The organism is Maritimibacter sp. UBA3975, from assembly GCF_002384975.1.
Taxonomy (GTDB): domain Bacteria; phylum Pseudomonadota; class Alphaproteobacteria; order Rhodobacterales; family Rhodobacteraceae; genus Maritimibacter.
Genome location: NZ_DGCP01000002.1, coordinates 517,283 through 565,621, shown reverse-complemented (window position 1 = coordinate 565,621; position 48,339 = coordinate 517,283). Strand labels below are relative to the sequence as shown.

The window sequence follows — 48,339 nt, the reverse complement described above, 5'->3', positions numbered from 1 at the left end:
ACCGTGCTGGCCAACGAACAGGTCGAGGACGGGCGCGGCTGGCGCTCCGGCGCCCTCGTCGAACGGCGCGAACTGACCCAGTGGTTCTTCAAGATCTCCGACTATTCGGACGAACTTCTCTCCGCGCTCGACACGCTCGACAACTGGCCCGCCAAGGTAAAGACCATGCAGGCCAACTGGATCGGCAAGTCGCGCGGGTTGCAATTTGCCTTCTCGACCATCGAAGCGCCCGAGGGCTTTGACCGGATCGAGGTCTATACCACCCGCCCCGACACGCTGCTCGGCGCCTCCTTCGTCGGCATCTCGCCCGACCACCCCATCGCCAAGGCGCTTGAGGCCGAGAACCCGCAGGTCGCCAGTTTCGTCGCGGAATGCCGCAAGGGCGGCACCACCGAGGAAGCGATCGAGACCGCCGAGAAGCTCGGGATGGACACTGGCATCCGCGTCCGCCACCCCTTCGACACGGCCCATGAACTGCCCGTCTATATCGCCAACTTCATCCTGATGGACTACGGCACCGGCGCGATTTTTGCCTGCCCGGCCCATGACCAGCGCGACCTAGACTTCTGCCGCAAGTACGACCTGCCGGTGATCGAGACGTTCTTGCCACTGCATGGCGACCACGCTCCATACGAGGTGCCTGACAACAATTTCGACGCTGATCCTGTCTTGCCGTTAGACGACTCAGAGCAGTATCCTGGGGAGCAGTACTTGTTCCGGATTACCAAGACTGCCTACGTGCCGCCCAAGTCCGACACGGTGAAATGGGTCGACCACTTCGCCGGTCTGGACGAGGCGACGGGGGAAGAGGCCATCGCGGCCACCATCGATTACGCCGAGAAACAGGGCTGGGGCAAAGGTCACACCCAATACCGCCTGCGCGACTGGGGCCTGTCCCGCCAGCGTTACTGGGGCTGCCCGATCCCGGTGGTCCATTGCGATGACTGCGGCGTGGTGCCGGAGAAGAAAGAGAACCTGCCGATCGAGCTGCCTTACGACATCAGCTTCGACACGCCCGGCAACCCGCTCGACCGCCACCCGACGTGGCGCGACTGCGCCTGCCCGTCCTGCGGCAAGCCCGCGCGGCGCGAGACCGATACGATGGACACCTTCGTGGACAGCTCGTGGTATTTCGCCCGCTTCACCGCGCCCCGCGCCGATACGCCGACCGTGGCCGAGGACGCGGACTACTGGATGAACGTCGATCAATACATCGGCGGCATCGAGCACGCGATTCTCCACCTGCTCTATTCGCGCTTCTTCGCCCGCGCGATGCACATCTGCGGCCACCTGCCGGAGAAGTCGAAAGAGCCGTTCAACGCGCTGTTTACGCAGGGCATGGTGACCCACGCGATCTACCAGACTCGCGACGCCGAGGGCCGCGCCGTCTATCACTTCCCCGAGGACGTGGAAGAGACCGAAGGCGGCGCCAAGCTGAAGGCCACTGGTGAGCCGGTCGAAATCATCCCCTCTGCCAAAATGTCGAAGTCGAAGAAAAACGTGGTCGATCCGCTGGAGATCATCGCCCAGTACGGCGCCGACACCGCCCGCTGGTTCGTCATGTCCGACTCGCCCCCCGAGCGTGACGTGGAATGGACCGCCTCGGGTGCCGAGGGTGCCTCCAAGCACCTCGCCCGCGTCTATCGCATCGCCGCCGAGATCGCGGACGCCACCGGCACGGGCGAAGGCGACGAGGATCTGCTGCGCGAGATGCACAAGACCATCAAGGCCGTGACGGACGGGATCGAGGGCTTCGCCTTCAACACCTCCATCGCCAAGCTTTACGGCTTCACCAACACGCTGTCGAAATCCAAGGCGGGGGCCGAGACCAGGCAGACCGCCATGCGCGTCATGGCGCAGCTCATGGCCCCGATGACCCCACACCTCGCGGAGGAAGTCTGGTCCATGCTGGGCGGCAAAGGCCTCGTCGCCGAAGCCGACTGGCCCGTGGCCGACGAGGCGATGCTGGTGGAAGACACCGTGACCATGCCAATCCAGGTGAACGGAAAGCGGCGTGACGAGATCACCGTGCCCAAGGACATGGACAAGGGCGAGATCGAGACGCTGGCGCTCGCCACCGACGGGGTGAAACGCGCGCTGGACGGCAATGCGCCGAAAAAGGTCATCGTGGTGCCGGGCCGGATTGTGAATGTGGTGGCATAACGCCAGACTGCGGGCATGAAACTCAAACCCGCCGAGGCCAACCGCCACTTCGCCAAGCCCGCGCCCGACAAGCCGGGCACGCTGATCTATGGCACCGACGGGATGCGAGTCGCGCTCAAGCGGCAGGAGCTTCTTGCGAATCTTCTGGGTGAGAATGCCGAGGGCGAAATGCGCCTCACCCGGATGATGGCGGGGGAGTTGCGGCAGGACCCGGCCGCGCTGGCCGACGCGATGAAAGCACAAGGCTTTTTCCCCGGCCCCCGCGCGGTCTTTGTCGAGGATGCGACCGACGCGATGGGGGACAAGATCACGCAGGCTATGGATGACTGGCAGACGGGCGATGCCCATGTCGTCGTCACCGGCGGGAACCTGAAACCCACCGGCAAGCTGCGGAAATACTTTGAAAAACATCCCAAGGCCGTCGCCGTCGGCATCTATGACGACCCGATGTCGCGCGACGAGATCAAGGCGGAACTGTCCAAGGCCGGGCTCAACAACGTCGATGGCGAAGCGATGCGGGATCTTGAGGCGCTGGCCCGCACCCTCGACCCCGGCGACTTCCGCCAGACGGTCGAGAAACTGTCGCTCTACATGCTGAACGACCCCTCCACGGTCTCGCCCGACGATGTGGCCGCCTGTGCCCCCGCCTCCACCGAGGCGGTGCTGGACGACCTGCTCCACGCCACAGCCGAGGGCCGCGCGCAGGAGCTTGGCCCGCTGCTCACGCGGCTCGAGGCACAGGGCATCGCCCCCACGCGCCTCGCCATCGTGACCACCAACCATTTCCGCACGCTGCACATGGCGGCCTCTGACCCCGAAGGGCCGAACAAGGGTATCTTCCGCGCCCGCCCGCCGGTGCATTTCAAGTCACGCGACCGCATGACCCGGCAGGCCTCGCGCTGGGGCGCGGTGAAGCTGGAAACCGCGCTCGACATGATCGTGGAGGCCGACCTCACCCTGCGGTCCACCTCCAAGGCGCCGCAAATGGCGCTGATCGAACGCACGCTCATCCGACTCGCCTTCATGGCCGCGCGCGGCTGAGGCCCAACAAAAAAACGGCGGCCCCGCAGGACCGCCGTTTCCGATGTCTCTCGCGCCGGGGTCAGCCGTCGATCAGACCGTCGAGGATCTCCTGAAGATCCGCATAGGTCATGTTGGAATACTTCTCGCCATTGATGACGAAGGTCGGCGTGCCGGTGATCTCGTCCTCAGCCGCGTTCTGCTGATACGCCGCGACCATCGACTGCGCGTTCTCGCTGTCTTCCAGACAGGCGCTCAACTCATCGTCGCTCAGACCGGCCTTCTTGCCGATGGTCTTGAGGTTTTCGAGGATCGCGGCCTCCTGACCGTTGCCGATCCAGTCTTTCTGGGTCTCGAACAGCATGTCCATGATCCCGAAATAGCGCATCTCGCCACCGCAGCGCGCGACCAGCCCGGCCCAGAGGCCATACTTGTCGAAATAGACCTCGCGGTTCACGAACCGCACCTTGCCGGTGTCGATGTAGTCGGCCTTCAGGTCGTCCCAGGCGCGCTCATGGAAGTCGGCGCAATGCGGGCAGGTGAAGGACGCGTATTCGATCATCGTGACCGGCGCGTCCGCATCGCCGATGGCCATATCTTCGGCCGGTTCGATGTCGGCCTCGCTCGTGGCGTCCTGCGCCACGGCGGGGGACACAGGCGAGAGCGCCGAAGTGCCCGGCGTGCTGCCGGTGTTCATCGTGTAAAACGCACCGCCGCCGATCAGGACGGCGGCACCAAGCGCGATGGGAAGGATCTTGTTCATGGGGTCTGCCTCAGGATTTCGATGAGTTTCGGGTGTAGACGTTCGCCGCCAGTGCCTCCAGCGCCGCGCGAAGGTCATCGCTCTCGACGCCGTCCGCGGTGGCACGGGCACGGGTGGTAACTTCGGGATCGGGCTCTTGCACGCTCTCCGCCTTGCGTGGCGAAAACGCGACCTGTCCCTCGGAGAAGCCGGTGGGCGCGGTCTGCGTGATGCGGATGCGGGAAATGGCGGCGTAACCGTAGACCCGGTTCACCCGCTCTCGAAGCTGTTCCTTCTGCATTTCCAGCATCGGCGCATTCGCCCCGGTGGTCAGCAGCGTGAGCGTCGCGCCAAAGCCGCCACGCCCATAGGACACCTCGACGGGGCGCGAGATCTGGGCGATCCCCTCGCCTGCGATTTCGTCCCAATGGGTGATCAGCCGGGTAACAGCGAAACCACGCGATTCGCCGGCCTTGCGGATGCGGCTGCCAAGCAGCTTCGCGGTCCGCTCGAAGCCGCGCGTGCGGCGATCCGGTTTCGATCTGGCGTCGGTCACTGGCCTCTCCATGTCGCTCAATATACTAGGGGTTCGGGTGCGCCGACACCATGCCGATTGAAGTTACAGGGATAAAACATGCGTGACGCGCGGGTTATGGCCGATGAGTTGCTGGCTTGGTACGACCGCCACGCCCGCGCGATGCCGTGGCGCGTCGGCCCGGCTGAACGCGCCGCCGGGGTCGCGCCCGACCCTTATGCGGTCTGGCTGTCCGAGGTGATGCTGCAACAGACGACCGTGGCCGCCGTGCGCGATTATTTCACCCGGTTCCGCACGCTCTGGCCCACGGTTCACGACCTTGCCGCCGCCGAGGACGCCCGCGTGATGGGCGAATGGGCCGGGCTGGGCTACTACGCACGCGCCCGCAACCTGCTCAAATGCGCCCGCGTGGTGTCGGGTGAACTGGACGGGCATTTCCCGGACACGCTGGACGGGCTCAAGGCGCTTCCGGGCATCGGCCCCTACACCGCCGCCGCCATCGCCGCCATCGCCTTTGACCGGGCCGAGACGGTCGTGGACGGGAACGTGGAGCGGGTCATGGCCCGCCTCTTTGCGATCACCGACCCGATGCCCGGCTCCAAGCCCGCGCTGCGCGAGGCGGCTGCGACACTGACCCCCGACACCCGCCCCGGCGACTACGCGCAGGCGGTCATGGACCTCGGCGCGACGATCTGCACCCCGCGCTCGCCCGCCTGCGGCCTCTGCCCGTGGCGAGGCGACTGCGCAGCCCACGCACAGGGCATCGCCGCCGACCTGCCCGCCCGCGAGGCGAAGAAGCCCAAGCCGGTGCGCTACGGCGTGGCCTATGTCGGGCGGCGCACGGACGGCGCGTGGCTGGTCGAGACCCGGCCCGAGAGCGGACTTCTGGGCGGCATGCTGGGCTGGCCCGGCGGCGACTGGGGCGAGACGCCCGAGGATCGCCCGCCCCTCCCTGCCGACTGGCAGGATCTGGGCGAAGCGGTCCGCCACACCTTCACCCATTTCCACCTGCGCCTCGCCGTGCGCGTGGCCACCCTGCCCGCTGAGGCCACCCCGGCGCGCGGGCATTTCACCGACCGCCTCGCCCCCTCCGACCTGCCCACCGTGATGCGCAAGGTCTATGACCTTGCCCGCGACAGCCTGTCCTGACCCGCGCCGTTGTGCGCCCTGCCGCGGGCGCGTAGACTTCGCCACGGGGGACAAGGAGTGAGCAGATGGCCCCGACCGATACCGCGATAGATTTCCGTCACGCCGCGCCCTTCTGGGCGTCCCTGATCGTGATTCCGCTGGTGTTTCTCTCGGCCACCTATGGCGGCTGGGCCATCGTCCTGCCCCTCGCGGGGACTTGGTGGGCCTTCTCGGCCCTCGACCGGCTCCTCGGACGCAACACCGACAACCCGGACCCGAACGCCACCGACGCGCACCTTTACTGGTACTCGCTCATCACATGGGTCTGGCTGCCGATCCAGATCGTGACGCTCTACACCATGATCGCCTGGATTCCGCGCGCCGAACACCTTGTCTTGTGGGAGAAATTCGGCGTCTTCCTCGGCGTCGGCGTCATGTCCGGCTCCATCGGCATCGTCTATGCGCACGAGCTCATGCACCAGAAGGACCGCTTCGAACGGTGGCTCGCCGACCTGCTTCTGGCCAGCGTCCTCTATTCGCATTTCCGCACCGAGCATCTGCTTGTCCATCACCCCTGGGTCGGGACGCGGCGTGACGCCGTCTCGGCCCGCTACAACGAGGGGTTCCACCGCTATTTCTTCCGCGTCCTGCGCGAAGGCCTGGTCTCGGCATGGCGGGCCGAGCGGGCGATGCTGGCGCGGCGCGACCTGTCGCCGTGGGACGGAGCCAATCCGTTCTGGCGCTACTGGGCGCTTCAGGGGGGCGCGCTGCTCCTCGCGCTGGTGATTGGCGGCTGGCTCGGCCTCGCCCTGTTTCTGTTTCAGGCCTTCGTCGCGATCTGGCAGCTCGAACTCACGAACTACGTCGAACACTACGGACTGGTGCGCAAATACATGGGCGACGGGAAATACGAACCGGTCCGCCCGCATCATTCGTGGAACGCCGACCACATGGCGACGAACTGGCTGCTCATCAATCTTCAGCGCCACTCCGACCACCACTACAAACCCGCGCGCCGCTTCCCGCTGCTCCAGACCTATGAGGAGACACAGGCGCCGCAACTGCCCTTCGGCTATCCGGTCATGGCGATGGCCGCGATGGTCCCGCCGGTCTGGCGGCGCATGATGAACCCGCGTGTGCGCCACTGGCGGCGGCAGTATTACCCCGAGATCGAGGACTGGGGGCCGTACAAACGCGGCGAGCACCCGGTTCCGGGACCGCGCTAACGCCGGTCAGGCGAGCCGCTCGACAAGGTCCACGGCGGTGGCCACGCCGCTCTCTGCCCGGATCGCCTCGCCCAGCGCCTCGGCTCTCGTGGCTACGGACGGGGCCAGGGCCCCCTCGATCGCAGCGGCGAGCTTGTCTGCCGTCAGGTCTTTCTGCCGGATCGGCTCCGGCCCGGCGCCAAGGGCCGCGACCCGCGCGCCGAAGAACGGCTGATCGGCGAAAAGCGGACAGACGATGCTGGGCCGCCCCCAGCGCAGCCCCTCATGCGTTGTGCCAGAGCCGCCGTGATGCACGACGGCGGAGACGCGCGGAAAAAGCCATGTGTGCGGGACCGCGTCCAGCACATGGATGTTGTCGCCCGTCTCGAACCCGTCGATCCCGCCCCAGCCTGTCGCCAGAACCGCGCGTTGCCCCGTCTGCTCCAGCGCCCCGCGCAGCGCCCGCGTCGTGCGTTCGTGATCCAGCCCCGGCATCGACCCGAAACCGACGTAGATCGGCATCGGTCCGGCGCCGAGGAAATCCGACAGCCCGTCAGGCGGCGTGTAATCGGCAGGGTCCGAGAAGAAATACCCGGTCTGCACATCCTTCGCGGGCCAATCCTCCGGGCGCGGCACCAACGTTGGGGAAAAGCCGTGCATCCGCGTGGGGCGCCCGTCCGGGCTGTAGCCCAGCCGCACCTCCATCAGCGGGCCGACATCGGTGCCGCTCGCCTTGACCCAGCGCTTGACCAGCAGGTTGGTGCCAAGCCGCATCGTCGTATGAATGATCTTGTGCGTCGCCATGTTGAGCGCCCCGCCCCGCGACCGGTGCCCCATCAGGAACATCGGATAAGCCCGCGTCGGCACGAACCCCGGCTGCAAGGACACCGGCACCGCCGGCACGCCCAGCCGCCGCCCGAGGTAAGGCCCCATCGCGCCCTTGAAATGGTACAGGATCAGGTCCGGTGCGACCTCCAGCCCGATCCGCCACATCTCGGACAGCTGGCCGTTCATGATCTCGCTCGCCCAGCGAAACGCCTTGAGCCGCCCGGTGAGAGAGTTCAGCGCGGCCTGCATCTCGGGCTCCTGCAAGAGCGCCTGGAAATCGACCGGCAGCGGCGCGGGGGACAGCCCGGCGGCCTCGATCATCGGCTCGAACCCCTTGGGCCCGGCGAGCGTGACATCGTGCCCCGCCGCACGCAGCCCGGCGCCCAGCGCCACGAATGGCTGCACGTCCCCGCGCGAGCCGACGGAAATCATCAGAATGTTCATGCAAATGTCCCTTCACGGGGGAGTGTGCCCGACGCGCCCGACGGTTCAACACGAATCCAAAAAAACCCCGCCACAAGGGCGGGGTTGAGTGGTGCCGTGGCTTGGGCCACAGGCACAGGCGGTACGCCGTTTGCCCCGTGGGGCAAGTCCGTCAGCGCATTTCTGCGCGTATCTGTTGTCTGAGAACGTCGATCGAGACCGTCTTGCCCTCACGCTTGAAGGCCCAGTAGGTCCAGCCGTTGCACGAAGGCGCGCTTTCCAGCGCCGCGCCGACCTGATGGATCGACCCGCGCGCCTCGCCCGAGATCAGCGTCCCGTCGGCGCGCACCTTGGCGACCTGTCCACGCGGCCCGATCAGGGACTCGCCGGGGCGCAGCATGCCGCGCTCCACGAGCTGTCCGAAGGCCACGCGCGGCTCGGCACGCTTGGAGGTCGAGACGGTCAACGCCTCCTTGTCGAACTTGCGCACGTTGGCGAGCCGCTTCTCGGCCACCTTGCGATAGGCTTCCTCACGCTCGATCCCGATGAACTCGCGGCCCAGCATCTTGGCCACGGCGCCGGTCGTCCCGGTCCCGAAAAACGGGTCGAGCACCACGTCGCCGGGGTTGGTCGTGCCGACGAGCACGCGATGGAGCAGCGCCTCGGGCTTCTGCGTCGGATGCGCCTTGTCGCCGTTGTCATCCTTGAGCCGCTCGCCGCCATTACAGATCGGCAAAACCCAGTCCGAGCGCATCTGGATGCCCTCGTTGAGCGATTTCAGCGCCTCGTAGTTGAAGGTCGCCTTGGAGTCCTCGGACTTCTGCGCCCAGATCAGCGTCTCATGCGCATTGGTCAGGCGCTTGCCCCGGAAATTCGGCATCGGGTTCGACTTGCGCCACACAACGTCGTTGAGAATCCAGAACCCCTGGTTCTGAAGCTCGGCGCCCATGCGGAACACGTTGTGGTAGGAGCCGATGACCCAGATCGCCCCGTTGGGCTTGAGCAGACGCCGCGCGGCCGCCAGCCAGGCGCGGGTGAACTCGTCATAGATCTTGAAGCTCGCGAACTGGTCCCACTCGTCATCGACCGCGTCGACCTTGGAGTTGTCGGGACGATGCAGATCGCCCTTCAGTTGCAGGTTGTAGGGCGGGTCCGCGAAGATGAGGTCGACCGAGCCTTCGGGAAGGCTGTTCATCACCTCGATGCAATCACCGGACAGGATTTGGTTGAGCGGCAGAACCTCTGCCGCGCGGGTCATTTTCGTCATATTGTCTGCCTCTGTCCCCGGGGCCTTATGGCCCTCGTTGTTGTGGATAAGTTTGAGTCAGAGGCGATTCGCAGTCAATTTCTTTTTTAAATCAGGGGGTTACTGTTTTTCTGGACACAAGATATTGTGGACCGGCTTGAAGGATCGCCTATGGTGTGGGGTCACCCCTAAATCTTTGAGTGCCGAAATGTGGCTTTTTGATGGATATCCCGCATTGCTCTCCCAGCCATAGCCGGGGTGCTGTTGCGCCAAGTCCACCATGATGCGATCGCGCGTCACTTTCGCCACGATTGACGCCGCCGCGATGGACAATGATTTGCCGTCACCCTTGATTACCGGCTCCGCCGAAACAGTTGTCCCGCGGGGGAGGAGGTTTCCGTCGATCAGCAGGTGATCGGGCAGCGGGTCGAGCACGGCCACCGCCCGCAGCATCGCGATATGCGCCGCCCGCAGAATGTTGTGGGAGTCGATCTCTTCCACCGACGCGTGACCGATACCGACCGCCGCGCGCGCCATGATCTCGGCAAACAGCGCATCCCGGCGCTTGGCGGTAAGCTTCTTGGAGTCGTTCAGGCCCTCGGGAATATCGGCAGGGTCGAGCACCACGGCCGCCGCCATCACCGGCCCGGCCAGCGGACCACGCCCCACCTCATCGACCCCCGCAACCCGGGTGAAGCCCCGCGCAAGGGCCGCGGCTTCAAAAGAATAGTCAGGACCGTCCAGCATGGCGCCTTGGTGCGATACCTGCGGGGCGGAGGCAAGTCGTTTGCCCCGCGCGCGCCGCGAACGGCAAAAGGCGGCGGGCCTTCTTCGGACCCGCCGCCAATCAGGAGCGGCATTTGGAAGATCGGGGACAGACGTGCCGCTCCCTGCTCGATGGTCGGTTACCGACCGGCGACCGAGTATCCGGCCTGCTTCAGGCAGCGACCGCGATAGACGTTGCGCACGTTCCCGTTGCGCGAGTTGTAGACGTGATCCTTGCAATAGCCCGGCAGGTAAGCCGCACCACGGAAGTTGCGCTGGAGACAGCGGTTGCCGAACAGCACGCCGCGCTCACCGGGGACGTTCACGATGCACCGGGCGGGCAGTTGCTTGAAATGCTTGGCCCGGCTCCCCCCGTGGTTCCCGCCACGATTGCCGCCGTGTTGATTGCCATACCGCCCGGCCTGGCTCCCGTGACGATAGGTCGGCTGCTGGCGCGGGACGTAATGCGACTGGGTGTTGGAATGGATGCGCACGTTGCCGTTCAGGGCCTGCGTCGCGATGGCGCCAAGAATGATCGTGCCGATGGCACCGGCGATCAGCGCCTCCTCGTTGCCGGCCTGCGCTTCGGTCGCCGCGACGGGCGACAGCGCGACGGACGCGGCAAGGACGATGGCGGTGGCCGGGCGGGTGATCTTGCTGAAAAAGGTCATGTCGTGGTCCTCTCGGGTCTGTGGGTCAGGTCTGTGCAGGGTGTCTGCGATGTCGATGACCAACCCTGGCCCCACCCGGCGCGGATAAGGAATATCGGCGCGTTGACATCGGATAGCGGCCCGGAAAAGGTGGTTTGATATTGGATAACACCGGGTCCGGGCGCATCTGTACGCGCATGAAAACACTATTTCTTTCCACGGCCTTCGCGGCCGCCACCCTGCTCGCCCAGACGGCGGGCGCGGCCTGCTATGCCGACTACAAGGCCAAGCAGGACAACCCCCTGAAACTGCACTACGGTATCATCGAACTGCCCGATGTGGCCTGCGCGTCGCGCGACGCCGCCGCCCCCGAAGTGGCCCGGCGAATCGCGACCGATGGCTGGGCGCTTCTCAACGTGGTGTCGCTGTTCGACGTGTCGGAACTTGAGCAAAGGAAAGATAGTGCCGGAGACTTCTTCCTTCGCTACTGAGGCGAAATTCACCGGGCCCCGCGTGGTGGCGCTGGGGATCGCGGCGATCGTCCTGATCCTCGCCGTCGCGGCCGTGTTCCTGTTCCTCAACCTGCCCGACGCCAACGCCTTCAACGCGCGGGTGGAGCAGCTTTTCGTCGAGAACGACGCGCTCACCGGCGAGGCCGAGATCAAGCTGCTGGAAATCCTCGCGCAATCCGGCACCGCGTTTTCCGACACGCTGACGAGTTACCGGGTGGTGATCTTCGTCCTGATGCTGTTCGCCACCGCGCTCCTCGTCGCGGCGCTCGTGTTCCTCGTGGTGATCGTCGCGATGAACCGCCGGATGAGCGAGATCGAGCGGGCGGGCATTCAGGTGAACTCCCTCATCATCAGCCGGGAGGAGCGGACGGTCTACCTCAACAACATGGAGTTTTCGCTGACCGAGGCCGCCATCGAAACCCTCTCGGTGCTGGCCGAGGCGCGGATGGACGATGACGTGCTGACCGGGGCCGAGCTCGAGGCGGTGATCTCGGGCCGCCACGCGTCGGATTGCGAAGAGGCAGCGGGCGCGACCCGGATCAAACGCCTGCGCGACGCGCTCGGCAATCAGCTCATGTCGGAACTGTTGGTCAAGACCATCGCCCGGCGCGGCTACATGCTCTCCATCGACAAGGGCGTGATCCGGATGGTGTGAACGGGGCGCTCAGTCGACCCCGGCCGCATTCTTCCGCAAGGCGATGAACGCCGCCATGATGTGCTGCGCCCGCGATTGCCCGAGCGCGCCGAAATTTTCCATGTGCTGTTCGAGATGGGCAATCGTGTGCTCTTGCCCGGCCCCCGCGAGCATGGCAGCGTTGAACGCCGCATCAATGCCGACGAGAAGCGCCATCTCGGTTTCAGAGAGGTCTTCCTGTAGTTTCGCGAAATCCACCTGCATCGAACTGCTCCATTCTGTTGAACCGGCAGCCTAGCATCAATCGGCGCGCCCGGCCCGCTCGAACCCCCACATCAGCGCGAATTGCGCGAGCCAGTAGGTCGGCCAGACAAGGATCGCCCCGGCAAAGCCGCCGTCATACAGGAACAGGTTGGTGGCGAGCAGCGAATCCGACACGATGAACAACGCGGCGCCGGCGAGCAGCACCGCGAACTGCGGCCCCCGCGCCCGGCTGAGCGCGGCCAGCCCCATCCCGATGATGACGAGGATATAGGCCATGACCGGGATGCGCAGATCCCCTGCGCCGTCCCAAAGGACAAAGGCCATGCCAAGGCCATAGACCACCAAAAGACCCATCGGCAGCGCCCGGATCTGCGTGGGCAGCTTCAGAAACAGCACGATGTAGAGCACATGGGCCAGCGCAAAGGCCCCCATGCCGCCCATGAACCAAAGCTCGCTCGGGCGGCTCAGGCAGAAATCCCCCACCGCCCCCAGCGCCAGCGCACCGACGAGGAGCCAGCGGCCCGTTGGCACCACCGACAGCGCGAGCAGCGCCACTGCCGCGGTCTTGACCAGCGAATTGATCAGCGACCCGTCGCCCCCGACCGGCGCCGCGACCCAGTAGACCAGCGCGATGAGCGCCGATGCAATGCGAAGATAGATCATCCCGTCCTCCCTCGCCCAAGCCTAGCAACACCACATCGCGAACGCCCACGCATTTCGCATGCGCCGTGGCGTCAGCCTTGGTGGATCTGGCGGAGAGGACTGGCGATCCCGGCAGGATTCGAACCTGCAACCTGCCCCTTAGGAGGGGGCTGCTCTATCCAGTTGAGCCACGGGACCGCGCGCAGGGTTGATGCCCCGCGCGGCGCCGTCCGTCAACTCATTCCGGGTAGGCTGCGTCCTTGGGCTTCTTGCGCAGGGTGTGGCCCCGTTCGATGGTCGGAGTCAGTTCGATCTTCTGGCCCTGCGGCCCCTCGACCCCGGCCTCGACCCGCGACGCGATGATCTCGGCGGCCTTGCGCCCGATCTCTTCGCGGCAGCTGTCCATCGTGGCCAGTTGCCGGGGCAGACCCTTGAGCAGTTCGACCCCGTTGAACCCGGCGAGCCCCACGTCATTCGGCACGTCGACCCCGTTCTCCAGACACCACAGCAGCCCGCCGGCCCCGATCATGTCGTTGGAATAATAAAGGAAATCGAGGTCGGGGGTGCGCTTCAGGATCGCCTCGGTCATCTCGCGGCCCTTGCCCAGCGCCGACCCGCCCTCGTAGAATTCCTGATCCGAAATCTCCAGCCCCGCCTTGGCGAGGGCCTCGGTGAACCCTTCGAACCGTTTGCGGGCGCGGTGGTCGAGCGGCATCTTGGTGCCCAGGAACCCGATCTTGCGATACCCCGCCTTAATGATCGCCTCGGCCATCATCCGGCCCGCGCGACGGTGGCTGATCCCCACGGCCGCGTCGATCGGCGTGCCGTCGGTGTCCATGATCTCCACCACCGGGATACCCGCGCCGCGCAGCATCGCCTTGGACGCATCCGAATGCTCTAGCCCCGCGATGATGACGCCGGAGGGCCGCCACGAGAGCATCTCGTAAAGCACCTTCTCCTCACGTTCCTTGCGGTAGTTCGTGACGCCGACCACGGGCTGCAACGGCGTGTCGTCCAGCACGTCGGAAATCGCGGTCATCACCTCGGGAAACACCATGTTCGACAGCGACGGGATGATGACGGCGACAAGGTTCACCCGCTGGCTCGCCAGCGCCCCGGCGATCTTGTTGGGCACATAGCCCAGCGCCTTGGCCGCCTCCAGCACCTTCTCCCGCGTGGCGTCCGACACGTCACCCCGATTGCGTAACACGCGGCTCACGGTCATTTCGGACACGCCCGAGGCTTCGGACACGTCGCGCAGGGTCAGGGGGCGTTTGGGGGCGTCGGCCATTGCGGGCTCCTCATCTTGGTCAGGTCCATGTTAGGCCCCGACGTGGCGATGAAAAGCCCCTTTTTTCATGCATGTTACCGGCGCTGTATTCCGCTAACATTTCAGGGGCGAAATTGCCTAGTTGGACCGCACGCAGCTCAACTCTGCCTCGTTCGGCGAGGGTTCGGTATAGAGCGCCTCGTCCCCCTTCACCCAGATCGAGCGGCCGAAGCTGGCCTCGTAGCGCGACCCGGACGCCGATGGCGTGAGCGACCCGGCATCCACCGTGTCGCCCCGCTCGATCCGCACCGAGGGCAGCTCGGTGTCGAAATACGTCGTCACCACTTCGTTCGCCGGGTTGCCGTCGCAGGTCCAGACATCCGTTCCGGTCGGTTCGGCCAGCATCCACGTCGCGACCAGTTCGCCTTCGCGCCTGAGATAGGCGTCGCGGATGCAGCCGGTCAGGTCGTCGGATTTCCAGCATTCGTCGCGCCCGCCGATCCAGCCGCGCTGGGAGGCTTTCAACTCCGCGACCGCCGCCTCCGCACCCGCATCCATCCCGCCTGCGGCGTCCAGCACGGCGCCGTAGACATCCGCAAGCCGCCGGTCGAGCGCGGCGAGGTCGGCGTTTTCGCAAATGGCGATCTCGGCGTCGTGTTCAGCCTTGGCGCAATCGAAGGTGGGGCCGTCCTGCGCGTGAGCGGCGACGGGAACACACAGGGCAACGAGGGACAGGATACGAATCATGGTGGGACCTCTAGGCTCTGACACCCCGAGCCTACCCGATTTCGCGTCAAAGGAGCCGCGCGATCAGCCCTTCCTGCACGGCAACGCCCCCGGCGACCACGCCGTTCACCTGTGGGTGCCGGTTGTTGAAGGCCAGCGCCCCGCCCTTTCGGTCGGTCACGCGCCCGCCCGCCTCAGCCACGAGCAGCGCCCCGGCGGCCACGTCCCATTCCCATGTCGCGCGCAGGGTCAGCATCGCGTCCTTGCGCCCCTCCGCCACCATCGCCATCCGGTAGGCGAGCGATGAGCGGAACTGACGCTTCACGTCGGGCACCTCGGCATTGATCCAGTTGTGCGGCTCCATCGCGGGCCGGGCGGCCAGCACCTCGGCCTCCGTCAATCCTTCGCGGGACGAAGCCGCCATTGGCACACCGTTCACCGTCGCGCCGCCACCGGCCACGGCCGCGTAAAGCAGGTCATGCATGGGGAGATAGACGACAGCGGCCACCGCCACCCCGCGCTCGACAACGGCGAGCGAATGGGACCACGTCGGATTGCCCTCGATGAAAGCGCGGGTGCCGTCGATCGGGTCGATGATGAACACACGGTCCGTGTCCAGCCGGTCGGTCGCGTCCGGCGTTTCCTCGGACAGCCACCCGTAGTCCGGGCGCGCGGTCCGCAGCCGGTCCTTGAGCATCTCGTCGACGGCAAGGTCGGCCTCGGTCACCGGCCCCTGATCGCCGGACTTGTCCCATGTTTTCGGGTCCTGCTTGAAGAACCCTCTCGCGATCTCTCCCGCCTCCCGCGCCGCATCAGCCAGAAGGTCGGTGTCAGCTCCCGGCAAGGGTCATGCCCTCGATCAGGAGCGAGGGGACCTGCCGCGACTTGTGCGGCTCGGCATCGTTGGCCGGCACGATCCGCTTCAGCATGTCGATCAGGTTGCCCGCGATGGTGCATTCGTTGACCGGAAAGGCGATCTCGCCGTTCTCGATCCAGAACCCCGAGGCGCCGCGCGAATAGTCGCCCGTGTTCGGGTTCACCGTCGCGCCGATCAGCCCGGTGACGAGCAGCCCGGTCCCGATCTCGGCCATCAGGTCGTCCCGGCTCTTGTCCCCTTGGGTGAGCGCCACGTTCGACACGCCCGGCGACGGCGGCCCGCCGGTGCCCCGCCCCGCGTTGCCGGTGGACTCCAGTCCCAGCTTGCGCCCGGTCGCGAGGTCCAGAACCCAGCCGTTCAGCACGCCGTTCTCGACCAGCGCCCGGCGCTCGGTCGGAAGCCCCTCACCGTCGAAGGGCCGCGACCCGGTGGCGCGCACCCGCTTGGGGTCTTCGATAAGCGACAGATGTTCGGGCAGAACCACCTCGCCCATCCGGTCGCGCAGGAAGGACGACCCGCGCACGATGGACGAGCCGTTGATGGCGGACAGCAGGTGCCCGATGATCGAGGCCGACACCCGCTCATCGAAGATGACCGGGTAACGCCCGGTATGCGGCTGGCGCGATCCCCGACGCTCCGCCGCGCGTTCGCCCGCGATGCGCCCGATCTCGTCCGCCGGGGGCAGATCCGACTGGAAGATGCGCGACTCGCCGTTGAACTCCCGCTCCATCTCGGCCCCGGTGCCGGATATCGCGGCCAGCGACACGGCCCGCGTGGTGCGCCCGTAGCCACCCGAGAATCCGTTGGAGGTGGCGAGGAAGATATCGGTGCGCCCGTAGCCCGCCGATGTCGCCTGCACCTGGCTCACGCCCTCGACCGCGAGTGCGGCCTCTTCGGCGGTGCGGGCATCGTCCTCAAGCATTTCCGGCGCGGGCTCTCCTGTCGGATCGGCCAGCTCAAGCGCCGCAAGATCCCAGTCGCGCGCGTATTGCGCGGGGTCGGCCAGCCCGATGGTCGGGTCTTCTGGCGCTTCCCGTGCCATCGCGACCGCGCGTCGGGCCATCTCGGCGATGGTCTCGGGCGCGGTGTCGGAGGCGGACACGTTCGCCTGCCGCTGCCCCACCATCACCCGCAGGCCGATATCGACCCCCTCGGAGCGTTCGGCATGTTCCAGCCGCCCCTTGAGCACGTCGATGGAAAGCGATGTTCCCGACAGGGCGAGCGCGTCTGCCGCGTCCGCACCGGCCGCCTTGGCGGCGTCGAGAAGCTGTTGGGCGAGGGTGTCGAGCGAAGCCGTCATGGGAAACCTTTCAATCGTTCCATCCAAGTAAACGCCGGACGGGCCACCCGCAAGGGCGGGCCTCTGGCGGCGCGTGGGACGAGCCGTTAAGGTCCCGCCGAAACAGGGAGTTCTTTCATGGATATGACAGGCAAAACGGTGGTCATCACCGGCGCGTCACGCGGCATCGGCGCCGCCTCGGCACGCGTTTTCGCCGAGGCCGGGGCAAACGTGACCCTGCTCGCCCGCTCGGGCGACGCCCTCTCGGAACTGGCCGAAGAAATGGGCGACCGCGCCCTCGCGCTCGAATGCGACGTGGCCTCGTTCGAGTCCGTCCAGACTGCCGTGGACGAAACCATCGGACGGTTCGGATCGGTCGATGTGCTCATCAACAACGCGGGCGTGATCGAGCCGATTTCCAGCATGGCCGACAGCGACCCCGACGACTGGGGCCGCGTGATCGACATCAACGTAAAGGGCGTCTACCACGGCGTCCGCGCGGTGCTGCCCACGATGCAGAAGGCCGGGCGTGGCACGATCCTCACCATTTCCTCCGGCGCGGCCCACGGCGCGCTGGAGGGGTGGAGCCACTACTGCACCTCCAAGGCCGCCGTCCACATGCTCACCAAGTGCCTGCACAAGGAAGAGGCGGGGCACGGCGTCCGCGCCATCGGCCTGTCGCCCGGCACCGTCGCCACCGAAATGCAGCGCGAGATCAAGGCCTCGGGCGTGAACCCGGTGAGCCAGCTCGACTGGTCCGACCACATCCCCGCCGACTGGCCCGCCAAGTGCCTTCTGTGGCTTTGCGGCCCGGACGGCGACGCATGGCTCGGTCAGGAGGTCTCGTTGCGTGACGAGGACGTGCGCCGCGCCGTGGGGCTGATCGCATGATCCGGCTCGACCGGGACGGCGGGCTGTGGACCGCCACCATCGACCGGCCGGACAAGGCCAACTCCCTCACCCGCGACATGCTGACGGAGCTTGCGGATTTTGCACAGGCCGCAGCCGGCGAGGCCCGGGCGCTGATCCTGACCGGCGCGGGCCGCGTGTTCTCCGCCGGGGCCGACCTCGACGAAGCGCGTGCGGGCCTCGCCACCGACCCGGTGTGGGAGCGGCTGTCGGGCGCCATTGCCGGGGCGCCGATCCTGACCATCGCGGCCCTGAACGGCACGCTCGCGGGCGGCGCGATGGGCATGGCGCTCGCCTGCGACCTGCGAATCGCGGTGCCGGGGGCGAAGTTTTTCTACCCGGTGATGAAGCTGGGCTTCCTGCCCCAGCCCTCGGACCCGAAACGGCTCGCCGCCCTCGTCGGTCCCGCGCGCGCCAAGATGATCCTGATGGCCGGGCAGAAGATCGAAGCGGCGGAGGCGCTGAACTGGGGGCTCATCGACCGGATCGTCGACGGCGATGTCGCGGCCATGGCCCACGACCTGGCGGGCGATGCGCTGAGCGCGACGCCGGAGCATGTGGCCGGGATCAAGGCGCTGATCTGACGTCGGACGCCGCTAGCGCGCCGTCCGACCCGGGCGAGGGGGCGCTGCCCCCTCGCGCTCCCCCGAGGTATTTCCGGACCAGAGAAGATCAGCGGCGCGGGCGCCGTTTGCCCTCGCTCCGGGACAGGAAGTCGGGCGAGCGCTTGGCGATCCAGTGGGCGAATCTGGCGATGCGGGGGTGGGTGAGGAGTGCTTCGGGCGTGTTGTAGACGCGGGCGAGCGCGGCCTCCGACAGGGTCGCGTGGATTTCCTTGTGGCAGATGTGGTGGAGGAGCACCGTCTTGCCGCCCTTGCCGCCCTTCAGCCGCGGGATCAGGTGATGGCGCGACTGCGGCACCTCCGGCGGGATCGGGCGACCGCAGAGCGGGCAGATCGGGTCGCTTGTGTCAACGGGCGCTTCCATGCACAGAAGGTGGGATGAACGGGCAGAGACGGCAAGCACTGGTGATCGGCGCGGGGCCTGCGGGGCTGATGGCCGCATGGGCGCTTGCGCACGCGGGTTGCGCCGTGACGGTGGCGGAAGCCAAGCCCACCGTCGCCCGCAAGTTCCTGATGGCAGGCAAGAGCGGGCTGAACCTGACCAAGGACGAGCCGGACGCGGCCTTTGCGGCCGCGTTTCACGGAAGCTGTGCCGGGTTGGTGCGCGACGCCGTGGCCGGGTTCGGCCCGAATGAGGTCGCCGACTGGGCGCGCGGGCTGGGCCAGCCCGTCTTCACCGGCTCTTCAGGGCGGGTGTTTCCCGAAGCGATGAAGGCCTCGCCGCTCCTGCGGGCGTGGCTCGGCGGCCTTGGCGACGTGGACATCCGCACGCGCTGGCGCTGGATCGGGTTCGAGGGCGACGCTTTCGCCTTCGACACGCCGGACGGGCGCGAGGCGCGCAGGCCTGACCTCACCATCCTCGCCCTCGGCGGGGCGAGCTGGCCGCGACTTGGCTCGGACGCGACATGGGTGCCCTGGCTGGCAGAGCGGGGTGTAGAGATCACGCCATTCGCCCCCGCGAACGCCGGTCTCGCCGTCGACTGGTCCACCCACATGGCCAAACATTTCGGCGCGCCGGTGAAAGTCGCGCGGCTCACCGCGGGCGACACCACCCTGCGCGGCGAGTTCGTGATCTCCGCTCGCGGCCTCGAAGGCTCCGCGATCTATGCCGTGTCGCGCGCCGTGCGCGAAGGCGCGCCGCTCACCCTCGACCTCTGCCCGGACTGGAGCGAGGACGAGGTGCGCGCGCGCCTGTCGCGCCATCGGGGCAAGAACACTGTCACCGCGCACCTGCGCAAGACCCTGAACCTCGACCCCGCCCGCATCGCGCTCCTGATGGAATTCGCCCGCCCGCTCCCCGCCGACCTCGCCCCCGTGCTCAAGGCACTCCCCATCGCCCACGCGGGCCTGCGCCCGATTGCGGAGGCGATATCCTCGGCGGGCGGCGTCGCGGCACCCGCGCTCGACGGCTACCGCCTCCGGGCCATTCCCGGCGTCTATGCCTGCGGAGAGATGCTGGACTGGGAGGCACCGACGGGCGGCTACCTTCTCACCGCCTGCTTCGCCACGGCGCGCGCGGCGGCGCAGCAGGCCCTCACTCAGCCCTGAGCGAGCGCCGCGGTGCGCCCGAACGCCTCGCGCCCGCGCATCCGCTTGGTGAAGGCGTTGAACACCTCGTTCTCCAGCGGGAATTTCGCGCTGCGCGCCCAGGTCGCACAATGGGTGGCGAGGATATCGGGCACCGTCATCTCGTCCCCAGTCAGGAACGGCTTGTCCCCGAGGATCTCGGCACACCGCTCCACCGCCCGGGCAAACTCCCATTTGAGCGAGCTTCGGATTTCCGGCATCCGGTGCTCTTCGGGCAGGACGAAGACGTGCCGCGCGCCCATCCACAAAAGCGCGTCCATGTCGTCGATCAGGAAATTCGTCACCGCGTCCTGCCGCGCGCGTTCGAGCGTGCCGGCGGGGTGGGTGAAGCGTCCGTGACGATCCGCGAGGAACTGCATGATCGCGACCGAGTCGGCCACCGGCTCACCATCCACCAGCAGGACCGGCACCTTGCCCGAGGGGTTATGCGCCATGACTTCCTCGCTACCCGGACCCGCCTTGACCCAGTCATACGGTTCGCCCAGTTCTTCGAGCATCCAGAGCGCCCGGAACGCGCGCGTGTCGATCTTGCCGATCAAGGTGTACATGGCTGATCCTCCCTGCCCCGACCTGCGCATGGCAGACCCCACCGGGGCAAGCATGACGTGGCGGCGTCAGTCGGTGACGAGCATGTATCCAGTGCCACGCACGGTCTGAAGCACCTTGGGCATCCGGGGGTTGGGCTCCAGCTTGCGCCTGAGCCGCGTGACCTGCACGTCCACCGCGCGGCTGGCCGGATCGGCCTCGACGGCGTCAGCCAGTTCCGCGCGCGTGACCGGCGCGCCGGGGCGGTCGGTGAGCGCGCGCATCAGCTTCACCTCGGTCCCGGTCAGGCGCACGCGCACCTCCCCCTCGCACAGATCACCGCTTGCGATGTCATAGGTGAACGGGCCGAAGCGCAGTACCTTTGGCGCGGTCTCGGCGGGCGGCGGGCGGCGGTCGAGCATCTGGTTCACCCGGTCGACAAGCGCCTGCGGCTCGAACGGTTTGGACAGCACCTCGCCCGACCGGGTTTCCCCGGCGGCGACAAGCCAGAGCACCGGCGCGCGGGTCAGCTCGCACAGCGCCTGCGCTTCGGCCACGTCTTCCATCAGGATCAGGTCGAAATCCAGCCCGGCCAGGAGCCGCGCGGCGTGGTCCACGTCCCGCGCAGCGGACACGAGGAAGCCGTGCCGCCCGAGGTAGGTCCGCAACAGCGCCCGCTTTTCCTCCTGCGGATCGACGAGCAGGATATGCGCGTCGCCCCCCGTCATTCCGGGTCTTTCAGCGCGTTGAAGTGGCGGCGCATGTCCGGGTCCATCATCGCCTCGAGCACCTTTCGGAACCCGTCCACGGCGTCCGGCCCCACCTCGCGGTAGGCCGCGCGCATCCGGGTGCGTTGCGCATCCGAGAGATCGGCCTCCAGCGCCTGACCGCGCTCGGTCAGCGTCAGGTTGCGCTCGCGCTTGTCGCGGGTGCCGACCCGGCTTTCCACCAGCCCGTCCTCGACCAGCGTGCGCAGCACCCGGTTGAGCGATTGCTTGGTGACACCGAGAATGCCCAGAAGGTTGTTGACGGTCGTGCCCGGACTGCGATGAATGAAGTGGATGGCCCGGTGATGCGCCCGTCCGTATCCGTATTGTTCGAGGATGCGGTCGGGGTCCGCCGTGAACCCCTTGTAGGCGAAGAACATCGCCTCGATGCCCTTCTTGAGCTGCTCGTCGGTGAGAAAGAGCAGGTGTGGTCCTCGCCGGTCGTCCATGCGGCCTCCCGTTCACAAAGCGATGCGTCTTTGGGCAATTTACGTCAGTCTTGTTGACTTTACCAGAGTGGAATGGTAGCGAATCGCGTCTTTGGCGCAACTTTACGTCCGAACCGGACCAAAATTGCGCAACTTTTGGAAAAGCGCGCGATGCGCGAGGAGGATGTGATGGCTGGATATGATGACCGCGACGGCAAGATCTGGGTCGACGGCACACTCGTCGATTGGCGCGATGCCAACGTACACATCCTGACCCACGCGATGCACTACGCCTCCTCGGTGTTCGAGGGTGAGCGCGCGTATGACGGCAAGATCTTCCTCACCCAGAAGCACTCCGAGCGGCTGCTGAAATCGGGCGAGATGATCGACATGCCGATCCCGTGGACCGCCGATCAGATCACCGCCGCCAAGGACGAAGTGCTTGCGGCCAACGGGCTCACCAATGCCTATGTCCGCGCCGTCGCTTTCCGGGGCGCGGGCGAGGATATGGGGGTCAGCTCCTCCAAGAACCCCGTCCGCCTGTTCATCGCCGCTTGGGAATGGGGCAGCTACTATGGCGACGCCAAGATGAAGGGCGCGAAGCTCGACATCTCCAAGTGGAAGCGCCCCTCGCCGGAAACGATCCCGACCGCCGCCAAGGCCGCCGGTCTTTACATGATCTGCACCATGTCCAAGCACGCGGCCGAGGCCAAAGGCTGCTCCGACGCGCTGTTTTACGACTATCGCGGCTATGTGGCCGAGGCGACCGGGGCCAACGTGTTCTTCGTGAAGGATGGCGAGGTTCACACCCCGATCCCCGACGCGATCCTCAACGGCCTCACCCGCCAGACCGTGATCGGGATGCTCAAGGACCGTGGGATCACCGTGCATGAGCGTCACATCATGCCCGAGGAAATGGAGGGGTTCGAACAGTGCTGGCTCACCGGCTCCGCCGCCGAGGTCACGCCGGTCGGCCAGATCGGCGACTATACTTTCGAGGTCGGCCAGCTTACCCGCGACATCTCGGACGCCTACGAGAAACTGGTGCGTTCGTAACCATTTGAGAACCTGCACCCCCTAGACTGGCGACAGCCAATCCCGGGGGTGCACATGGCCGCCACGCGCCGCAACCTGTCATACATCTTCGCGATCATCGGTCTGCTCGTCCTGCCGACCGCCTTCTCGCTGTCCTACCACGCGATCACCGGCAACCCGAACCTGCGCCCCCTCGGGGTGACGTCCGACAGCATGCGCGCCTACGAGGCCGGGGGGGCCGAAGGCGTGCGGATCGTGGCGCTGGTCGACTGGGTGCCGCCGCGCACCGGCGGATACTCCCGCAACCGGCTCGACCGCGCGATCACGCGGGCCTTCAACGCCAAGGGGGTCGAAGTCGTCGTGCGGTTCAAACCGGGGGAGGAGGTGACGCGCGTCAGCTACCTCGTGGGCAACAGCACGATCGGCCCTTTCTCCACCGCCCGCGCGGCCGAGGGCATCTCGGCAGCGGTCGACGCCTATCGCATGCACGTCCCTTTCAAGTGAGTCGGCCGATGGCCCATTGCGCGGCCTCCGCCAGAACCGGGTCATCCTCCCGCGCCAGCTCCTGCAAGCGCGGCACATGGCGCGCATCGCCCGAGTTGCCCATCGCGTAGGACACGTTGCGCAGGAACCGGTTTCGCCCGATCCGCTTGATCGGACTGCCCGAGAATTTCTCACGAAACGCCGCATCGTCCAGGGTGGCGAGATCGGCGAGCATCGGCGCGGCGAAATCGTCACGCGCCAGATACCGCACCTCCCGCGCCTCGGCGGCAAACTTGTTCCACGGACAGACCGCAAGGCAGTCGTCGCAGCCATAGATCCGGTTGCCCAGCGCCGGGCGCAAATCCTCGTCCACCGGCCCCTTGTGCTCGATGGTGAGGTAGGAAATGCACCGCCGCGCATCCAGTTGGAAGGGCGCCGGAAAGGCGTCCGTCGGACAGACGTCCAGACAGGCGGTGCAGCTCCCGCAGTTCTCCCGCCCCGGCGCGTCCACCGGCAACTCTAACGTGGTAAAGATCGCGCCGAGGAAGAACCAGTTGCCCAGCTCCCGCGACAACAGGTTCGTATGCTTGCCCTGCCAGCCAAGCCCCGCCGCCTGCGCCAGCGGCTTTTCCATGACCGGCGCGGTATCCACGAACACCTTGATTTCAGTCTCCGCCCCGGCCTCTTCGATCAGCCAGCGCCCCACGCGCTTGAGCCGCTTCTTCACGATGTCATGGTAATCGCGGTTCTGGGCATAGACACTGATCGCCCCGCGCTCCGCCTGCCCCACGACCGCCATCGGGTCATGTTCGGGCGTGTAAAGCTCCGCCAGCATGATGACAGACCGCGCCTCGGGCCACAGCGCCGCCGGGTCGCCGCGCCACCCCATGCGCTCTTCCATCCAGCCCATGTCGCCATGCCGCCCGTCCGCGACAAAGGCCGCCAGCCGCCCGGCCAGCTCCGGCACGGCGTCGGGCCGCGTGATCCCCACGGCCGAGAACCCTTCGGCCAGGGCCCGCTCTCTCAATTTCTCGTCAATGCTCATGGGGCGTCTCCGTCCCGGCGGCGCCTCAGAAATCGAGGTCCGCGTAATGCGCCGGCGGCGGGAAGCTCGGCACCTGATCGGCCAGAAGCGAGCGGAAGGCGGGCCGCGATTTGATCTTGGCATACCACTCGCGCACGTTCTCGTTCCGGTTCCAGTCGACGTCCGAGATGTAATCCAGCGCCGACAGGTGCGCCGCCGCCGCGAAATCCGCCAGTGTCATACTATCCCCGGCAAGCCACCGGCGCTGATCCAGAAGCCAGCCCATGTAGTCGAGGTGATACTTGATCGCCTTGGCCCCGGCCTTGATCCGCGTGGAATCCGGATACCCGGCACCGGTCAGCTTCTTGTGAACCCGCTCATACAGCAGGTTCGCCGTCACCTCGTGATGAAACTTGTCGTCGAACCACGCCACGATCCGCCGCACCTCGTAGCGCCCGTCGATCGAGCCGGGCATCAGCGGCGGGTCCGGCACCTTCTCCTCGACATACTCACAGATCGCCGTGCTCTCGGTCAGCGTCTTGCCGTCCATGCGTAGCACCGGCACCTTGCCCGCCGGATTGCGGCGCAGGAACTCGACGCTCTTTTCCCAGTAGCGCTCTTCGATAAGCTCCACCTCCAGCCGCTTCTCGGCCAGGATCAGCCGCACCTTGCGGCAGAACGGGGACAGGGGTGAGTGATAAAGTCGGATCATCGTTGTGTTATTGTTGGCTCTCAGCCTCTCATGCCGTGAAAACCCGGCCGGTTCAATCCTCGAGACAATCCGCGCGCCCGTCTCGGAGGATCGTCGCCGCCCCGTCCGCGATCGACGCCGCGCGGCGCTGCACGAACTGGCCGGGGCGCGACGCCGAGCGCCCCTTTGGGTCGGGCAGGATCGCGGCAAGCCGGGCCGCCTGCATGGCGGTAAGGGCATCGGGCGTCACGCCATAGTAATGCGCCGCCGCCGCGTGGACCCCGAAGACGCCCTCGTCGAACTCAGCCACGTTGAGATAGACCTCGACGATCCGGCGCTTGGTCCAGACCAGCTCCATCGCCGGCGTGATGACGGCCTCCAGCGCCTTGCGCACATAACTGCGGGCGGGCCAGAGATAGACGTTCTTCACAACCTGCTGGCTCAGCGTCGACGCTCCCCGCGTTTCACCCGCCTCGATCACCTGCCGGATCGCGGCCATGTCGAACCCCCAGTGCAGGCAGAAATTGGCATCCTCCGCCGCCACCACTGACCGGGCCATCACGGGCGCGATATCTTCCATCTGCGCCCAGTCATGGGACAGGCCGCCAAGCCTGCGCGACTCGCTCGCCATGTAAAGCGTGGTGGGCGGGTTCACGAACGCATAGAGCGACACGCCCAGACACACGAAAGCCACCGCGCCCAGCACGCCGCGACGCGCCCAACGCCAAACAAAGCGCCGCGCGCCCCGTTTCGGAGCCACGCGGCGCGGTGTCTTTTTCGATTTCGCCGGTGTGCGCGCCATGGCCACTTATGACCACGCGGCGCGTCATCTGGTCAAGCGAGGTCGGGCTGGTCGCGCATTTCTGCCTTCTCGGCGCCGCGTGTGGTGCGCGCCCCGTCCTCCTCGCGCACGGTCGCGGTGCGGATCTGGTCGGCATGGCGCCCCGACAGGGAGGAGCGGGTGACCTTGCCGCCAAACCGGCTGATCGTCGCGGCAAGCGCACCGGGGTCGACCCGCCGCGCCAGCAGCGCAACCGCCGCCTGCCCCGGCTCGATCCGCCGCCCGACGTCGCGCAGATAGGCATCGCGAATCCCGATGTCGGTCATGCGCCCGGTGATGAACCCGGCTCCTGCGCCCACGGCCGCCCCGATGACCGGCATCAGGAACACTGCCCCCAGCACGGCGCCCCAGACGGCCCCGCCGATCACATGGGTCCAGGCGGTCTGAACCTCGCGCTCGATGTCGATGGCCCGGTCCGGCGCGCGGCTGACGACCTCGATATCGGATGGCTCGATCTGGTAGTTGCGGCCCATTGCAGCCATCGCATTGCGCGCGGCAAGGGCCTTTTGCTTGTCGGGAAAGGTGGCGACGACGATCTCGGACATGATGCTCTCCGGCAATACCTGTTGCCGCAAAAACGCCCCGCCCGGGCATTCGGTTCCCGGTGCCCGCGCCTCAGATGTAGATCGGCAGCGCCGTCGCCACGACCGCGCCCAGCACGAGGCCGAGGCACAGGCCGACCACGACCCTCAGAAAGAACTGCACCGTGGCAGCGATCGAACGCAGCATGCGACCCCCATCGCAGTAACCGGTTACATTTCAGCGGGGCAGAGCCCCCGGTATCAGCCCGAACAGGCCCAGACAGCCACGCGGCAGCCGGACCCGTATTGGCGGCAGTAACTCAACGCCGCAGCCTCGGCCGCCCCGCGCGAGCTGCCCGTGGCCCAGCCCCAGCCGCCGTTGGTTGCCTGCGCCATCGCCCCACAGGTGCCCCGGAACGTCCGGATTTCGGTGCAGTCGTATTCGCAGCCCTGCGCAACGGCGTCATACGCCTGCTGCTGCGTTGCCCATTCATAGGACCAGCCGTGCGCGCCGCCCGGCCCGATCCCGACACCACCCCAAAGCTGCGCCATAGCGGCCCCCGGAAGCATGACGGTCAGAAATGCTGCAATTTTCAGAAATGTTCTCATGAATCGCCCCCTTCGTTTGATCGTAGCATAACCAGATTTTCCACCCGCGCACGAAAAAGGGCAGACGCCGAAGCGCCTGCCAGTGTTCGCGAGGGATCGCGAATACTCGGACGGGAGTGCGTTATGTCCGAGCAATCGGGGTATCAGGTGGGCAGATCGATCAAGACGCTTTCCTGAGCGAGGTGTTCTTTGGCACCTCGAAGCGATACCCCAATCCATAAACGGTCTCGATCGCGCCAAAGGCCGGATCGACCGCCTTGAGCTTTTGTCGAATCCGTTTGATGTAGCTATCGATATTCCTGTCAGCGACATAGACATCGTCGCCGTAGACGCGGTCCTGGATCACGTCGCGCGATTTGAGATGGCCGGGATGCTCGGCCAGCAGCCTCAGGATCAGGAACTCGCTGCGCGTCAGCACAACCTCCTCGCCGCGCCACGTTACGCGGTGCTGGCTGCTGTCCATGACCAGCGGAGCGCGTTCGAGTCTCGTCTCCGAATGTGCCCCATGCTCGGCGACGAATTCCGCCTGCGAAATGCGCTGAAACGCCAGCCGAACGCGCTCGAGCAACGACATGAGCGACACCGGCTTGGCGACGACATCCTGCGCACCCATCCGCAGGCCAATCACCTCCGAAGCCTCCTCGCCGCCCGGATTCAGGAGCATGACCGGAACGCTGCTGCGCTGCCGGAGCCGTTCCATGAGCTCAAACCCGTCTATCTTCGGAAGCTCGATATCGACTATGGCGAGTTCCGGCTTGCGCCGCACGATGCCCTGAAGGGCCAGTTCCGACTCCCGGTAGGCGTCGACCCGGTAGCCCCTATCTTCAAACAAGCGCCTCAACCCGGTCAGGACCGAATTATCATGCGCCACGATTGCTATCCTTCTCATCATTCCAACTCCCGGCCCCCACGGGCCTATCTGAAAGTGCACAGGCAAAAGGCCCGCCAAACTCGAATCAAAACGTTCAACGACATATTAAATAAGAACTTCATTGAACGATGTCAATGAAACTAGATTTGACAATTTCATTGAACGATGAAAGTCATTCGTCATGAACAGAACGCCATCCAGAGCACCCAAGCGCCGAACCCGCCGCGACGAGCAACGCGAACTCACGCGCGGCAAGCTCCTTGAAGCCGCGCGAAAGCTCTTTCGCGACTACGGATATGAAGATGTTTCGGTCACCGAAATCGGCAAGGAGGCCGGCGTTTCCCATACGCTCATCAACGCGTATTTCCACGGCAAGGCCGGGCTGCTGTACGAAATCGTCCGCGAAAACAATGCGCCGCAATGGCCGATTCTGATCGAGGCCGCAGGCAACGATGACGACCCGAAAGACCGCCTGTGGAACATGCTCGACATCGCCGGACGAAAGGATGGCGAAGACCCTCGCCTGCTGGCCGTCATGCAATCCTATGCCTGGCTCTGGCCTGAGGAGATCGAAGTCGCGAACCGCGCGGACCGGCTCTTGTTCAAAGAACTGATCGCCAAGGTCATCGAGGCTGGACAGGCCTCAGGTGCTTTCCGGACTGACATCGACCCGCTTCAGACCGCACGGGTTATCTTCGCCGTCTACACCTGGGAACTACGCTCCACCGTGTTCAAGGATACGTCGCTCGAAAGCGCGCTCGCGAACATGCGCGCCTACATAGGCAACCTGATCCTGGTCGATCACTGAACCGGCCCACGAAACGAAAAAAGGCGGGCCCCAGGCCCGCCTTTTGCCGATCTCTTTTCAGGTTCACTCCGCCGGAATAGCGCCTTCTTCAAGGCTGAGGGGCGCCGAGAGGTGCGGCAGCATCTCTTCGGGGCAGACCTGGAGGAAGTTGTCCTTCTCGATGTCCCAGTGCTGGAGGATCTCGGCGGCCTTGCGGCTCCCGGTCTCTTTCAGGTGGCGTTCGATCAGGCCGCGAAGCTCGGTCTCCCAATGCTCCACCGTCACCGGGCAGGTCACCAGCGTTTCCTTGTTCATATAGGTCTCGGCCACGGCGTCCGGGTCGTAAAGATAGGCCATGCCCCCGGTCATCCCGGCGCCGAAGTTCGCGCCGACCGTGCCCAGGATCACGGCGATCCCGCCGGTCATGTATTCGCAACCGTTCGACCCGCAGCCCTCGATCACCACATGCGCGCCGGAGTTGCGCACCGCGAACCGCTCGCCCGCCCGACCGGCGGCGAACAGGAAGCCCGCCGTCGCGCCGTACAGCACCGTGTTCCCGATGATCGTGTTCTCCGATGCGATCAGTGGTGAGGACATGGTGGGCCGCACGACGACCGTGCCACCCGACAGACCCTTGCCGACATAGTCGTTGGCATCCCCGGCAACCTCGATCTTCAGCCCCGGCGCGGCAAACGCGCCGAGCGACTGGCCCGCCGACCCCGACAGCTTCACTGTCAGGTGGTCGGGCTGAAGATTGTTGTTCATGCCGAAGTTGCGCACGATATGGCTCGACACTCGCGTCCCGATGGTCCGGTCCGTGTTGCGCACGGCATACTGAAGCTGCATCTTCTCGCCATCGTCGAGGAAGCGCGCGGCGTCCTTCACGATCTCGGCGTCGAGCGTGTCCAGCACGGCGTTGCGCGGCCGGTTGCGGTCGTAGGTGTCCTTGCCCACGCCATCGACCGAGATCAAAAGCGGGTTCAGGTCCAGATCGTCAAGATGCGCGGACCCCCGGCTTACCTGGCTCAGAAGATCGGCACGCCCGATCACCTCGTCCAGCGACCGCGCCCCGATCCGGGCGAGGATTTCGCGCACTTCGGTGGCGTAGAAGGTGATGAGGTTCACCACCTTGTCCGCATTGCCGGTGAACTTGGCGCGCAGGCTTTCATCCTGCGTGCAGACGCCCACGGGACAGGTGTTCGACTGGCACTGACGCACCATGATGCAGCCCATCGCGATCAGCGCTGCGGTGCCGATGCCGTATTCCTCGGCCCCCATCATCGCGGCCATGACGATGTCACGCCCCGTGCGAAGCCCGCCATCCGTGCGCAGCGTCACCCGTGAGCGCAGGTTGTTCATCGACAGGACCTGATGCGCCTCGGTCAGGCCCATCTCCCACGGCAGACCGGCGAACTTGATCGACGTGGCGGGCGATGCGCCCGTGCCGCCGTTGTGGCCGGAAATCAGGATCACGTCCGCCTTCGCCTTGGCGACACCGGCCGCGATGGTGCCGACACCCGAGGATGCCACCAGCTTGACCGTCACCTTGGCGCGCGGGTTGATCTGCTTGAGGTCATAGATCAGCTGCGCAAGATCCTCGATCGAGTAGATGTCGTGGTGCGGCGGCGGAGAAATCAGCGTCACGCCCTTGGTCGAATGGCGCAGACGGGCGATCAGGTCCGTGACCTTCATCCCCGGAAGCTGGCCACCCTCACCCGGCTTGGCGCCCTGCGCCACTTTGATCTCAAGCTCTTCGCACTGGTTGAGGTATTCCGCCGTCACGCCGAACCGGCCCGACGCGACCTGCTTGATCTTGGCAGACGGGTTGTCGCCGTTGGGCTCCGGCACGAAATGCGCCGGGTCTTCGCCACCCTCGCCGGAATCCGACTTTGCGCCGATGCGGTTCATCGCGACGTTGAGCGTCTTGTGCGCCTCGGGCGACAGCGCGCCCAGCGACATGCCCGGCGTCACGAACCGTTTGCGGATCGAAGTGATGCTTTCCACCTGCTCGATCGGCACCGGCTCGCCCAGTGGCTTGATGTCGAGGATATCGCGCAGATGGATCGGCGGGTTCGCCTGCATCCGTGCGGAATACTGCTTCCACATCTCATAGGACGCCCGGTCACAGGCCGATTGCATCAGGTGCATCGTCTGCGCACCCCAGGCGTGGGTCTCGCCACCCTTGCGGGCCTTGTAGAAACCGCCGATCGGCAGAATGTCCTGCCCGGTGCGCCAGCCCTTGGCATGGATCGCGCGGGCCTTCTTCTGGATACCGCCGACGCCGATGCCGGAAATGCGGCTGGTCATGCCGGGGAAATACTCGTTCACCATCGCACGGCTCAGGCCCACGGCCTCGAAGTTGAGCCCGCCGCGATAGGACGAGATGACCGAGATGCCCATCTTCGCCATGATCTTGAGCAGACCCTGATCCACCGCCTCGCGATACTTGCGCACCGCGTCCGTCAGGCTCCCGTCCAGAAGCCCGCGCTCGATCCGGTCGGCCAGCGTGTCCTCGGCGAGATAGGCGTTCACCACCGTCGCACCGCAGCCCACGAGCACCGCGAAGTAATGCGGGTCGATGCACTCCGCCGTGCGCACATTGAGCGAGGTGAAGGTGCGCAGGCCCTTGCGGGTGAGCCAGCTATGCACCGCCGAGGTGGCGAGGATCATCGGCATCCCCACCTTGCCCTCGTCCTGCGCCATGTCGGACAGCACGATATGACCGGCGCCGGAGCGCACGGCCTCCTCGGCCTCATCGCGGATACGGGCCAGCCCGTCGCGCAACGCCTGATCGCCGCCGTCGGCGTCGAAGGTGCAATCGATCTCGACCATTTTCGCGTTGAAATGCGTCACCAGCTCATCGAACTGGGCGTTGCCCACGAAGGGGCTTTCCAGCACGAGGATCTCGGTCTGGCTCCCGGCCTCGTCCAGCACGTTCTTGAGGTTGCCGAACCGGGTCTTGAGGCTCATCACCCGGAACTCGCGCAGCGAGTCGATGGGCGGGTTCGTCACCTGGCTGAAGTTCTGGCGGAAGAAATGGCTCAGGGGCCGGTATTCCTTGGACAGCACGGCACTCGGCGTGTCGTCCCCCATCGAGGCCAGCGTTTCCTTGCCGTCCTCGGCCATCGGCGCGAGGATCTGCTCGATTTCCTCAAGGCTGTAGCCCGCCGCCACCTGCCGCTTGCGCAGGTCGCCGCCCGAGAACATCGCCTTCTCCTCGACGCCCAGAAGCTCTTCGTCGATGTCGTTGACCTTGCCGATCCAGTCGCCGAACGGCTGGCTGTTGGCGAGCTTATCCTTGATCTCGACGTCGTGGTAGAGCTTGCCCTCTTCCATATCGATGGCAAGCAACTGCCCCGGACCCAGCGCGCCTTTCTCGACGCAGGTTGCCTCGTCCGCAGGCACCATGCCCGCCTCGGACCCGGCGATGACCAGCCCGTCGCCCGTGACGACATAGCGCATCGGGCGCAGGCCGTTGCGGTCCAGCCCGGCGCAGACCCAGCGACCGTCGGTCATGGCCAGCGCGGCGGGGCCGTCCCACGGCTCCATCGTCGAGTTGGCATAGGAATACATGTTGACCCAGGCCTGCGGCATCTCGGCCGATTGCTTGGACCAGCTTTCCGGCACCAGCATCGTCTTGGCCATCGGCGCGGACCGCCCGGCGCGCACCAGCACCTCGAACACCGAGTCCAGCGCGGCGGAGTCCGACGACCCCTGCGCCACGATCGGCTTGATGTCTTCCGCCAGATCCCCGAAGGCGCCGCTGGCCATCCGGATCTCGTGGCTTTTCATCCAGTTCAGGTTGCCCTTGAGCGTGTTGATCTCGCCGTTATGCGCCAGCATCCGGAACGGCTGTGCCAGCCACCACTGCGGGAAGGTGTTGGTGGAATAGCGCTGGTGATAGATCGCAAAGGCGCTCTCGAACCGCTCATCCTGAAGGTCGGGATAGAACTCCGCCACCTGCTCGGCGAGCATCATGCCCTTGTAGATGATCGACCGGCACGACAGCGAGGCGAGGTAAAGCTGCGCGACACCGGCGGCGGCGGCGGCCTTTTCGATCCGGCGGCGGATGACGTAAAGCTCACGCTCGAACGTCTCTTGATCCGTGCCCTTGGCGTTGGAAATCAGGATCTGCTCGATCTCGGGCCGCGTCGCGTTGGCCTTTTCGCCGAGGCAGGAAATATCCACCGGCACATGACGCCAGCCATAGATGTAATAGCCCATGCGCAGGACTTCGGTTTCCACGATGGTCCGGCACGTCTCCTGCGCGCCGAAGTCGGTGCGCGGCAGGAACACCTGCCCGACCGCGATCAACTCATCCTTGCGCGGCTCGTGGCCGGTGCGGCGCACCTGGTCGTAAAAGAAGTCGACCGGGATCTGCACATGGATACCCGCGCCGTCGCCGGTCTTGCCGTCCGCGTCGACCGCGCCCCGGTGCCAGATCGCCTTCAGCGCCTCGATGCCGCTTTCCACGACCTTGCGGCTTTTCTTGCCGTCGATGGACACGACAAGGCCCACGCCGCAGGAGGCGTGCTCGAACTCGTCACGGTACATGCCATGTTCGGCGAGGTAAGCGCGCTTGGCTTCTTCCTCGGCCACCCAGCGTTCATCATATTTGGTCATGGTCGGTCTCCTTTTCCCCCGCTCCGGGGGACACTGGCGCGGGGGTCAAACCCGCCTTCTGCTGATCGCATTCGTATAGGGGGAGCGACGAGGCGAACCCCGGCTCGCCCGGCTCGATGAAATCGACGGGGCTGTTGTCGTAAGGCGTCGCCTCGCCCGCGTCGTCGTAAACCTCTTCGGGTCCGAGAAAGAACAGGCGCTTCTCGCGGCTGAGGTATTGCACCCCGCGCGAACTGTATTCGACCGTCCCGTCTTCGGTCAGGATCTGAAGCTGCGTCTGCACGATCTCAAGCGGCAGGCCGTCGATGGTCGTGGTCTCACCCGTCAGCGTGTCGGCCCCGACAATCGTGATCTCGCGGTCCTCGCCGGGGGCCGTGCGGTGCATCGTGAACCGGAAGGTGTCGATCCCTTCGTCGGCGAGCGTGTCGATCTCGATCGGGTCTTCGGCGGGCGGGACAAGCACCTCGCGGGAATTGTCCCACATGTAAACGCTGTCCTGCCATTGGTAGGTCGGGCCATAGCCCACGACCGCCGACATTCCGTCCCCGTCGAAAATCGCCTCGGCGAAGCCCCCGTCCGGCGCGGACTCGCAGCGATAGAGATGCGAGACCGAGCATTGCCTCGATTGCACTGTCAGGAACACGTCACAGCCCGCAGGCGGGACGAATGGATTGGCCGAAGCGGGCGCGGCAAGAAGGGTCGCGGCGGCGAGCGTCACAGCGATGGGATGTTTCATCTTAACCCTTCCTTAACTTTTGCGTCCTTTTGGGTCAGTTCGTTTGACCTGATCCCGATCCTCATCCTGCGGCGTCTGCACAATCGTATGCACACCATGTGCACAGGATGTGTACGCGGTGTGCCTGCCGGTTTTACTCGGCTGCCACGCTCGCGGTGGCCTCATCGAAGCGCTTGATCATGGCGTCCGCGGCGTCGCGCCCGTCCTTGATCGCCCAGACGACAAGGCTCGCCCCGCGCACGATGTCACCCACCGCATAGACCCCGTCCATGTCGGTCGCGCCGGTGCGGAAATCGGCCTTCACCGTGCCCCAGCGCGTGACGGGAAGCTCCTCTTCGCCCCAGAGCTTCGGAAGCTCCTCGGGCTCGAAACCCAGCGCCTTGATGACGAGGTCGGCGTCTTCGGTATATTCGGCCCCCTCGATCGGTTCGGGCGACTGGCGGCCCGTCGCGTCGGGTTGACCCAGACGCATCCGCTGCACGATCACGCCGGTGACGGGATCGCCCGCGAACCCCTTGGGCGCGGCCATCCAGACGAACTCGACGCCCTCTTCCTCGGCATTGGCCACCTCGCGCTGCGAGCCGGGCATGTTGGCACGGTCGCGGCGATACAGACACTTCACGCTGGTCGCGCCCTGCCGGATCGCCGTGCGCACGCAGTCCATCGCGGTGTCGCCGCCGCCGATCACGACGACCTTCTTGCCCTCGGCCCAGAGCGAGCCGTCCTTGTGCTCCGGCACCTCGTCCCCAAAGGACGCCTTGTTCGAAGCGGTCAGGTAATCGATGGCCCGGACGATGCCCGTGGCACCCGAACCGGGGCCTTGCAATTCGCGGGTCTTGTAGACGCCGGTGGCAATAAGCACAGCATCGTGTTTCTCGCGGATCTGCTTGAACGTGATGTCCTCGCCCACGTTGCAGTTCATCACGAACTCCACGCCGCCCTTTTCAAGCTGCTCGTTGCGGCGCATTACGATGTCCTTCTCCAGCTTGAAGCCGGGGATACCGTAGGTCATGAGCCCGCCGGACCGATCATAGCGGTCATAGACGGTGACCTGCACACCTGCACGACGCAGACGGTCGGCAGCGGCCAGACCACCGGGGCCAGCCCCGATGATGCCGACGCTCTCGCCACGCTCCGAGGCGGGCGCGATGTCCGCGACCCAGCCCTTCTCAAACGCGGTGTCGGTGATGTATTTCTCGACCGCCCCGATGGTGACGGTGCCGTGGCCCGACTGCTCGATCACGCAGTTGCCTTCGCACAGGCGGTCCTGCGGGCAGATGCGGCCACAGATTTCGGGAAACGTGTTCGTCTCCTGGCTCAGCTCATAGGCTTCCTTGAGCCGGCCCGTCGCGGTCATGCGCAGCCAGTCGGGGATGTTGTTGTGAAGCGGGCAATGGCTCTGACAATACGGCACGCCACACTGGCTGCACCGCGCGGATTGCTCGGCCGCCTTGGCTTCGGCGAACTCGGCATAAATCTCGTGAAAATCCTCACGGCGTAGATCCGCGCCACGCTTCTCCGGCATGTCGCGCTCAACGGTCACGAATTTGAGCATCGGCTGCTTCGCCATCACGTCCTCCGTTTTCTTCGAGCGGACTATTTATCAGGCTTTAAGAAAAAGAAAAGGCATAATCACTGACCTAAAAGGGGATCATTACCCCCTCATGGGTGGTTTTTTCGTCTTGTTGGTCAACTATAAGGTCACTATTACTGACCTTCTTTTCCGCTTTCCATTTGTTTCCAAATGGTTAGCTTTGCACAACCAATCACGCCGGGACCACGGGCATGTCGCTTTTCCACCTCTTCATAGTGGCTGTAATTCAGGGGCTTACGGAATTTCTCCCCGTCTCCTCCTCCGGTCACCTGATTCTCCTCCCGAATCTCACCGGAATGACGGACCAGGGACAGGTGATCGACGTGGCCGTTCATGTCGGCACCCTCGGCGCGGTGATCCTCTATTTTTGGTCAGATGTGCGTGAGGCACTTTTCGGCATCCCCCGAATGCTCACGGGCCGGATCGACACCCGCGGCGCCAAGCTCGCCTTCCTGCTGGCCGTGGCCACCGTGCCGGTCATCGTCTTCGGCCTGATCCTCAAGGCCACCGGCCTTGACGACGCGATGCGGTCTGTCGCCGTGATCGGCTGGACCATGCTGATCTTCGGCCTCGTCCTTTACTGGGTCGACCAGAAAGGCGCCGAGGAAAAGAGCGATACCGACTGGACCCTGCGCGATGCGATCATCATGGGGCTGTGGCAGGCCATCGCGCTCATCCCCGGCACATCGCGCTCCGGCGCCACGATCTCGGGCGCCCGCGCCCTGGGCTACAAGCGCGAGGACGGCACGCGCCTCGCCATGCTCATGTCCATCCCCACGATCCTGGCCTCCGGCCTCTACCTCGGGCTCGAGGTCGCCGCCGAAGCCGACGCGCAGGCCGCCCGGGACGGCGCCATCGCCGCCGGCATGGCCTTTGTCGCAGCCCTGCTCGCCCTCACGCTGATGATGCGCCTCCTGCGCTCGGTCAGCTTTACGCCCTACGTCATCTACCGCGTGATCCTCGGTGTCGTGTTGCTGGTCATCGCCTACACCTGACACGAAAAAGGCCGGCCCACCCGGACCGGCCCCAATACTCGAAGTGCCTGCAATCAAGTGCGCAGGTTACGCGCCGACGCGGTGATATCGGCGTACTGCCCGGTCTGGCGGAACCGCCACAGATAGCCCGGCAGCACCACCTCCATCGCCGTCGGCGTGATCCCGAGGTCTTCGAAGGTCTTCGTCTCCCCGGTCACCACGTTGTCATGGTGCAGCGTCGTCACCTGGTCGCGCGTGATCGGCGCTTTGACCAGACCGCCGGTCATGGCCGAACCCGCGTCGAACACGGTCCCCATGATCCCCGCCAGCCAGAACGGCAGGTTCACGATCATGCGGCGGCGCTGGATCATGGTGAGCATGTCCTGCATCAGCTCGCGGAACGTCTGAACGTCAGGCCCGCCAAGCTCATAGATCCCCGGCGCGGCCTCACCCCTCGCGCCCATCTCGGCGGCATGGGCGACATCGTCGACATAGACCGGCTGAAATTTCGTTCCGCCGCCGACGACCGGCAGCACGGGGCCGAAGCGCGTCATCCCCGCGAAACGATTGAAGAAGTTGTCCTCGGGCCCGAACATCACGGACGGGCGCAGGATCACGGCTTCGGGGAAGCTGTCGAGGATCGCCGCCTCGCCCCGCCCCTTGGACGTGGCATAAAGGCTGTCGCCCTCAGCGTCCGCGCCGATGGCCGACAGGTGAACGAGGGTCGGGATGCCCTTTTCGGCCGCCAGCCGCGCGATACGCGCCGCGCCCTCGTCCTGCACGGCGTCGAAGTTGTTCTTGCCGCCCTTGTCGAAGGTGCCCACGCAGTTGACCACCGCGTCCGCGCCGGTCATCGCCTCGGCAACGGACGCGTCGTTGCGGATGTTGCACAGGATGGGCGCGACCTGTCCGACCGTGCCGTAAGGCTTCACGAAAAGCGCCTCGTTCGGCCGTCGCACGGCCACGCGCACGCGCCAGCCCGCTTTCGCCATCCGCCGGGCGATATACCGCCCCGCGAAGCCCGATCCGCCGTAGATGGTGACGAGTTTCGACATGCCAAGCTCCTTCGCAAATCCGGGTTCCTGCATAGCCCCGCAGGCCCGCGCGAACAAGGCGAATTGAAACTTTGCGAATCCCGTTGACAGGCTCCGCCCGGGGCCTTACATCGCGGCTCCACGACACCTGCCCAGGTGGCGGAATTGGTAGACGCGCCAGCTTCAGGTGCTGGTGTCTGTATGGACGTGGAGGTTCGAGTCCTCTCCTGGGCACCAAGTCTCACAGGTAAGCCACTGCTTCTCGTCAGTTTCCGCTCAGGAACGCAGCAGGCGTAGACCAAGTCGGAAACCAATCCAGCAGCCGGCACATGTTTGCAGGCCCCGATTTTCAGATCGCGGCGCGTGTCGCACGACCTTTCCCATCACGACACGGTAGGGCGCATGAGCTTCACCACGTTGAAGGCGAGTCCGGTATGGTTGGCCTGCCTGCGTCGCAGGTCAGGCTGCGGTTGACTCTGAGCGTTCAGTAGACGCGCTCACATGTGCCGAAACTATGTCCCCGGTCGCATCATCCCCGGTCCCGCGAGCTGGCGCATGGCGAGGTCGGGGTTGGGTGAATTCAGGATGAACCGTTGAAGCAGAAGAAGCCGATCTCGTCATGGTTCCGCGCGAGCACGTCGAGCCGGTCCGCGACCTGATCGAATACGTTGCGGGGGAGCGACGTGGCCGGGCCGACTGCGGCGAGGTCGAGGGCGGGGTGGAGCAGCGACAGGAGCGTCTGTGCCGCCGCGCCCTCCAGTTTGGCGAAGATGTCCGTCTCGGTCCGGTGGCGCGGCAGAAGCATCGACTGGAGCGCGCCCAGCGCCCGGATGAAGCGGATGGTCAGTGACTGGATGCCCGTCACGACGTTCTGCGCGATGACCCGGATGCCGCCGATGACCAGACCGGGAATTTCGATCACGGCGCCGGAATCGGCCATGACGCCCTTGCTGCCGTCCACGGGGAGATAGGGCAGGAGCGAGTCGATGAACTCCGGTACGAACGCTTCGGTCAGCGGGAGCGCGTTGCGAAAGCCGATGCGGTGATGCGTGTCGCCACGATCGAGCTCGATCTGCTCGGCGAACCATTCCCCGGAATCCGCGTCGAGCACGAGGCGTATCTGGAGCGTGTCCGGTGTACGTTCGTCGGTCAGTTGGTCCTGCGTCATCTCAAATACACCTCACGCATCTATTGCTCATGGTCTTCAATCTCGGGCGAACGTGTGTTCGCGTGGCTTCTTCAAAGGGCTTCCGCATCAGGAGAGAATCTGGAACGAGCCGTACAGATGCGTCGGGTTTCCCGAGGCGTCGACAGTCGTTCTGCCTGTGCTCCGGCATTTTGCGCGGGTCCCGTCCGGGCGGGTGATCTGGTCCACCAGATCGAAGGGTTCATTCTTGTCGATGGCGTCCTGCATCATCGCCTTGATTCGGGGCCGGGCCTCCGGATCGAACCGCTCGAGCGCCTTGTCGAAACTGGCGGGTTCGGCCGGATCGATACCGAGGATCTCGTAGAGCGTCGGGTTCCAGTAGGCCACGCCATTTGCGATGTCGTAGGAGTAAAAGCCGATGCCGCGGTCCCCCGCCACCTTGCCATAGTGCTTCACGATCAGGTCGTCGTTCACTGCGCGGGAATAGTCGCGGAACACGCCCAGGAGCGCGACCGCCTCGCCCGCTTCGTTCGTGATCGCGGTGCCCGAGGTCTCGACCACGATGGTGCGCCCGTCCGCCCGGTTCAGCCGCGCGAAGAAATGGAACGGCTCACCGGTTTCGATGGCGGTGTCGATAGCCTCCTTCACCATAGCCTGGTCATCCGGGTGGTAGTAGTTCACCCCGTCGCCGATCTTGCCCGACTGGTCGCCGAAAGGAAGGCCGTGGATGGCGTAGGTTTCCGGCGACCAGTCCTGTTCGCCGGTTGCGAGGTTGATCTTCCAGGTCCCGATATTGCCGAACGCGCGGAGTGTCTGGTTAAGCTCTGACGTGATGGTCAGGTCGACCTCGTCGGCCAGCACGATCAACCCGATCAGACCCTCACCCTCGGTGGTGAGCGGCGTTACGGTAAGCGAAACGAGGCTGTTCCCGATCTCGATGCTGCGCTGGTGGACCTGCCGGTCGAGCAGCGCCTGCGAACAGATGTCGACGAGCGGCGGGTAGCCTCTGGGCATGTAGCACTGGGACAGGTGGCCGAGCGAATGGCCCCGCTCCCGGATTCGGAATGTCTCGATTGCGCTTTTCGACGCGTGGCGGATGAGCAGCCCGAGGTCGAGCATCATCATCACGGTCGGAATCCCCGAGATCAGGCCGTTCAGTTCCGCCGTTGCGCGTTCGAGTTGCGAGGTGTTGACCAGCAATTCCTCGTTCACCGTGATGAGCTCTTCATTCGTGGATTGAAGTTCCTCGTTCGACGTTTCGAGTTCCTCGTTCGTCGACTGAAGTTCCTCGTTCGAGCTTTGCAGCTCTTCGTTCAGGGACTGAAGCTCCTCGTTCGAGGTCTGGAGCTGCTCGATCGTCACCTGCAACGTGTCGCGGGTGCGGGCGAGTTCTGTTTCGAGGTAGTCGAGGTAATCGGTACGCTCCGCGTCAGCGCCCGTCGGCTCCTCCCGCATCTCGGTTTCGAAGCCGATGAGGACCAGAGGCTCGCTCTCCGTATCGTCGGCGGCGGGCATGATGGGATAGGCCACCATGCGCAGGTTGTTGTAGCCGCGTCCGTCCACCTGATGCCACTGGCCCGCCCGCACCTCCCTGTGCCTGATCGCGACGAGCACCATCGACCCGGCTTCATAGGAGAGCATCTTCTTGAGGACGTTGAGCGTCATGCTCCCCTGGATCGGTTCGCGCATTTCCACGAACTCGGCGATGTCGCCGTAGATCTTGAGGATCGACTTCTCCTTGTTGGTCAGGACGCCGGTTTCGACGACGGACCTTGCGAGCGCATCGAAGCGCCAGGCATCCTCATGATTCAGGGCCGCACGATGGAAACCGACGGCACCGCCCGAATGATAGTTCAGCCCGGCCGGCAGCGCCCGCTCGGGCCCCGCCGGGCGGGACAGGCGCAGAGAGCGCTTGCTGAAGATCTTGGAGTTCGCCTCGATCGGGACGAAATAGCTTTCGAGCACACCGGTCGTCTCGGAGGTGCCGAGAAACAGCATACCGTCTGACTTGAGCGAGTACTGAATACGCGCCAGCACCCGCTCCTGCAGTTTCGCCTCGAAGTAGATCAGGACGTTTCGGATCGACACGAGGTCGATCGACATGAACGGCGCGTCCTGAAACACGTTGTGGCGCGTGAACATGACCAGCTGCCTGAGCTTGTCGCGCACTTTCACCGTGTCTTCGGACACCTCGAAATAGGTTTCGAGAAACCGGCCGGGAATGTCGGTCGCCGCAGACGCCGGATAGGTCGCCTTGCGCCCGATGCTCAGGGCGTGATCGTCGATGTCGGTCGCGAAGACCTGCAACTGGTCCTTCGAGACCTTGTCGATCCCGCCCAGCGCCTCGGCGACGAGGATGGCGATGGAATAGGCTTCTTCCCCGGTCGCGCAGCCCGGTATCCAGATCCGGATCGGCTCGTCGTCCGTGCGGTTGGAAAAGCGGCTTTCGATTTCCAGTTCGAGCGCAGCGAATTGTTCATGGTCGCGGAAGAACCGTGTCACCGAAATCAGGAGGTCGCGATAAAGCGCCTCGACCTCGTCCACGGACCGGCGGCACAGCTCGACATATTCGTCGAAGGACTCGATGCCCTTGGCGAACATCCGGCGGTGGATGCGCCGGTTGATCGTCGTCTCTTTGTAGTGACGGAAATCGACGAGCGTATGGGCCAGCAGAATTTGGAACAGGTCGTTGTTTTTTGGCGACGCCTCGTCCAGCTCCTTGAGGACGCTGAGGTCGCGGGGCCGTTTCAGGACGGTGACCAGATGCTGACCGATCTGTTCGGGCGTGAGGGTGAGGTCGACGCAGCCGGTGCGGATCGCGGACACCGGCATCGAGTCGTATTTGGATGAATCGGGGTTCTGCGCAATGGTGATGCCCCCCGCCTCACGGATCGCCTGAACGCCGTAGGAGCCGTCACTGCCGGTGCCCGACAGGACCACCCCAACGGCTGAGGCGCCCCGTCCTTCGGCAAGGGATTTCAAAAGCCGATCCGCCGAAGGTTTCGGCATCGCGTGATGGCCCGTGGGTTCCTTGAGGCGGAGCAAGCCATCCTCAAGCACCGTGTCGCGGCCCGGCGGCGGGACATAGATCGTGCCCGCTCGGGGGACCGTTTCTTCCTCGATCTCCTCGACCTTCAGCCGCGTTTCGCGCGACAGGAGCGGGACCAGCATGCTCTTGTGACTCGGCGACATATGCTGCGCGATCACATAGGCGCAATTCAGATCCTTCGGCAGATTCTGCGCGAGGAGCGAGGTCGCCTCCAACCCGCCGGCAGAAGCCGCGATCCCGACGATGACGAGTTCATCCACAAGCTGATCCAAGGTGTGTCCTTACAAACCTGGCGGCAGCTGTTGCCGCTGCCGGACTTCGCGATTAGCGGGTTACAAACCGGGCGAAAACCGGGGCGTCGCCTTGCGGCACCGAACCTGCTTCACTCACCTTAAAGGCGAATGGCGGGAGGTGCGAGTATCATTTATCGCGCAACGGTCGCTTGGCAAACCAATGCTGCATCGCGGCCACGCAAACGACCTGCACAGATTTTCACCATCGGACCGGCGATGGCGGCGCGGGGGCGGGCAACGACGAAACCTGCGCTCTGTCTAAATTTTACCAATTGATAAAAATGCGAGTCGTGCTAGCGTTTCCCAAAAGAACACAGACAGGGAGACAGTCGTGACCAATTCCCCACAGACACCCGGCGTCGTCGCCGAGCGTTTGCAGGCAACGGTTCTGGCCGAGAATTTCGCGGACCTGCATCCGCCACTCGACGCGCATGAGGCGCAGGTGGCCGCGGACCGCTGCTATTTCTGCCATGATGCGCCGTGCATGGAGGCCTGCCCCACCGACATCGACATCCCGCTCTTCATCCGCCAGATCATGACCGGAACACCGGAAGCGGCGGCCAAGACGATCCTCGATCAGAACATCCTTGGCGGCATGTGCGCCCGCGTCTGCCCGACCGAAACGCTGTGCGAAGAGGTCTGCGTGCGCGAGGTGGCCGAGGGGGAGCCGGTTCAGATCGGTCGCCTGCAACGCTACGCCACCGACACGCTGATGGGCGCGAACGTGCATCCGTTCAAACGTGCCGAGCCGACCGGCAAGCGGGTCGCCGTCGTGGGTGCCGGACCCGCCGGTCTGGCAGCGGCGCACCGGCTGGCGATGTATGGTCATGACGTCGTGATCCATGACGCCAAGCCGAAACCGGGTGGCCTCAACGAATACGGCATCGCCTCCTACAAGACGGTCGAAAACTTCGCCGCGCGCGAAGTCGACTGGCTGATGCAGATCGGCGGGATCACGATGGAGACCGGTAAGACGCTGGGCGAGGACATCACGCTCGACGGGCTGGCCAGCGACTTTGACGCGGTGTTCCTCGGCATCGGGCTGGGCAATACGAACGCGCTCGGGATCGACGGCGAGGATTTGTCCGGTGTCGTGGACGCGGTGAAATTCATCGCCGATCTGCGTCAGACCGACGATCTGACCGACCTGCCCGTGGGCCGCAACGTCGTGGTGATCGGCGGCGGCATGACCGCCATCGACGCGGCGGTGCAATCCAAGCTCCTTGGCGCCGAGAACGTCACGCTGGTCTACCGCCGGTCGCAGGACAAGATGCCCGCCTCGGAATACGAACAACAGCTCGCGCAATCCAAAGGCGTCCATATCATACCCGGCGTCGCGCCCGTCTCGCTCAAGGGCGAAGGGCATGTCGCGGCCATCGAGCTTGCCTACACCGACGAGAACGCCAAGCCGACGGGCGAGACCTTCACCCTTCCCGCCGATCAGGTGTTCAAGGCCATCGGGCAGGCGTTCGAGGAGGTCGCGGGCCTCGACACCGACGGTCGCAAGATCAAGGTGACGGACGCAGGACGCACCTCGCGCGATGGTGTCTGGGCCGGTGGCGACTGCACGGCGGGCGAAGACCTGACCGTCGTCGCCGTTGCCGAGGGTCGCGACGCCGCCGAGGACATCCACGCGAGCCTCATGGGGTAAGCGCAGCACCGGGGAGCCAGGCAACATGCCCAGCCACATCCACTTTCAGACCATCGGCGCCACGGATCAGGCGCGCGCGGTCGCGTTCTACACGGAAAAGCTCGGCTTTTCGGTGGAGCGGGATGAGGCTTATGGCGCGGATCGCTGGATTTTCCTGACCCTCCCCGGCGCGCAGACCATGCTCCAGATCAGCAAGGTCGCCGCCATCACCCCGCAGGACACCCCGCAACTCGTCCTCGTCTGCGACGACGTGGACGGCGAGGCCAAGTGCCTCGCCGACGCGGACGTGCCCATCGTTTCCGGCCCTGACACCGCGCCGTGGGACCCATCGACCCGTTGGGCGATGATCCACGACAGCGAGGGCAATCTAATTCTTCTTCAGACCGTAGGAGGCCAATGACATGGCAGACCTGACGACCGACTTCATCGGGATCAAATCCCCCAACCCCTTCTGGCTCGCCTCGGCCCCGCCGACCGACAAGGAATACAACGTCCGCCGCGCCTTCGAGGCCGGATGGGGCGGTGTCGTGTGGAAGACGCTTGGCGAAGAAGGTCCGCCCGTCGTCAACGTCAATGGCCCGCGCTACGGGGCGATTTATGGCGCGGACCGGCGGCTTCTGGGTCTGAACAACATCGAACTCATCACCGACCGTCCGCTTCAGACGAACCTCGACGAGATCAAGCGTGTGAAGGCCGACTACCCGGACCGCGCCGTGGTCGTGTCGCTCATGGTGCCGCTGGACGAGGATGCGTGGCGCAAGATCCTCGACCGCGTGGGCGAGACCGGCGCGGACGGGGTCGAGCTGAACTTCGGCTGCCCGCACGGGATGGCCGAGCGCGGCATGGGCTCTGCCGTCGGTCAGGTGCCGGAATATGTGGGCCGGATCACCGAGTGGGTCAAAAAGCACTCCGACCTGCCCTGCATCGTGAAACTCACGCCGAACATCAGCGACATCCGCCAGCCCGCGCTCGCCGCGAAACAGGGCGGGGCGGACGCGGTCAGCATGATCAACACGATCAACTCGATCACCTCGGTGAACCTCGACGCGATGTGCCCGGAGCCGATGATCGACGGGCTTGGCACCCACGGCGGCTATTGCGGACCGGCGGTGAAGCCCATCGCGATGAATATGGTGGCCGAAGTGGCGCGCTGGGAAGAAACCGCAGGCATGCCGATCTCGGCCATCGGTGGCATCTCCACATGGCGTGACGCGGCGGAGTTCATGGCACTGGGTGCCGGGAACGCGCAGGTCTGCACCGCAGCGATGACCTATGGCTTCCGGATCGTGAAAGAGATGTGTTCGGGGCTGTCACAGTGGATGGACGAGAAGGGATATTCCAAGACCTCGGACTTCATCGGCATGGCGACGCCGCGCGTCACCGACTGGCAGCACCTGAACCTCGACTACGTCACCAAGGCCGAGATCGACCAGGATCTCTGCATTTCCTGCGGGCGCTGTTTCGCGGCCTGCGAGGACACGTCGCATCAGGCCATCGCGATGTCCGACGACCGGGTGTTCACGGTGAAGGACGACGAATGCGTCGCCTGCAACCTCTGCGTCAACGTCTGCCCGGTCGAAGGCTGCATCACGATGCGCCGCCTGTCGCCCGGCGAAAAGGACCTGCGCACCGGAATGATCATCCCGGCCGAGGACGACAAGCGCACATGGCTGGAACATCCGAACAATCCGGACGGCGATCCGCTCACCTGCATCTCGCGGGGTCAGTGAGCAGTGCTTGACCGGGGGTTGGCCTGTGCTAGCCTCGTTTTAACCGAATGGTAAAAACCAGAACTTCTGCCGAAGCCCCTGCGAAACAAGGGGCACGGCACCGCAACAGGGACTGAGGGCGATGCTGCATCGCGCGAAATCACGGATCGGTTCGGGGGCGTTTGCGCGCACCCGGACGCCACAGCCCATTTCCCTGTTGCACAAAATGACAGCGGCGCGCCTGATGTATGGGCGTCCGCCAGAGACTGCGACGAAATGACAGGAGAGTGCCATGGCAGCCCCCGGTGAGAACCTTCGTATCAATGCCGACCGGCTTTGGGACAGCCTTATGGAAATGGCCAAGATCGGGCCGGGCGTCGCGGGCGGCAACAACCGCCAGACGCTGACCGATGCCGATGCCGAGGGCCGCGCGCTGTTCCAGAAATGGTGCGACGACGCCGGCATGAGCATGGGCGTCGACACGATGGGCAACATGTTCGCAACGCGCGAGGGGACGGACCCCGACTCGCTCCCGGTCTATATCGGCAGCCACCTCGACACCCAGCCCACGGGCGGGAAATACGACGGGGTTCTGGGCGTGCTCGGCGGGCTGGAAGCGGTGCGCTCGATGAACGACCTCGGGATCAAGACCAAGCACCCCATCGTCATCGCCAACTGGACGAACGAGGAAGGCACGCGCTTCGCGCCCGCCATGCTGTCGTCGGGCGTGTTCGCCGGCATCCACGAACAGGATTGGGCCTATGACCGGGAGGACGCCGAGGGCAAGAAGTTCGGGGACGAACTGAAGCGGATCGGATGGGTCGGCGACGAAAAGGTCGGCGCGCGCAAGATGCACGCGATGTTCGAGTTGCACATCGAACAGGGGCCGATCCTTGAGGCCGAAGAAAAAGACATCGGTGTCGTCACACACGGTCAGGGCCTGTCGTGGACGCAGGTGACAGTGACCGGCAAGGAAAGCCACACGGGGTCGACCCCCATGCCGATGCGCAAGAATGCGGGGCTGGGCATGGCGCGCATTCTTCAACTCGTGGACGAGATCGCCTGGTCGCACAAACCCGACGCCGTGGGCGCGGCGGGCCATATCGACGTCTATCCCAACAGCCGCAACGTGATCCCCGGCAAGGCGGTGTTCACCGTCGACTTCCGTTCGCCCGATCTTGCCACCATTCAGGATATGGAAAAGCAACTCGCGGACGGCGCCAAGAAGATCTGCGACGAGATGGGGCTGGAGGTCGCGCTGGAAAAAGTCGGCGGGTTCGATCCGGTGGAATTCGACGAAGGCTGCGTGACAGCCGTGCGCGATGCAGCCGAACGGCTGGGCTATTCACACATGAACATCATCTCGGGCGCGGGCCACGACGCCTGCTGGATCAATCAGGTCGCACCGACAGCCATGATCATGTGCCCCTGCGTGGATGGCCTCAGCCACAACGAGGCCGAGGATATCTCAAAGGAATGGGCCACCGCCGGGGCCGACGTGCTGTTCCACGCCGCGCTCGAGACGGCGGAGATCGTGTCCTGATCCGCCACGCGATCATAGAACTGGCGTTCGTCGCCGCCCCGGCCAATGCCGAGACCTGGGACTGGCAGCTGGACGATCCGATCCGGCCGCACACCGGGGTCGACATGATCGACACGGAGCCAGACAGCGTGACGCCCGAGCAGATCGCCGAACTCAAGGCAGCAGGGGTCACCCCCATCGCCTATGTTTCGGTCGGGACCGTGGAGAATTACCGCGACGACGCGGACGCATTTCCGGCCCACCTGCAAGGCAACACGCTCGGCAACTGGCCGAACGAGCGCTACCTCGACATTCGCGATCAGGCCACGCTCGTCCCGCTGATGCAGGCGCGGTTCGCGCGGTTCAGATCTATGGGATTCGAGGGGGTCGAAGCCGACAATATCGACAGCTACTCGAACGACCCCGGCTTTCCGCTGACCGCCCGACACGCCGTCGCCTATGCCCGCGCGCTGGCCGGTGCCGCCCATGCCGAGGGGCTGACCATCGGGCAGAAGAACGCCATCGAACTTGCGCCCGACCTCGTCGATGTGATGGACTTCATGGTGACCGAGGAATGCTTCGAACAGGGCTGGTGCGAGGAGACGCGCATCTACCTGTCACAGGGCAAGCCGGTCTACGCCGCCGAATACACCGGGCAAGGCGTCGACTGGGCCGCCGCTTGCGAGCAGGCGCGTGATCTGGGGATCGCGATGATCCTGCACAACAACGACCTGAAAGGTCCGGCACAGGCACGATGCTGAACGACGATCCTCATGACGCCCGCGAAGTGGCCCATATCAAGCAGCGGATCGGCGCCGAGATCGACGCGTTCGATCCCAAGCGTGCCGCCGCCGGGATCGAGGACTGGAACGTGGCCACGCTTGCGGATTTCAAGAACGCGCTCATCGAACCGAATTTGATGGAGCTGAACCTGCCCGGCGGCATCACCGACTACGCCTATGCCGTGACGCGGAAGAAAGGCCCGTACCGGGTGATGTGGCTGCCGTGGAACGACATCTTCAGCCTCGCGGTCGAAAGCCGCTTCGGCCCGGTGGATATCAGCGTGCATGGCGACGCGATCGGATGTTTTTCAAGTGTGTGAGGGGATGGGAATGGGACGGATCGCACTGGGCGCGCTGGCGCTCGCACTGGCCGGATGCGCGAGCGGCGGATCGGACGGCGGCCTGCCGCCCAACTATTATGTCGCGGACAAGCCTTACGCGAGTGAAGCGCTCGCGGCTCTGCCCGCAGACATCCCCTATTCGGACCTTCTGGTCTACACCGAGCCCGAGGATATCGGGTTCTGCTATCACTACCGCAGCGACGGAAAAATCTACCCGCTGACCAATGCCGACGGTTATCCCGTCTGCGTCCAATAAGATCAGCGCAACGACAGG

Annotated in this window: 48 protein-coding genes and 2 tRNA genes; 21 read left to right on the top strand and 29 right to left on the bottom strand. The window is 65.2% G+C overall.

All coding sequences use genetic code 11. The features are described 5' to 3' along the window. Both leuS and holA read left to right on the top strand, forming a co-directional pair. Positions 1-2,163: leucine--tRNA ligase (leuS, locus tag B2585_RS03045; protein WP_292019841.1), on the top strand; the 2,163-nt coding region annotated here is incomplete at its 5' end. Between the two features lie 15 nt (positions 2,164-2,178). Further along, complete coding sequence (gene holA, locus B2585_RS03040) at positions 2,179-3,204, top strand: DNA polymerase III subunit delta (protein WP_292019839.1); 1,026 nt, start codon at positions 2,179-2,181, stop codon at positions 3,202-3,204. 61 nt (positions 3,205-3,265) lie between these two features. Here the strand turns inward: holA and B2585_RS03035 are convergent, their stop codons facing one another. Both B2585_RS03035 and B2585_RS03030 read right to left on the bottom strand, forming a co-directional pair. Continuing rightward, positions 3,266-3,946 (bottom strand): DsbA family protein, encoded by a 681-nt coding sequence (locus tag B2585_RS03035; RefSeq protein WP_292019837.1) that lies wholly within the window; start codon positions 3,944-3,946, stop codon positions 3,266-3,268. 10 nt (positions 3,947-3,956) lie between these two features. Beyond that, complete coding sequence (locus B2585_RS03030; protein WP_292019835.1) at positions 3,957-4,493, bottom strand: DUF721 domain-containing protein; 537 nt, start codon at positions 4,491-4,493, stop codon at positions 3,957-3,959. Positions 4,494-4,559: 66 nt separating this feature from the next. On the opposite strand from B2585_RS03030, the gene B2585_RS03025 reads away from it, so the two are divergent. Then, entirely contained in the window at positions 4,560-5,609 is a 1,050-nt protein-coding gene (locus tag B2585_RS03025) for an A/G-specific adenine glycosylase (RefSeq protein WP_292019833.1), read from the top strand. A gap of 65 nt (positions 5,610-5,674) precedes the next feature. Next, entirely contained in the window at positions 5,675-6,814 is a 1,140-nt protein-coding gene (locus tag B2585_RS03020; protein WP_292019831.1) for an alkane 1-monooxygenase, read from the top strand. A gap of 6 nt (positions 6,815-6,820) precedes the next feature. Here B2585_RS03020 and B2585_RS03015 read toward each other — a convergent pair whose 3' ends face one another. The 4 genes from B2585_RS03015 to B2585_RS03000 form a co-directional block, all read right to left on the bottom strand. After that, on the bottom strand, positions 6,821-8,065 hold the full coding sequence (locus tag B2585_RS03015; protein WP_292019829.1) for a glycosyltransferase: 1,245 nt from the start codon (positions 8,063-8,065) through the stop codon (positions 6,821-6,823). Between the two features lie 151 nt (positions 8,066-8,216). Continuing rightward, positions 8,217-9,311, bottom strand: a complete 1,095-nt coding sequence (locus B2585_RS03010) for a site-specific DNA-methyltransferase (protein ID WP_292019825.1) — start codon at positions 9,309-9,311, stop codon at positions 8,217-8,219. Between the two features lie 99 nt (positions 9,312-9,410). Then, positions 9,411-10,037, bottom strand: a complete 627-nt coding sequence (locus tag B2585_RS03005) for a ribonuclease HII (protein WP_414674029.1) — start codon at positions 10,035-10,037, stop codon at positions 9,411-9,413. Between the two features lie 158 nt (positions 10,038-10,195). Further along, on the bottom strand, positions 10,196-10,726 hold the full coding sequence (locus tag B2585_RS03000; RefSeq protein WP_292019823.1) for a hypothetical protein: 531 nt from the start codon (positions 10,724-10,726) through the stop codon (positions 10,196-10,198). Positions 10,727-10,902: 176 nt separating this feature from the next. On the opposite strand from B2585_RS03000, the gene B2585_RS02995 reads away from it, so the two are divergent. Continuing rightward, positions 10,903-11,196, top strand: a complete 294-nt coding sequence (locus B2585_RS02995) for a hypothetical protein (RefSeq protein WP_292019821.1) — start codon at positions 10,903-10,905, stop codon at positions 11,194-11,196. Further along, on the top strand, positions 11,168-11,872 hold the full coding sequence (locus B2585_RS02990; protein ID WP_292019818.1) for a winged helix-turn-helix domain-containing protein: 705 nt from the start codon (positions 11,168-11,170) through the stop codon (positions 11,870-11,872). The genes B2585_RS02995 and B2585_RS02990 overlap by 29 nt, the downstream gene beginning before the upstream one ends. A gap of 9 nt (positions 11,873-11,881) precedes the next feature. On the opposite strand, the gene B2585_RS02985 is transcribed toward B2585_RS02990, so the two are convergent. The 7 genes from B2585_RS02985 to B2585_RS02955 form a co-directional block, all read right to left on the bottom strand. Continuing rightward, positions 11,882-12,067, bottom strand: coding sequence for a hypothetical protein (locus B2585_RS02985; protein WP_292019817.1), 186 nt, complete (start codon positions 12,065-12,067; stop codon positions 11,882-11,884). Positions 12,068-12,151: 84 nt separating this feature from the next. Continuing rightward, positions 12,152-12,778: a lysoplasmalogenase gene (locus B2585_RS02980; protein WP_292019816.1), complete on the bottom strand. Its 627-nt coding sequence runs from the start codon at positions 12,776-12,778 to the stop codon at positions 12,152-12,154. Between the two features lie 100 nt (positions 12,779-12,878). Next, positions 12,879-12,955 (bottom strand) — tRNA-Arg (locus B2585_RS02975). Between the two features lie 40 nt (positions 12,956-12,995). Then, positions 12,996-14,048, bottom strand: a complete 1,053-nt coding sequence (locus B2585_RS02970) for a LacI family DNA-binding transcriptional regulator (protein ID WP_292019814.1) — start codon at positions 14,046-14,048, stop codon at positions 12,996-12,998. Positions 14,049-14,165: 117 nt separating this feature from the next. Next, a complete protein-coding gene (locus B2585_RS02965) occupies positions 14,166-14,774 on the bottom strand; it encodes an MliC family protein (protein WP_292019812.1) in 609 nt (202 codons plus the stop codon). A gap of 46 nt (positions 14,775-14,820) precedes the next feature. Further along, positions 14,821-15,597 (bottom strand): inositol monophosphatase family protein, encoded by a 777-nt coding sequence (locus tag B2585_RS02960; protein ID WP_292019810.1) that lies wholly within the window; start codon positions 15,595-15,597, stop codon positions 14,821-14,823. Further along, entirely contained in the window at positions 15,584-16,930 is a 1,347-nt protein-coding gene (locus B2585_RS02955) for a TldD/PmbA family protein (RefSeq protein ID WP_292019808.1), read from the bottom strand. The genes B2585_RS02960 and B2585_RS02955 overlap by 14 nt, the downstream gene beginning before the upstream one ends. Before the next feature lie 117 nt (positions 16,931-17,047). Here B2585_RS02955 and B2585_RS02950 point away from each other — a divergent pair, with 117 nt between their 5' ends. Together B2585_RS02950 and B2585_RS02945 are read left to right on the top strand one after the other, a co-directional pair. Next, complete coding sequence (locus B2585_RS02950) at positions 17,048-17,800, top strand: SDR family oxidoreductase (RefSeq protein WP_292019806.1); 753 nt, start codon at positions 17,048-17,050, stop codon at positions 17,798-17,800. Further along, positions 17,797-18,402, top strand: coding sequence for an enoyl-CoA hydratase/isomerase family protein (locus B2585_RS02945; protein ID WP_292019803.1), 606 nt, complete (start codon positions 17,797-17,799; stop codon positions 18,400-18,402). The genes B2585_RS02950 and B2585_RS02945 overlap by 4 nt, the downstream gene beginning before the upstream one ends. 88 nt (positions 18,403-18,490) lie before the next feature. On the opposite strand, the gene B2585_RS02940 is transcribed toward B2585_RS02945, so the two are convergent. Next, on the bottom strand, positions 18,491-18,805 hold the full coding sequence (locus B2585_RS02940; protein ID WP_292019801.1) for an HNH endonuclease: 315 nt from the start codon (positions 18,803-18,805) through the stop codon (positions 18,491-18,493). A 14-nt stretch (positions 18,806-18,819) separates the two neighbouring features. On the opposite strand from B2585_RS02940, the gene B2585_RS02935 reads away from it, so the two are divergent. Further along, positions 18,820-19,989 carry a TIGR03862 family flavoprotein gene (locus B2585_RS02935; protein WP_292019799.1) on the top strand — a complete coding sequence of 390 codons (1,170 nt, stop codon included), beginning with the start codon at positions 18,820-18,822 and terminating at the stop codon, positions 19,987-19,989. On the opposite strand, the gene B2585_RS02930 is transcribed toward B2585_RS02935, so the two are convergent. From B2585_RS02930 to B2585_RS02920, 3 genes are all read right to left on the bottom strand, one after another. Beyond that, positions 19,980-20,576, bottom strand: a complete 597-nt coding sequence (locus B2585_RS02930) for a glutathione S-transferase family protein (protein WP_292019797.1) — start codon at positions 20,574-20,576, stop codon at positions 19,980-19,982. The genes B2585_RS02935 and B2585_RS02930 overlap by 10 nt on opposite strands. A 66-nt stretch (positions 20,577-20,642) precedes the next feature. Continuing rightward, complete coding sequence (locus B2585_RS02925; RefSeq protein ID WP_292019796.1) at positions 20,643-21,281, bottom strand: winged helix-turn-helix domain-containing protein; 639 nt, start codon at positions 21,279-21,281, stop codon at positions 20,643-20,645. After that, a complete protein-coding gene (locus B2585_RS02920) occupies positions 21,278-21,769 on the bottom strand; it encodes a MarR family winged helix-turn-helix transcriptional regulator (RefSeq protein ID WP_292019794.1) in 492 nt (163 codons plus the stop codon). The genes B2585_RS02925 and B2585_RS02920 overlap by 4 nt, the downstream gene beginning before the upstream one ends. A gap of 168 nt (positions 21,770-21,937) precedes the next feature. Here B2585_RS02920 and B2585_RS02915 point away from each other — a divergent pair, with 168 nt between their 5' ends. Next, positions 21,938-22,804 carry a branched-chain amino acid aminotransferase gene (locus B2585_RS02915; RefSeq protein ID WP_292019792.1) on the top strand — a complete coding sequence of 289 codons (867 nt, stop codon included), beginning with the start codon at positions 21,938-21,940 and terminating at the stop codon, positions 22,802-22,804. Positions 22,805-22,858: 54 nt separating this feature from the next. Further along, positions 22,859-23,287 (top strand): hypothetical protein, encoded by a 429-nt coding sequence (locus tag B2585_RS02910; RefSeq protein WP_292019790.1) that lies wholly within the window; start codon positions 22,859-22,861, stop codon positions 23,285-23,287. Here the strand turns inward: B2585_RS02910 and queG are convergent. The 6 genes from queG to B2585_RS02880 all read right to left on the bottom strand — a co-directional run bounded on the left by queG (position 23,280) and on the right by B2585_RS02880 (position 27,841). Next, a complete protein-coding gene (gene queG / locus B2585_RS02905) occupies positions 23,280-24,311 on the bottom strand; it encodes a tRNA epoxyqueuosine(34) reductase QueG (RefSeq protein WP_292019788.1) in 1,032 nt (343 codons plus the stop codon). The two genes, B2585_RS02910 and queG, sit on opposite strands and share 8 nt — an antisense overlap. A 25-nt stretch (positions 24,312-24,336) precedes the next feature. Further along, positions 24,337-25,002: a glutathione S-transferase family protein gene (locus B2585_RS02900; protein ID WP_292019787.1), complete on the bottom strand. Its 666-nt coding sequence runs from the start codon at positions 25,000-25,002 to the stop codon at positions 24,337-24,339. A gap of 52 nt (positions 25,003-25,054) precedes the next feature. Then, positions 25,055-25,783, bottom strand: a complete 729-nt coding sequence (mtgA, locus tag B2585_RS02895) for a monofunctional biosynthetic peptidoglycan transglycosylase (RefSeq protein ID WP_292019785.1) — start codon at positions 25,781-25,783, stop codon at positions 25,055-25,057. A 32-nt stretch (positions 25,784-25,815) separates the two neighbouring features. Continuing rightward, on the bottom strand, positions 25,816-26,367 hold the full coding sequence (locus B2585_RS02890) for a DUF1269 domain-containing protein (RefSeq protein ID WP_292019784.1): 552 nt from the start codon (positions 26,365-26,367) through the stop codon (positions 25,816-25,818). A gap of 237 nt (positions 26,368-26,604) precedes the next feature. After that, entirely contained in the window at positions 26,605-26,952 is a 348-nt protein-coding gene (locus B2585_RS02885; RefSeq protein ID WP_292019782.1) for a DUF4189 domain-containing protein, read from the bottom strand. Between the two features lie 160 nt (positions 26,953-27,112). Then, positions 27,113-27,841: a response regulator transcription factor gene (locus B2585_RS02880; protein WP_292019780.1), complete on the bottom strand. Its 729-nt coding sequence runs from the start codon at positions 27,839-27,841 to the stop codon at positions 27,113-27,115. Positions 27,842-28,004: 163 nt separating this feature from the next. Between B2585_RS02880 and B2585_RS02875 the strand changes: the two genes are divergently transcribed. Next, positions 28,005-28,631 carry a TetR/AcrR family transcriptional regulator gene (locus tag B2585_RS02875; protein ID WP_292019778.1) on the top strand — a complete coding sequence of 209 codons (627 nt, stop codon included), beginning with the start codon at positions 28,005-28,007 and terminating at the stop codon, positions 28,629-28,631. Positions 28,632-28,694: 63 nt separating this feature from the next. Here the strand turns inward: B2585_RS02875 and gltB are convergent, their stop codons facing one another. From gltB to B2585_RS02860, 3 genes are all read right to left on the bottom strand, one after another. Beyond that, entirely contained in the window at positions 28,695-33,233 is a 4,539-nt protein-coding gene (gene gltB, locus B2585_RS02870; RefSeq protein WP_292019775.1) for a glutamate synthase large subunit, read from the bottom strand. Then, positions 33,220-33,969, bottom strand: a complete 750-nt coding sequence (locus tag B2585_RS02865; protein ID WP_292019773.1) for a hypothetical protein — start codon at positions 33,967-33,969, stop codon at positions 33,220-33,222. Before B2585_RS02865 ends, gltB begins: the two co-directional genes overlap by 14 nt. Before the next feature lie 133 nt (positions 33,970-34,102). After that, positions 34,103-35,539, bottom strand: a complete 1,437-nt coding sequence (locus B2585_RS02860) for an NAD(P)-dependent oxidoreductase (RefSeq protein ID WP_292019771.1) — start codon at positions 35,537-35,539, stop codon at positions 34,103-34,105. 215 nt (positions 35,540-35,754) lie between these two features. Here B2585_RS02860 and B2585_RS02855 point away from each other — a divergent pair, with 215 nt between their 5' ends. Further along, the gene (locus B2585_RS02855; RefSeq protein ID WP_292019769.1) at positions 35,755-36,558 is read left to right on the top strand and encodes an undecaprenyl-diphosphate phosphatase; all 804 of its coding nucleotides are present in this window, start codon (positions 35,755-35,757) and stop codon (positions 36,556-36,558) included. A gap of 53 nt (positions 36,559-36,611) precedes the next feature. Here B2585_RS02855 and B2585_RS02850 read toward each other — a convergent pair whose 3' ends face one another. After that, a complete protein-coding gene (locus B2585_RS02850) occupies positions 36,612-37,592 on the bottom strand; it encodes a complex I NDUFA9 subunit family protein (RefSeq protein ID WP_292019767.1) in 981 nt (326 codons plus the stop codon). 129 nt (positions 37,593-37,721) lie between these two features. Here B2585_RS02850 and B2585_RS02845 point away from each other — a divergent pair. Continuing rightward, positions 37,722-37,808 (top strand) — tRNA-Leu (locus B2585_RS02845). Positions 37,809-38,151: 343 nt separating this feature from the next. On the opposite strand, the gene B2585_RS02840 is transcribed toward B2585_RS02845, so the two are convergent. Both B2585_RS02840 and B2585_RS02835 read right to left on the bottom strand, forming a co-directional pair. Further along, positions 38,152-38,739, bottom strand: a complete 588-nt coding sequence (locus tag B2585_RS02840; RefSeq protein WP_292019765.1) for a hypothetical protein — start codon at positions 38,737-38,739, stop codon at positions 38,152-38,154. An 87-nt stretch (positions 38,740-38,826) separates the two neighbouring features. Further along, on the bottom strand, positions 38,827-42,039 hold the full coding sequence (locus B2585_RS02835; protein WP_292019763.1) for a chemotaxis protein CheB: 3,213 nt from the start codon (positions 42,037-42,039) through the stop codon (positions 38,827-38,829). Positions 42,040-42,391: 352 nt separating this feature from the next. On the opposite strand from B2585_RS02835, the gene B2585_RS02830 reads away from it, so the two are divergent. From B2585_RS02830 to B2585_RS02800, 7 genes are all read left to right on the top strand, one after another. Then, a complete protein-coding gene (locus B2585_RS02830; RefSeq protein WP_292019761.1) occupies positions 42,392-43,711 on the top strand; it encodes an NAD(P)-dependent oxidoreductase in 1,320 nt (439 codons plus the stop codon). Positions 43,712-43,736: 25 nt separating this feature from the next. Then, positions 43,737-44,111 (top strand): VOC family protein, encoded by a 375-nt coding sequence (locus tag B2585_RS02825; protein WP_292019759.1) that lies wholly within the window; start codon positions 43,737-43,739, stop codon positions 44,109-44,111. Position 44,112: 1 nt separating this feature from the next. Further along, the gene (preA, locus tag B2585_RS02820; protein WP_292019758.1) at positions 44,113-45,441 is read left to right on the top strand and encodes an NAD-dependent dihydropyrimidine dehydrogenase subunit PreA; all 1,329 of its coding nucleotides are present in this window, start codon (positions 44,113-44,115) and stop codon (positions 45,439-45,441) included. 271 nt (positions 45,442-45,712) lie between these two features. Then, positions 45,713-46,963, top strand: coding sequence for a Zn-dependent hydrolase (locus tag B2585_RS02815; protein WP_292019756.1), 1,251 nt, complete (start codon positions 45,713-45,715; stop codon positions 46,961-46,963). Beyond that, entirely contained in the window at positions 46,897-47,703 is an 807-nt protein-coding gene (locus B2585_RS02810) for an endo alpha-1,4 polygalactosaminidase (RefSeq protein WP_292019753.1), read from the top strand. The genes B2585_RS02815 and B2585_RS02810 overlap by 67 nt, the downstream gene beginning before the upstream one ends. Next, positions 47,697-48,044, top strand: coding sequence for a hypothetical protein (locus B2585_RS02805; RefSeq protein WP_292019751.1), 348 nt, complete (start codon positions 47,697-47,699; stop codon positions 48,042-48,044). Before B2585_RS02810 ends, B2585_RS02805 begins: the two co-directional genes overlap by 7 nt. A 10-nt stretch (positions 48,045-48,054) precedes the next feature. Then, positions 48,055-48,321, top strand: a complete 267-nt coding sequence (locus B2585_RS02800) for a hypothetical protein (protein WP_292019750.1) — start codon at positions 48,055-48,057, stop codon at positions 48,319-48,321. Positions 48,322-48,339: the final 18 nt, after the last annotated feature.

Coding starts and splice junctions, on each gene's coding strand:
- holA (WP_292019839.1), top strand. CDS start 2,179: ATGAAACTCAAACCCGCCGAGGCCAACCGCCACTTCGCCAAGCCCGCG.
- B2585_RS03035 (WP_292019837.1), bottom strand. CDS start 3,946: ATGAACAAGATCCTTCCCATCGCGCTTGGTGCCGCCGTCCTGATCGGC.
- B2585_RS03030 (WP_292019835.1), bottom strand. CDS start 4,493: ATGGAGAGGCCAGTGACCGACGCCAGATCGAAACCGGATCGCCGCACG.
- B2585_RS03025 (WP_292019833.1), top strand. CDS start 4,560: ATGCGTGACGCGCGGGTTATGGCCGATGAGTTGCTGGCTTGGTACGAC.
- B2585_RS03020 (WP_292019831.1), top strand. CDS start 5,675: ATGGCCCCGACCGATACCGCGATAGATTTCCGTCACGCCGCGCCCTTC.
- B2585_RS03015 (WP_292019829.1), bottom strand. CDS start 8,065: ATGAACATTCTGATGATTTCCGTCGGCTCGCGCGGGGACGTGCAGCCA.
- B2585_RS03010 (WP_292019825.1), bottom strand. CDS start 9,311: ATGACGAAAATGACCCGCGCGGCAGAGGTTCTGCCGCTCAACCAAATC.
- B2585_RS03005 (WP_414674029.1), bottom strand. CDS start 10,037: ATGCTGGACGGTCCTGACTATTCTTTTGAAGCCGCGGCCCTTGCGCGG.
- B2585_RS03000 (WP_292019823.1), bottom strand. CDS start 10,726: ATGACCTTTTTCAGCAAGATCACCCGCCCGGCCACCGCCATCGTCCTT.
- B2585_RS02995 (WP_292019821.1), top strand. CDS start 10,903: ATGAAAACACTATTTCTTTCCACGGCCTTCGCGGCCGCCACCCTGCTC.
- B2585_RS02985 (WP_292019817.1), bottom strand. CDS start 12,067: ATGGCGCTTCTCGTCGGCATTGATGCGGCGTTCAACGCTGCCATGCTC.
- B2585_RS02980 (WP_292019816.1), bottom strand. CDS start 12,778: ATGATCTATCTTCGCATTGCATCGGCGCTCATCGCGCTGGTCTACTGG.
- B2585_RS02970 (WP_292019814.1), bottom strand. CDS start 14,048: ATGGCCGACGCCCCCAAACGCCCCCTGACCCTGCGCGACGTGTCCGAA.
- B2585_RS02965 (WP_292019812.1), bottom strand. CDS start 14,774: ATGATTCGTATCCTGTCCCTCGTTGCCCTGTGTGTTCCCGTCGCCGCT.
- B2585_RS02955 (WP_292019808.1), bottom strand. CDS start 16,930: ATGACGGCTTCGCTCGACACCCTCGCCCAACAGCTTCTCGACGCCGCC.
- B2585_RS02950 (WP_292019806.1), top strand. CDS start 17,048: ATGGATATGACAGGCAAAACGGTGGTCATCACCGGCGCGTCACGCGGC.
- B2585_RS02945 (WP_292019803.1), top strand. CDS start 17,797: ATGATCCGGCTCGACCGGGACGGCGGGCTGTGGACCGCCACCATCGAC.
- B2585_RS02940 (WP_292019801.1), bottom strand. CDS start 18,805: ATGGAAGCGCCCGTTGACACAAGCGACCCGATCTGCCCGCTCTGCGGT.
- B2585_RS02935 (WP_292019799.1), top strand. CDS start 18,820: ATGAACGGGCAGAGACGGCAAGCACTGGTGATCGGCGCGGGGCCTGCG.
- B2585_RS02930 (WP_292019797.1), bottom strand. CDS start 20,576: ATGTACACCTTGATCGGCAAGATCGACACGCGCGCGTTCCGGGCGCTC.
- B2585_RS02925 (WP_292019796.1), bottom strand. CDS start 21,281: ATGACGGGGGGCGACGCGCATATCCTGCTCGTCGATCCGCAGGAGGAA.
- B2585_RS02920 (WP_292019794.1), bottom strand. CDS start 21,769: ATGGACGACCGGCGAGGACCACACCTGCTCTTTCTCACCGACGAGCAG.
- B2585_RS02915 (WP_292019792.1), top strand. CDS start 21,938: ATGGCTGGATATGATGACCGCGACGGCAAGATCTGGGTCGACGGCACA.
- B2585_RS02910 (WP_292019790.1), top strand. CDS start 22,859: ATGGCCGCCACGCGCCGCAACCTGTCATACATCTTCGCGATCATCGGT.
- queG (WP_292019788.1), bottom strand. CDS start 24,311: ATGAGCATTGACGAGAAATTGAGAGAGCGGGCCCTGGCCGAAGGGTTC.
- B2585_RS02900 (WP_292019787.1), bottom strand. CDS start 25,002: ATGATCCGACTTTATCACTCACCCCTGTCCCCGTTCTGCCGCAAGGTG.
- mtgA (WP_292019785.1), bottom strand. CDS start 25,783: ATGGCGCGCACACCGGCGAAATCGAAAAAGACACCGCGCCGCGTGGCT.
- B2585_RS02890 (WP_292019784.1), bottom strand. CDS start 26,367: ATGTCCGAGATCGTCGTCGCCACCTTTCCCGACAAGCAAAAGGCCCTT.
- B2585_RS02885 (WP_292019782.1), bottom strand. CDS start 26,952: ATGAGAACATTTCTGAAAATTGCAGCATTTCTGACCGTCATGCTTCCG.
- B2585_RS02880 (WP_292019780.1), bottom strand. CDS start 27,841: ATGAGAAGGATAGCAATCGTGGCGCATGATAATTCGGTCCTGACCGGG.
- B2585_RS02875 (WP_292019778.1), top strand. CDS start 28,005: ATGAACAGAACGCCATCCAGAGCACCCAAGCGCCGAACCCGCCGCGAC.
- gltB (WP_292019775.1), bottom strand. CDS start 33,233: ATGACCAAATATGATGAACGCTGGGTGGCCGAGGAAGAAGCCAAGCGC.
- B2585_RS02865 (WP_292019773.1), bottom strand. CDS start 33,969: ATGAAACATCCCATCGCTGTGACGCTCGCCGCCGCGACCCTTCTTGCC.
- B2585_RS02860 (WP_292019771.1), bottom strand. CDS start 35,539: ATGGCGAAGCAGCCGATGCTCAAATTCGTGACCGTTGAGCGCGACATG.
- B2585_RS02855 (WP_292019769.1), top strand. CDS start 35,755: ATGTCGCTTTTCCACCTCTTCATAGTGGCTGTAATTCAGGGGCTTACG.
- B2585_RS02850 (WP_292019767.1), bottom strand. CDS start 37,592: ATGTCGAAACTCGTCACCATCTACGGCGGATCGGGCTTCGCGGGGCGG.
- B2585_RS02840 (WP_292019765.1), bottom strand. CDS start 38,739: ATGACGCAGGACCAACTGACCGACGAACGTACACCGGACACGCTCCAG.
- B2585_RS02825 (WP_292019759.1), top strand. CDS start 43,737: ATGCCCAGCCACATCCACTTTCAGACCATCGGCGCCACGGATCAGGCG.
- preA (WP_292019758.1), top strand. CDS start 44,113: ATGGCAGACCTGACGACCGACTTCATCGGGATCAAATCCCCCAACCCC.
- B2585_RS02815 (WP_292019756.1), top strand. CDS start 45,713: ATGGCAGCCCCCGGTGAGAACCTTCGTATCAATGCCGACCGGCTTTGG.
- B2585_RS02810 (WP_292019753.1), top strand. CDS start 46,897: ATGGGCCACCGCCGGGGCCGACGTGCTGTTCCACGCCGCGCTCGAGAC.
- B2585_RS02805 (WP_292019751.1), top strand. CDS start 47,697: ATGCTGAACGACGATCCTCATGACGCCCGCGAAGTGGCCCATATCAAG.
- B2585_RS02800 (WP_292019750.1), top strand. CDS start 48,055: ATGGGACGGATCGCACTGGGCGCGCTGGCGCTCGCACTGGCCGGATGC.